Here is a 57671-nt window from a genome sequence, read left to right as displayed (position 1 = left end):
GCTTGCAACGGGTGAATAACAAATCCAAATTGCTTCATCTAATTCCTCCCTCTGATAAATCTCGCTGATTTAATTCCTCAATCCGAGGCCTAAAATCAATCTGGCGCAATAAATTCAAATAATCAGACACCTCAATCTCAGTTAATGGTTTATCCAGTAAACTTACTAGTGCAGCCTCTAGTATATTAGTCCCAAAGGAACGTCCCTTAAATTCAGGAGTAGTTGTAATCAACTTAGCTACCCCTCGTTGTTGTAATAAATTAATATCTTGATCAGTTATAGTATTAGTAATAATTATCTTCCCTTTTAGATCAACTGGTAAGTAACGCTTAATATAATGAAAATCACCAGCTATAACATCAGCTTGCCGATAATATTGACTAAATTTATCCTTTCTCTTGAGCTGTTTATCCCCTGTTGGATACAATAACCTAAAGGGTAATTGACTAATCACAGGTAACAATAATTTAGCAATCTTATAAAAAGTTGATAAAGACTTAATAGCCCACGGGAGTCCTAAACCAAAAATCAAATCTCCAATAATTAACTCAGCATCTTCCTTAGCTATAGCTTCTGCCATCCCAAATCTATCTAGAGCACTTACTATTAAAACTTTTTTATCAGTTAGATTGATCTCCTCAGCCACCTGCTTGATAGCTTTTCTTTCTAATGTATTCTTCAGACCACTACCATCTACAATAGGCGTCTTCTCAATTTGGCGAATAAGCTTTTTAGCAGTCCGCAATTGATACTTCTTAGCTCCAGCATAGATATTTAAATCAATTCCTCCTAAGCCAAAAGCATCAACTTGGCCATCAAGCTGACTAAATAAATCACTAGCTTCTTCTAAATCACCATCTGTTCCAATTCTTTCTAAGATAAATTCCTCTCCTAATAACTTATATCTAACCTGATGATCACGCCGCGAAGATCCTAAACTAATACTAACTACATGTTTCATAATTTCCACTCCTTTCTTCTAATATGTACAACCTAACCAAAATTATTATATCCAAAAAGAAAAAAGCTGATACTTGAGTATCAGCTGAATTGATTCTGGTATTCAATTAATATTCGTTTCATTTCTGCTTTACTCTGGGCCTGATTAACTTGATCTTTAACTGTAGTACAATTACTTAATCCCTTAAGATACCAACTAGCATGCTTTCTCATCTCTCTAATTCCTACATACTCGCCCTTATATTCTACTAGTCTTTCTAAATGATCTATAGCCTGATCAATCTTTTCTCTAGGAGTAGGCGCTGGTAATAACTCGCCTGTCTCTAAATAATAGGCTATTCGCTTACACAGCCAAGGATTACCTTGAGCCCCGCGAGCAACCATTACGGCAGCACAATCTGTCTGCTCTATCATCTCCTGAGCATCTTGAGGACTGAAAATATCACCATTACCGATAACTGGAATTGAAACTGCCTGATTAACCTGGTTTATAACCTCCCAATCAGCCTTTCCCTCATAAAACTGCTCTCGAGTCCGACCATGAACCCCAATAGCTTGCGCTCCATTTTCGGCAGCAATCTTAGCTATTTGGCAAGCATTAATCGTCTCACTATCCCAGCCGGCCCTAATTTTGATAGTTATTGGTATCTCCACTGCCCCAGTCATAGCAGCAACAATCTCACCTAATAACTGTGGTTCCTTCATTAAGGCAGAACCAGAACCATCCTTTACTATCTTGGGAGTAGGACAACCAACATTCAAATCAATAATATCAGGTTGACTAACCTCTTTAACCTTTTTTGTTGCTTGAGCTAAAATTTCAGGTTGATTACCAAATAGCTGGACAGCAACAGGTAGTTCTTGTTTTTTTATTTGTAATAGTTTTTCGGTTCTTTGATTACCATAAACTAAACCTTTAGCACTCACCATCTCTGTATACACTAGACCACAACCACCAATTTCCCTTACCACTTGCCGATAAGGTAAATCAGTCACCCCTGCCATAGGAGCTAGAATAACTTGTGGATCTATCTCTAGATTATCTATCTTCATTTTTATATCACCTCAACCTTAATCACCGATTCATATTAGCAACAATTCTTAAGCCCTCTAAGGTTAAAAACTGATTGTTAATCTCTATTTCTTCTGACTGACTGGCAATTAAATCAGCTAATCCTCCAGTAGCAATTACTTGTGGTGTAGATGCAAATTCCTCTTTCATCCGTCTTACTATTCCATCAACCTGACTAACAAAACCATATAAGATTCCTGATTGTAATCCATCACGAGTATTCTTACCAATTACCTGCTCAGGAAATTCCAATTCAATATTAGGTAATTTAGCGGCTTGATCAAATAGTGCATCAGTAGAAATACCAATTCCAGGAGCAATTACTCCGCCAGAATAATCCCCTTGGCTAGATAAAGCATCAAAAGTAGTTGCTGTCCCAAAATCAACAATGATGGCGGGGCAATTGTACATCTGATCAACAGCTACTGCATTAACAATTCTATCTGCCCCTACTTCTTTGGGATTGTCCATTTTAATATTAATTCCTGTCTTAATTCCCGGGCCAACAACTAACGGCTTAACTCCTAAATATTTAATTGCTACTTCTTCTAAAGCATGAATAATCGGGGGCACTACTGAAGAAATAATAACTCCATCTACATCTGCTAATTCCTGGTCAGTACTAGAAAATAAATCAGTCAATAACACCCCGTATTCATCAGGCATCTTTTTACGATCAGTAGAAACTCGCCAATCAATTAACAACTCTTCCTTATCGTATAAACCTAATACAATATTAGTATTACCTACATCAACTGCTAAAATCAAAGTTCTCACCCTTTACCCAATATAGTTTACAGAATTGACAATTGACAGTTAAAAACCTCAAAACAAAACCTTAAATAATAAATATAGAAAATTTAAGCCCAACTACAAACTATTAAATATACATTCATCACTATCAACTACTTAGTTTTCAGAATTAAAATTCCGATGAGATAAAGAAACATCACCAGAATAAACTTTCTCCCGGCCAGTCTCAGTCTCTATTACTAACGCTCCATCAAAGGCTATATCATTAGCTACACCAACATACTCTTGCGAACCATCTACAATCTTGACTTCTTGGCCCAAAGTAAAAGCATGTTTTTTCCACTCAGCTAATAATAGATCAAACTGCTTTAACTGTGGAATTAACTCTTCTAACTCTTCTAATAGCTGCTGAATAAAAGAAATTCGATCTATCTTGGCCCCTAATTCATGAGCAATAGTTGTTACTTTGTTATGTAGATCAGCGGGCAGTTTAGCCAACGGAAAATTAGCATTAATCCCTAAACCAATAACTAAGTAATTAACCTGGTCTAATTCTGCTCCCAGCTCTGTTAAAATTCCACTTATTTTTTTGTCATTAATTAAAATATCATTAGGCCATTTAATATAAGCCTCTAAATCAGTTAACTGATTAATTGTTTTTACCAAAGCCAATGATGATAAATAAGTAGCTCTAGCAGCTAGAACTGGTTTAATATCTGGGCGTAAGATAAAGGATAACCAAATCCCACCTGGGGGACTACAAAATTTCCGGTTTAGCCGTCCCTTACCTCCTACTTGTTCTTCAGCAACAACAACAGTTCCCTCTTTAAATCCAGCTTCTGCTTTTTCTTTAGCTAACCGATTAGTCGAATCAATTTGAGCTGAATAAAAGATTTGGTGGCCCATTTGGTCTGTAGTTAATCCTCTACTAATTTCCTCAGGCAATAAAATATCAGGGGCTGCTAATAATTGATAACCTAACTTAGAAGAAGACTCTATTTGGTATCCTACATCTCTAAAATAATTAATATACTTCCAAATAGTCGTTCTAGACACCCCAAGTTGGTCGCTCAATCGCTCCCCGGATAAATAATCACCTTGAAACCGATATAATAAATCTAAAACTTGTGCTCTACGCTGTAAATTACGCTTCATAAATTGTCACCTTCTTTTTTCTAAACTAATTATATAATATTTAGATTCAAAAGACAAAGAGAATATTGAGTTTTAGCTACATAACACCTATAATTATTAATCAAGGAGGCAGTCATGATTAATAAAAACTATTTAATATTATTTCTGATTTGTTTACTATTAATTAGTTACAATGCTCAACCAACTTTAGCTAGTTCACAAGTTAAACCAAATACTTTTGCTTCTGAAATAGAAAAAACACTACCAGCTGTAGTCAAAGTTACAGGAGTGAATCCCCAACAAGAAAACCAGACTGGAGCAGGAGTAATTATTGACTCTACAGGTTATATAATCACTAGTAAACACTTAGTTACTCCAGCAGATAACATCACGATCAACCTAAAAAACAAAACTAAATCCCAATCTGCTACAATAATAGGTAGTGACTCCCACTGGGATATAGCATTACTTAAAATCAATGCTACCGAATTACCTACAGCTCAATTAGGTAATTCAGAAAGACTACAAACTGGTGATTTAGTATTAGCTATTGGGCATCCCTATGATCTGAATTATTCTATTAGTCTAGGAATTGTTAGTGCTACCAATCGCTTTCTTAAACTCAACCAAGAAAATACAACTAAAACTTATCAACACCTGATCCAGACTGATGCAGCTATTAATCCTGGCAATAGTGGTGGGCCATTGCTTAATACTCAAGGAAAAGTGATAGGCATTAATACTGCAATTAATTTCAAAGCCCAAGGAATCAGCTTTGCAATCCCTATTAATCAAGTTCAAAGTTCAGTCCAAGAATTAAAAGAACACGGTAAAATCATTAGGCCTTGGTTAGGCATCTACTTACAACAGCTAACTGCTAATTTAAAAGATCATCTTAATTTTACCCGAGATTATGGCGCTCTAATCTCTAATATTACGCCTAATAGTCCGGCTGCTAAAGCAGGATTAAAACGAGGAGATATTCTTCTTCAGTTTAATCAGCAAAAAATAAAACAACCCCAGGATCTAAAAAACAAATTAACTAAGTTAAATATTGGAGCCACAATAACTTGTACTATCCTAAGAAATAATAAAACCAAAACTTACACCTTACAACTCAAAGAACAACCAGACAAAAAATTACAGATTGCTAACTAAAAAGCCTTTGCCAAAGGCTTTTTAGCTTTGTTGCATCTGTAAACTAGACTGTTGCAAAACTTTAGTTAGTGCTACTGTAACTACAGTTCCTACTACTACCTCAGGCAAACCATGAGTGACAGCAATTCCTAAAGCAGCAGTCTGATTTAAATAACCTCTCATTACTGCTAAAGATAATACTCCTACTGTATTGGTTACAGTACCTACTATAGCTGCTGTACTAACAGCAATTAATCTCTGGCCGATAAACTTATAACTATAAGCTGCTAAAATCCCAATTAATACCCGCGGTACAATAGCTATTAATGGATCAACAAAAAAAGCCCCACCTCTTATAAAACTAGTGATCCCAAAGATTAAACCTACTAAGGCCCCAACAGTTGGCCCTTCAATAATAGCCCCAATAATTACTGGAAGATGCATAATTGTAGCAGCACCTGCAGGAGTAGGGACCGGAATAAAGCCTAAAGGAGTAATACTTAACACAATAGCAACAGCACCTAAAATACCAGTTATCGTCAGTTGTCTTGTTGTTAAATTCACTCTTCTCCCCCCTTGAACTTTTGTTTAATATTATTCTTTTCTCCTACCAATATAAATTCAGGTTCTAAACTCTTAGCTTCTTCCTCACTCATTAAAGCATAAGAGATAATAATTACTGTATCTCCTGGTCTAGCCTTTCTAGCTGCTGCTCCATTAAGACAAATAACTCCTGAACCTCTTTCGCCAGGAATAACATAAGTTTCTAAACGTTCTCCATTATCATTATTAACCACTTGAACTCGTTCATTAGGGTAGATATCTGCTGCTTCCATTAATTCTTGGTCAATAGTAATACTCCCTACATAATTTAGATTAGCATCAGTAACTTTAGCTTGGTGAAGTTTTGATTTATGCATCATCCGCATCATTATTTACACCTCCAACATAATGTTATCTATTAATCTAGTTCCTCCAATATAAACAGCAAGAGCAATTAAAATTTGACCATTAATTTCTGTAATTGATTCTAGCGTATCTTGATCAACTAATTCTACATAATCTATCTTAGCTAATGGTTCATCTTCAATTAATTCTATCATTTTATTTTTAACGACTTCAGCATTTCCTTCTCCTTGTTCAATTAACTGTCGAGCTAACTCTAAAGAATTATAAAGTACTGTAGCAGCTGTCCGTTCTGCTTGATTTAAATACTTATTCCGAGAACTAACAGCTAATCCATCCTCTTCTCTAACTATAGGTACTGTTACTATCTCAAGACCAAAGTTTAAATCCTTAACCATCCGCTTAATAACTAATGCTTGTTGAGCATCTTTTTGGCCAAAATAAGCACGATCAGGGTTGATAATATTAAATAGTTTACTAACTATAGTACAGACCCCTGTAAAATGCCCCGGACGACAAGCACCACATAACTTATCAGTTAAACCCTCTACTTGGACTGTAGTAGCAGCTTTAGAAGAATAAATTTCATCGGTCTCAGGAGCAAAAATTGCATCAACTCCTACTTTAGCTGCTAACTCTGCATCTCTATCTAAATTTCGCGGATACTCATCATAATCCTCATCAGGGCCAAATTGAGTAGGATTAACAAAAATACTAGTAATTACTATATCATTTTCTTGTTTAGCCTCTTTCATTAAAGCTAAATGGCCTTGATGTAGATAACCCATTGTAGGAACCAGACCTATCTTCTGTCCTGCTCGCTGTTTAGTTTTAACAAATTCTCTTATCTCGGGTATTGTCGTATAAATCTCCACTTTAATCCCTCCTAGTTACTAAAACTCTCTGCTGAATTCGGAAATTCTCCGGATTTAACATCTTCTTTATATTTGTTTAAAGCTTGATTAATCTCTTCATTTAAATCTGTATACTCTCTAACAAATTCAGGAGTGAAGTCAGAAGAAACCCCTAGCATATCTTGAGTAACTAAGACTTGACCACTACAATCTTTACCTGCTCCAATACCAATAGTAGGAATTGATAATTGATTAGTTATTCGGCTAGCTAATTCTGCCGGAATACACTCTAGCACTAAAGCAAAAACACCAGCTTCTTCTAAGGTTTTAGCATCTGCTAATAATTCTTTAGCAGCCTCACCTTCCTTTCCTTGTACCTTGAAACCTCCAAACTGATTTACAGATTGAGGAGTTAAACCTAAATGGCCCATTACTGGAATCCCAGCTTTAGTAATTGCCTCTATCTCCTCTACTATCTCACTCCCCCCCTCTAACTTTACTGCCTGAGTTCCACTTTCTTTAACAATTCTGCCAGCATTCTTAACTGCATAACTAACATCCTCAACCTTATAAGCCATAAAAGGAAGATCAGTAACTACTAAAGATTGATTAGCACCTCTAGTCACTGCTTTACTATGATGAATCATATCCTCAACTGTCACAGCTAATGTATCTTCGTAACCTAAGACCACCATTCCTACTGAATCTCCCACTAAAATTACATCAATCCCTGCTTCATCTATAGCTTTAGCCATTGGATAATCATAAGCAGTCAGCATTGTAATCTTCTCTTCAGCCTCTTTTTTCTGCTGTAGAGTCTTAACTGTAATTTGATTACTCACAACTTTCACCCCCAATTAATAAATTATTTAGCTCAGTAACCTGGTCAGAGGTAATGCTACCTTTCTTTTTAGCCAACTCAGTGGTATACTGACCTAACTTTCGGTATAACTCTAATTTATCTTCTGTTAACATTTCCTCTAAACTATTTAAATGGTTCTGAATTGTTTCTTTATCAGCTCTAGATATTGGCCCTGTTAAGGCTTGAGTTGGCCCTAACTCTTTAATGTTATGTAGGGTTCCCTCTAATAAAGGAAGTAACCCGGCTCTAGAACTATTCTTTGAAATTCCTATCTCTTCATTTAAATCAAAGGCTAAATTAATAATAGCTACTAGATAATTAGATGCTACACAAGCTGCTGCATGATAGACTGGTTTATCCTTTGTGGAAATAATCTGATAATCTGCATTTATAAACTCTAAAATTTTTTGACCCACTTCAAGACCTAACTTATTTCCTTCTATAGTGAAGAAAGATTTAGGAAGCTTTTCTATTCCAGTTTCTACATCTGCAATAGATTGCAAAGGATGAAGAGATAACCTCCCTACCTTTTTATCATTAGCTAAAATTTTAGAACTACAAGCTCCACTCATATGAACTAGACAACTAGCTCTAGAAACTAAATCTTTAGTAAAAAGATCTTGAGCTACCTGTTCAATATTCTGATCAGGTGTAGTAATAAAAATCAAATCAGCCTCTGAAATAAAATCATCATATTCAGTAGTAGCCACCCCCTCTCCTATTAGCTTAACCCCTTTCTTAGCTGAAGCTAAACTTCTACTTATAAATCCTAGAATCTGATAATCATTTTGAGCTAATATATATCCCATGCTTTGGCCTATTGGACCTGCTCCAATAATTATCACTTTCTTTCGCAAAATTATTACCCCCTTACTAAAAACAAAAACTCCTAACCTAGACAGGAAAGGAGTTATCTATAAATATAAGTAGGCATAGTTAACCCACTATACTATTCCCGTCTCAGTCTATTATAGATCCAAGCGGATATTATTCAATTTCACTTAATTATACTAATTCAAAGTTAAATTTGCAAGTTAAATATCAATAATACTACACTTTAAATCTATAGGTGAATAACTAGGGAGGTAGCTACCTCCCTAGAAAAGATTAAAATAAACCACTAATCTTTCCCTCAGCATCAATATCTATATCTTGAGCAGAAGGTTCTTGCGGCAGACCAGGCATGGTTAATACATCTCCAGTTAAAGCTACTAAAAATCCAGCTCCAGCTGACACATTAACTTCTCTCACAGTTACTGTAAAGCCCATTGGTCTCCCTTTCAGTGCTGGATCATCAGATAAAGAAGCTGGCGTTTTAGCCATACAAATTGGTAACTCATCAAATCCAGCTGTGATTAATTGCTTAATATTCTCTTTAGCTTGAGCAGTAAAGTTAACTTCAGCTGCACCATATATCTCGGTCGCTATCTGTTCAATCTTTTCCTCAATTGAATCCTCAGTAGAATACAATAACTCAAAATCACTTGGTTCTTTAACCAATTTTAGCACTTTATTAGCTAAGTCAATTCCACCTTGACCACCTTTTTCCCATACTTGAGAAATAGCAACTTCGACACCTAATTCTTGACAACGTTCTTTAATTAACTCAATCTCTGCTGCAGTATCAGTTACAAATTCATTAATTGCTACCACTAATGGAGCCCCAAACTTATTAACATTTTCAATGTGTTTCTCTAAATTCTCTAAGCCAGCAGCTAAAGCATTAAGATTTTCTTCTTCCAAATTATCTTTATCTACCCCACCATGCATCTTTAAAGCCCTAGCAGTAGCTACTAATACCACTGCATCAGGTTCTAAATCAGCATGTCGACACTTAATGTTAAAGAACTTCTCTGCTCCTAAGTCTGCTCCAAAACCAGCCTCAGTTACTACATAATCAGCTGAATGTAAAGCTAATTTAGTTGCCATAATACTATTACAACCATGAGCAATATTAGCAAAAGGACCTCCGTGAATAAAAGCAGGTGTATTCTCTAAAGTTTGCACTAAATTAGGTTTAAGTGCATCCTTTAATAAAGCAGCCATAGCTCCTTCCACTTCTAGTTCTTTAACTGTAATAGGTTGATCATCATAATTATAACCAATAATAATTTCTCCTAATCGTTCCTTAAGATCAATTATGTCTTCAGCTAAACAAAGGATAGCCATTACTTCTGAAGCAACAGTAATCATATAACCATCTTCTCTAGTTTGACCATTTTTATCTCCAATACCTACTACAATCTCTCTTAAAGCACGATCATTCATATCAACAACTCGCTTGAGCAATACCTGATTAGGATCCAAATTAAGTTGATTACCCTGTTTAATATGATTATCAATAGTAGCAGCTAATAAATTATGAGCTACTCCAATAGCATGAATATCTCCTGTGAAATGAAGGTTAATATCTTCCATTGGTACAACCTGAGAGTATCCGCCTCCTGCTGCGCCACCTTTAATTCCCATACAAGGTCCTAAAGAAGGTTCTCTAAGAGCAACAGCTACATTTTTATCCAACTGATTTAAAGCTTGCCCTAAACCTACAGTTGTAGTTGATTTTCCTTCTCCGGCTGGAGTAGGATTAATTGCAGTAGTTAAAATTAATTTTCCTGCCTCTTCTTCCTCTAGTAAGCGATTATAAGTATCCAACTTAACTTTAGCCTTATCAGTACCATATAACTCAATATCTTCTTCAGCTAAACCTAATTGACTAGCAACTTCTGTAATTGGTTCCATCTCACATTCTTGCGCAATCTCAATATCACTCTTCATTATTATCCCTCCTAAAATATACTTTGATCTTGTTAGTTAAAATTATACTTGATTACTAAAAAAATGTCCAAATAAAAAACCGCCTGAACAGATAGTAATTTAGAGTACTATCTGCCCAGGCGGTCGGCATTTGATTTCTATTCATCATGTTCCCTGATGGTTAATTCCATCTTGACTCGCCAGTTACATAATGACTTTTATTAAGTTTAAAAGTTACTCTTCTGCCAGGTCTTGCTCTTTATCTTCTTCATCATCCTCATCATCATAAAAATCTGGTTTATACTCAGTAATAATCTCTTTAATATCGTCTTTTTCTAAAGTCTCTTTTTCTTTAAGAGCAGCTACCATATCTTCTACTAGCTCACTATTCTCATTTAAAACATCTGTAGCTCGTTGATAACAACTCTCTACTAATTGTCTAATTTCATCATCAATCATAGCTGCAACTTCTTCACTATAATTGCGACTTTTAGAAATATCTCTACCTAAAAATACTTGTTCATTATGTTTCTTTCCTAAACTCAATGGGCCAAGTTTATCACTCATACCATAATCTGTTACCATTCTCCGAACAATCTTAGTAGCTCGTTCTAAATCATTTTGAGCTCCTGTACTAATATCATCTAAAAAGATTTCCTCAGCTACTCTTCCACCTAGTAAAGAAGCTACTTTATCCTGTAATTCACCCTTAGTAATAAAGCTTTTATCCTCTTCTGGTAGATTAATAGTAAATCCACCTGCTCTACCTCGCGGAATAATAGTTACTTTATGAGTTGGGTCAGCTTCTTCTAGTAATTCACCTAGTAAAGCATGACCAGATTCATGGTAAGAAACTATATTCTTTTCTTTATCACTAATTACTTTACTCTTTCGCTTAGGACCGGCAATAACTCTATCAATAGAATCGTCAAACTCTCTCATGCCAATTTCATCTTTATCACGACGTGCTGCTAAAATAGCAGCCTCATTAGCTAGATTCTCTAAATCAGCTCCTGTAAACCCAGGAGTTCTACGGGCTAATACGTCAGTCTCTACATCATCCTCTAGCGGTTTTTCTTCAATATGAATTTCTAGAATACCTTTTCTAGCTTTATAGTCTGGCTTTCCTACTGGAACCTGTCTATCAAATCGACCTGGTCTTAATAAAGCTTTATCTAATACATCAGGACGGTTAGTAGCTCCCATAACAATAATACCTTGGTTGGGCTCAAAACCGTCCATTTCAGTTAATAACTGGTTTAAAGTTTGCTCACGTTCATCATTTCCGCCACCCACACCAGCACCACGTTGGCGACCAACGGCATCTAATTCATCGATAAATATAATACATGGAGAATTCTCTTTACCTTGTTCAAACAAGTCTCTAACTCTAGAAGCACCAACACCAACAAACATCTCGACAAAATCAGAACCACTAATAAAGAAGAAGGGAACTCCTGCTTCTCCAGATACAGCTCTAGCCATTAATGTCTTACCTGTACCTGGTGGCCCTAGTAATAGCACTCCCTTAGGAACTTCTGCACCTAACTTAGAAAACTTATCTGGCTCTTTTAAGAATTCAACAACTTCCTGTAACTCTTCTTTAACTTCTTCATAATTAGCTACATCATCAAAGGTAACATCAGTCTCCCCTTTTTTATGTAACTGAGCCTTATTTTCTCCAAAAGACATCATCTTCTTGCCGCCACCTTGCATTCGATTCATAATAAATATCCAGGCAGCAATTAAGATCACCGTTGGTAATAAATAGGCAAATATCCCTGTCCACCATGGAGGTTCAGGTTCAGGTTTAGTCTCAATATCTACATTATTCTCTCGTAACAAACCTTCTATTTTTTCAATCGTGCCAGGAACATTTATTTCAAACTCTTGACCACTTGTTAATTTCCCCTCTATTAAATTTTCACCTACAATTGTAACTTCTTGTACCTTACCAGCCTCAACTTGATTAATAAACTGGCTATAAGATAGTTGCTGCTGTTGTTGATTAGGAGCAATAATATATTGAGCTATTAGAACTCCAATAGCAATAATAATCAAATAAAATCCAATACTCTTTGAAAACTTCTTCAACTAACAATCCTCCTCCCTAAAACTAAATCCAGATTTGAATTTTTATATAATCCCGCGATTATATATTATACCATACTTTATCAATTATAGCAAACTGAGCCTATTAATTATTCTTCTTGGTATAAACTCGGCTGCGGTACAAAAATATATGGGATATTCCGATACTGTTCCTGATAATCCAGACCATAACCTACTACAAATCTATCTGGAATCTCAAAACCATTCCAATCCACCTTAACTTCTTTTTCAGTTCGTCGAGCAGGCTTATCAAGCAAAGTACAGATATTAACACTGGCAGGTTTTCTAGTTTCTAACATTTCAATCACGTGTTTTAGAGTTAAACCAGTATCAATAATATCTTCCGCAATTAAAATATGCTTGCCCTCAATACTTTCCTCTAAGTCCTTAATAATTCGCACATCTCCTGTTGAGGTAGTGCCTCCTTCATAACTTGTAACATCCATAAAATCAAGCACTACTGGTAGCTTAACCTCTCTAGCTAAATCAGCCATAAATAAAAAGCCACCCCGGAGAATACAAACCATTATTATATCATCATCTTGATCATAATATTCAGTTATTTGGGCCCCTAATTCTTTAATCCGGTCCTGTAATTCTTCTTCTGCTATTAACACCTCATCAACAATATCTTCTAACACTATAACCCCTCCTTTATCTTAATTATAAGTATTTGTTGTGTATCCTTGGTTATTTTAAATCTATCATCAACTCTTAATCCTCCTACCCAAAAGACAGTTCCCTGCTTAGTAGTTAAAATTGGGATTTGCTCTCTCTGCCAGACTGGTATCTTCTCATCAATAAAAAAGTCTTTTACTTTTTTACTGCCTTCCATCCCTAAAGGATAAAACCGATCTCCAGGCTTACGAGTTCTAACATAAAATTGCGGGCCAACACTATCATAATCAAAACAACCCACTTGCGGATCAGCTAATTCCTCTTGCCAGGGATAATCACTAGCTACTACCTTACTAGAGATAACTAGATCCAGCTCAGGAACTTTAACTTTGCCTCTTGTTAGCTGGTAGTTAAAGTCCTCTTTAGTAGCTACTAATTCTTTAGTAGCTAAGATTAATTGATTATAATTAAGCCGGACAAGTAACTCATCTGGCAACTCTAGTTTTTTTCCTGTATCTGAGTTAGAAGTCAAGTCTATAATATCCTGGATATGTTGATAATAGATATCTTGACAATCACCTTGTAAATATCGAATAGCTTCTCTAATTATCCGCCGTTGGAGCGCAATATGTAGTTCCAAAAAAGATCTCCGATTGATAATCAACTCTGTTTTGCTTTCCCGAATAGTTATCTCCTGTAATATATCAGTTGCATGGTCGGATAAATAATCCTCTTCAGCTCGCAAAATACGCGCCATCCGATTTAAAGTATTCACTAAATTAGCATTATAATCCTGCTTCAACAAAGGTAATAATTCTAATCTAATTTTATTGCGTTGATAAATAGGTTCTAGATTAGTTTCATCACTACAAGGATTAAGGTTATACTGAGCACAATAATCCTTTAATTCCTGTTTAGAAACCTCTATTAAAGGTCTAATTAATTTATTTCTATTAGGTACTATACCACCTAAACCTTGTAAACCAGCTCCTCGCAAGAATTTTAACAGAACTGTCTCTGCTTGATCATCAGCGTGATGACCTACAACTAGTTTATCAAACTTAAGTTCTGCAAGTAATTCCCACAGAAAATCATATCTTACTTTCCGAGCAGCATCCTCTAAAGAAAGTCCAGCTTCTTGCTGAAAGGATTGCACATCACGACTTTCCACTGTAACTGGCAGTTGCCAGCTAGTAGCTATCTTCTTTACAAATTGAGCCTCTTGAGCAGCTACCTCTCCTCTTAACTGGTGATTTAAATGAGCTATATGTAACTTCAATTGATAATCCTCTTGTAGTCTAGTTAATAAATGCAACAAAGCTAAGGAATCCGGACCACCAGAGACTGCTACTACTAAGCGATCGCCACTATTTAACATTCCATAGTTATCAATTGTAGTTGTTACTTGATCTAATAAAGACATATCTATCAACCACTCTCTAATTTATTACATCTTAACATTTATCTACCCTAATTACAAGCACTGTCATATCATCCTCTATATCTTTATTGTTTTGTGCTTTATCTAAAATATACTGGGCTAAAGATTGGGGGTCATCAATCAGATTATTCTTCAGCAATTGTCTAACCCATTCTTCCTTAATAGTTAATTCCTGCTCACTATCTAAAACACCATCACTCATCATAATAATTAAATCTTTATCCTCTAGCTGTAAAGAATTAGATTCTAACTCAATCTCATTTAAAATACCTACTGGTAAAGTAGTAGATTTCACCATGCTTATTTCCGTACCTCGTTTAATAAAACTAGAAACTGACCCTACTTTAATAAATTCAGCCTCTCCTGTTAACTGATTAACCTGGAGTAGATCAATAGTGGCAAAACTATCCTCCTGAGACCTAAGACCTAAAATAGAATTAATAGTTTCTAAAGCTAACTTATAATTTAGACCAGCTTGTAACATCTTCTCTAATAAACAAACTGCACTTTTACTCTCCTGGAATGCCTCTGAACCCACTCCCATCCCATCACTTAAAATAGATACAAATTGGCCTTTTCTTTGTTTGAAAAAGGTAAAATTATCACCAGAAATACTATCAACTTTACTAGCTGTAGCTACTCCAGTCTGTAATTTATATTTTACAGCTGGAGCCAAACGACACAGGCAAGTGGACTTATTTAGTTGAGCCCCACATTCGCTCCAAACTAAATCAAAATTACGATCTAACTTACTATTCAATAACGGCACTATATTTTTTTCACACTTATGACTACCACTACAGCTCTTCTTTCTAATGGTCAACTCCAGTTGTTCATTATTATAATTAGTAGCCAGTATTTGTTGAATATCAAATCCTTTATTAGTTAATATAGAATGAACTTCAGTTTCCAGTTCATCCTCTGCTTGAATACTAATTGTTAACTCTTCAGTTAAATCATCTACCACTTGGGACATACCTGACAACTGATTTAATAACATTCTTTCATTCTCGTATAATTTATTCTCCCAGTAATTATTTAATTCATACATTTTAATAAACTGATTAATTGCTGTAGCCAACTTAACTGAATGAGAACAATTAATAGACAAGACCCGTTCTACATCTTTAGTCAGTACTTCTCCTTTATTTTCTGCAATAGCTAATAACTTAAATAAAGACTGATAAGTAGTATAAAACGACTGTTCCCAACAAGAAGAACATAGTTCACATTTAACACATACTTTATCAGTAATTAAATCTAAAAAAATGCCTACATCATTTACCTCATTACTATCCTCTGGTAAAACCTCTGAAAAAGCAGTTGATAATTCATTAAAGATCTCTGAAAACTGTTCTACCCGCTCAGTAACAAAAGATTGTAACCTTTTATCCTCTAATTTCTCTCCCCGGTCTTGTCCTGTACATAATCTATTTACTGCAGTAATAACTTGTTGAGGAGTTATAAATAAGATTAGACTAGCAATTACTGCCTCTTGTAATAAAGACACTACCTGGCCAGGAATACTAATAAAAGTAATATACAATAAGTTACTAACAATAAACCCAAAAGTAACTCCTAATTTATTTTGTTCAGCAAAGTTACCTGCTATCAAACCCGCTAAAGCATAATTTCCAGCTACAGAAAGAGCATTTAAATGAGTAATATTATACATAAATCCAGCTACAACTCCAACTGCTGCAGCTATAGTAGGTTTAGTAGCCAAAGCAGTTATAACTGTTAAATAAGCTATAGCTAATCTCACTAAGTTAATCCTAGCTATCTCTTCTCCAACTAAAGAAATAATAGTTAAAAATAATACTAGTCCCACTGAGATAGAGAGCTTAACTGTCTTACTTTTATTATCTAGAAAGATTAGCGACTCAGGCAATATCTTCAGTACTAATAAAATAGTCAATAAGATTGTTCCAACCTCAGCTCCTAGAGAAATATAATTAGCTAATCCAGCCTCAAGATAAAAATAAGGCAACTGGCAAACTAAAAAAATACTACTAGCTAATAAGGAATAAACTACTATCTTAAACCGGAGTAGATATTTCTGGAGGCTAAAGATTAATCCAAGACTAATAACATACTTCAAGGCCCACCAATCCAGTTTAATAACATACCCCCCAGCCACTCCTAATAAAATAAAGAACAACCTCCAGGAATTAACAAAGGTTTTATCTTTATGGTAGAGAAAAATAGCAAAATAACTAAGTCCAAACGGCATTAGACCATTTAAAATAGTTACTTTGCCTAAAGCAAATCCAACTAGTAATAAACTCAAACTTACTAAAGATAATTCTTGTTTTAGCTTGTCCATAGTTCCTTCTTCTTGCTCTGCTAAATCTTCCTGTCGTTGGTAAATTGGAAAATCAATACTTCTCACTACTATCCCCCCCTTGAAATTAAATCACTAAATTACATTTTATGTTAATTATAACTATATTATACATTTCATGAGGGAGATATTTTGTCGGAAAAGAACAATTCTCCTTCCTAATTTTTCGACAGCAAAACAAAAACTACAAAAAACAAAAAGGAGCCCCCCCTGTAAGGAGTGCTCCTTTTCTAATATGTATGGTAGCGGCGGAGGGGATCGAACCCCCGACTCTGCGGGTATGAACCGCATGCTCTAGCCAGCTGAGCTACGCCGCCTCATGGTTAATTGAAAATTGTACATTCTTAATTATTTTATATGGTTGCGGGGACTGGATTCGAACCAGTGGCCTCCGGGTTATGAGCCCGACGAGCTACCAACTGCTCTACCCCGCGTTATTGTATTTCTACCTTAGCCAATCAATATTATAACTGATCTAACTTGGTTTGTCAAGATTAGTTTAGAATAAATGGTGCCGGGGGTGGGACTCGAACCCACACGGGCACTAAGGCCCACCGGATTTTAAGTCCGATGCGTCTGCCAATTCCGCCACCCCGGCATTAAATTTTTAGTCTCTCTTCTCAAGCGACATTTAGTATTATATTATATTTAACTAGAATAGTCAAGCCTAAATTGAAATTTTATCATAAATAATTCCTTCTAAAATTCCTGCATCACTGACCATAACTTGTAAGCTAGATGTTTCATCTAGTACTGCTAATAAAATAACAATCCCAGCTAAAATAATATCCGCTCGGTCAGCAGTTAATCCCCTAACTTCTTTTCTACCCTCTAGTGATAAATTCTTTAACTTAGTTAATATTTCTTTAATATTTGACTGAGATAATCTAGTACCTTGAATTATATCTCTATCGTAGGACTCCAAACTATGGTTAATAGCAGCTAAAGTAGTAATTGTTCCTCCTACACCTACCAGCTGAGAATAGGAAGCTAAGTCAGGAACTGCTTGTAGCTTAGTCTGGACTTGATGGCGGATTTGTTTTAAATTATTGTCGTAAGCTTCAGTTAATCTAACTGCTCCTAAATCAGTACTCTGGTAATCCTGTAACTGGTCTTTAGCTCCTAACATAAATTCAGTGCTCCCACCACCAATATCTAAAGCCAATACATCAGAAGCTAAATCATCTGCTTCAGCAGTAATCCCTAAATAAGTTAATCTTGCCTCTTGAGTTCCAGATACTACCTTGATCTGCTCTCCAACTTGGTCTTGCACTGCCCTTAGAAATTCCTGTCTATTAGCTGCCTCTCGTACTGCACTAGTAGCCACTATAATCGGTTGCGCATTATAGTCAGCAATTATTTTTTTATAATCTACCAAAACAGCAATAGTCCGCTCTATTGCCTCTTGTTGTAAAATTCCAGTCTGATCTAACTTAGCACCTAATCTAGGTACTCTTAACTCCTCAACTAATCTATCTAAACCATTTTCTCCTGCTTCAGCTACTAATAACCTAACAGAATTAGTTCCTAAGTCAATTGCTCCGAATCGCAATTTGAACCCTCCACTTGACAGTTATTAACACACTCGGTGGCTGATAAAGAAGTAAATTCAGCAGTTAATAATTGATCTACTAATTTTCCTACTGGATTCTCTCCTATTGCTAAATAATGAGCATAATGTGTATGCAGACATTTAATCCCACCAAACTCTAAAATACCACCTACACCTGACTCCTCTAAGACTCGATAACGCTCTGGATAATCTTTAGCTAGCCGCTCTTTTCGAGCTGGAGATAATAAATCCATTCTATACTGAGCATAACTCTGATGGGCTTGATCCAATTTAGCAGCTAATTCTTCTTCGGTCTGGAGTCGATCTTGGATCTTCTGAATCCAACCTTTAGCTTCTAACTTATCAATTCTATAGTTTAATTCGGGACAAGTTAACCAGAAGGTAGTAGGAAAGATCCCTAACTTATCCTCTTGGGCCAAAATAGGCGCTGTAACTATAACCTGCGGATAGTCTCTAGAACAGCTCTGAGAAACCTCTACTACATTTCTAGGTTCACGCCCTAATTGTTTGGCTATTGTCTGTAAATCATTATCTGTACAATTCACTATCTCACCTTCCTAAATAACTAACATAATATAAACAAGCACCCTATTACAGGTGCTTGCTACCTAAAAGTTTTTATATCCTAAAGGCTACCTTTATCTTCTAAATTATCCTTTAGATCCTGTTGACGTTGGCTACTTTCTTGCATAAAATCACTGATCATATCATCAAGAGACTTCTTAGGAGCAGTTTCCTTAAACTTTTCCTTTTTCTGGTCCTCATTTAACTGCCTAATAGACAGCCCAATTTTGCCTTCATCATCAATAGAGATTACTTTAACCTGGATCTCTTCTCCTCTGTCTAAGAAGTTATTAATATCCTTTACATAAGTATCAGCAACTTCAGAAATATGCACCAATCCAGTATCTCCACCACCTAAATCAACAAACGCTCCAAAATCAGTAATTCCAGTTACCTTTCCTGTAATAACACTTCCGACCTCGATTGACATACTAAAAAAATTCCTCCTTATATTTTTAAATTAACAGTAATTTATTATATTATACTATATCTTTTTGAGGGTGTCAAACTTAATAGACCATTGTGAGTGATATTCTGTTATGTTCTAGATCAAGATCTAATACTTTAACCTGTACAATTTCCCCTACTGCCACTACTTCTAAAGGATCAGTCACATAATCAGAACTCAACTCTGAAATATGAATTAAGCCATCTTCTTTAACTCCAATATCAACAAAGGCTCCAAAATCAACTACATTCCTAATCTTACCTTGCAGAATCATTCCTGGTTCTAAATCAGCTAACTTGAGTATTTGTTCTTTAAAAATAGGAGGAGGTAGTTCATCTCTAGGGTCTCTATCAGGAGCTAGTAAAGCTTGTTGAATATCAACTAAAGTAGGCTGCCCTACCTCCAGTTGATCAGCAAGACTATTTAAATCTAAATCCTTTAAATCAGTTACCTGGCAATCTATTTGGGCTAATAACTTGTTAGCTATTTGATAGGACTCGGGGTGAATAGGAGTCTGGTCTAAAGGATTAGTCCCTCCTTTAATCCGCAAAAACCCTGCTGCTTGCTTAAATCGTTGCGGGCCAATCCCATAAACTTCTTTAAGTTCTTCTCTAGAGCTAAATTGGCCCTGCTTAGCTCTATACTCTACAATCTTATCTGCTACAGAAGAAGTTATTCCTGCTACATACTCTAGCAGAGCACTAGAAGCTGTATTTAAATTAACTCCTACATAATTAACAACTGACTCCACTGTCTCTTCTAAAGCTTCTTCTAACTTCCCTTGTGGTAAATCATGTTGATATAAACCGACTCCTAGATGCTTAGGTGCAATCTTAACTAACTCTGCTAGCGGATCCTGCAAACGCCGGCCAATAGAAACAGCCCCCCGCAAAGAAACATCTAACTCAGGGAATTCATCTTTAGCTAAAGGAGAAGCAGAATAGACAGAAGCTCCTGCTTCATTAACTATAATATATTCTACTTGAGAATCTAATTCACTAATCAACTCCGAAACTAATTCTTCTGTAGCTCGACTAGCTGTCCCATTACCAATAGCTATGACTTCACTCTGGTATTTATTAATTAACTGCTCTAGACTATTTTTAGCTGCCTGCCACTTCTTCTGGGGAGCATGAGGATAAATAACATCTGTTGTTAACAACTTACCTGTTTCATCTACCACAGCAACCTTACAACCAGTTCTGAGGGCCGGATCAATAGCCACCACTCGCCTGGATTCTAAAGGCGGCTGTAATAATAAATTCTTGACATTTCTAGCAAAGACATTAATAGCATGTTCTTCAGCCTGAGCTGTTAGATCACTTCTGATCTCTCTAGCAATAGCTGGAGCTAATAATCGTTTATAGCCTTCTTTAATAGCCAGTTCTAGTTGCGACTTAAAGATAGAATCAGCATTAGTAATAAACCTATCCTTTAGTCCAGCAATAATTCGCTGATCTAAAGTAACTACCTTAACCTGAAGGATATCCTCCTTAGCCCCGCGGTTAATAGCTAATACTTGGTAGGGGGCTAAGTCACTAACTGACTCCTGAAAATCATAATAAGTCTGGTAATCAGTTACCTGGTCTACTTTATTAGTTACTACTAACTGACCATGCTGCCAAGCAACCTCTCTAGCTAACCTTCTACTTGCTGGTTGATCAGCTATTCTATGGGCAATAATATCCCTAACCCCTTGTAAGACATCCTCTAACTTAGCTAAACCCTGGTCGGGAGCAAGATAATCAGCACAAATATCAGCCACTGAACCCTGCTCTAACTCTTGAGCTAAAAATAAATCAGCTACAGGTGCTAACCCCTGTTCCTTAGCTTTGTTGGCCCTGGTCTTTCTTTTCGGCTTAAAGGGGCGATATAAGTCTTTTACTTGCTGTAAACTAGTAGCAGCAATAATTTCTTCTTTTAAATCAGCTGTCAATTGTCCTTGTTCTTTAATAGTAGCAATTACTTGCTCTTTTTTATCTTCTAACTTTCTTAAATAAGCAAGACGTTTAGCTAATTTACGCAGTGTATCTTCTGCTAACTGACCAGTTGCTTCTTTTCTATACCGCGCTATAAAAGGGATGGTATTACCTGCATCCAGTAATTTAATAGTTGCTTTAACTTGTCCAATCTCTATATCAAATCTAGCAGCTAACTGCTGGGCTATATTTAAACTCAACCTATTGCCTCCTATCTTCTTCTACTGTAATATAAACCATTTCTCCTTCTTTAACTAAACCCAACTTCTCACGAGCAATATCCTCTATAAAATCTTCGGAATTAACCCGTTTGATCTCTGCCTTTAATTCTTTCTTATCCTCTTTTAATTGTTTAATTTCCTGCTTTACTGTAGCTATTTCTTGATCCATCTGCTCTAATTCACGATGTCCTTGATAAAAATTAACTATTATCAAAATCGGCACCACTAATAACAGACACATAACTAAAATAATAACTATTTTTTTGCTTCTAGATACTTCCTCTTGCTGAGTCTGCATAAACTACCAACTCCTAATCCAGTTTCTTAGTCGAGAAATAACTGATGTGATCTTACTATATAAATTACTGACTATTTTCTGTAACTTACCAGCAATCCTCCCTAATAGGTTTAACAACTTAATAATAATTGTAGTAACAATCTCACTTAATAAGCGATAATAAATTAGTAACCCACTACCTACTCCTAAAAAAATATAAACTCTAAATTGGCCCCTGTTACTATAAAATAAAACTAAACTAATCAATAAAGTAGCTAAAATAGAAAATATAATATCAAAGATATCTGTTCCAATCCTCTGTAGTCTACATTTATAGCGCATAACCCGATAAAAATCAAAACTAATCCCAATTAATAGACCTACTATTATCATATTTAAAAAAGTAACAAATTGCAACCATACAGAAACCATGGGATTCCTCCTAGTAGCTTTCTGCTAATTCCTAATCATTTAAATAACCGCTGGAAAAAGCTATGAGTCTTAGACTCTTGGTCGTATTTTAATTCATTGATCTTACCAGTGACCACCAATTTAAACTCCTCTAAATCCAAATGTTTGATGTGTAGTCCTTCTCCAGTAATGACTAAACTACCTAAATTAGTTTCTAGATTTATCTCCTGTTCATTATAATCAATAACATCAGTTACCCCAGTAAACTCTAATTCTTCTCTATTAGATAAGTATAACTCTTGTTCTTGCTCTGTAGCCATGATAGAACCTCCTCTTAATCAATTAAGTTATTAATTCCTATGTGAGATTAGTAATATCTATTCATCAAGTAAAGTATTATTGATATATTGTGTCACCTGCGGTGACACAGTCGTGAGTCATGTGTCGTGAGCTGTGGGCTAAATCAAAATCTTCAAACTCAAAATCAAAACCAATATAATTCCTAGATTTTAGGGGGGGTAGATTTATAATTTTGAATTGGCTCATGACTCATAACTCATAGCTCACGACTATTGATAGAATGTGCCATTGGCACATTCTATCAATATAACTCAGCATCCATAATATCTTCCGGTCGGATTCCAAATACAATTTCTTTATCTTTGTAAGTTTGTAGCGTCTTCATAGCTTGGGACATGTCCTCAGGAATTACTAAATCAAAACCAGCTCCATCACCTTGTTCTTCAATTGTAGCATTTAAGAAGTTCATTGTCGGACTATCAATAAAGCCAGCTACAAACATATTAACTGGTTCATTATAGAGAGTAATTAGATCATCAATCTACTGGACAACACCTTTATTTTATAAACCCTAGCTTCATAAGGATTAAGTTTAATCTCCTCAATAGAACCTTTAGTTACCTCATAATTACTAATGAGTAACTCTTGCGTAGTAAACTCTATCTCCTCAGGCAACTTAAACTCTGACTGTTGAGCAGAAAAATTTAAAATTATTAATAGTTTTGTATCATCTAATTCTCTTAGGTAGGCATAAATTTCTTCATCATCTGCTAACAGCAGACTATAATTTCCATACACAAAGACAGGATATTCTGCTCTTAACTCTATCAGTTGCTGGTAATAATAAAAGATAGAATCTTGGTCGGCTAAAGCGTTCTGGACATTAATCTCTTCATAGTTAGGATTAACCTTAAGCCACGGCTCTCCAGTAGTAAATCCAGCGTGTTCAGTATCATCCCACTGCATTGGTGTTCGAGCATTATCTCTACTTTTAGCATGAATTGCTTTCATTACTTGCTTATGATCTTGATCTCCTTCTACTACTTTCTCTTGATACATATTCAAAGTTTCTATATCCTCATAATCAGCAATTGAATCAAAAGCTACATTAGTCATGCCAATTTCTTCGCCCTGATAAATATAAGGAGTTCCTTGGAGAGTATGATTCATAGTAGCTAACATTTTAGCTGACTCAACTCTATACTTTTGATCATCACCAAACCGAGATACTGGTCTAGGTTGATCATGATTATTTAAATAGAGACTATTCCATCCTTGACCTTGTAATTCAGTCTGCCATTTACTCATAATCTCTTTAAATTCAGTTAAGTTCCAGTCTACAACATCCCATTTGCCACCTGGGCCGGAATCTATATCCATCAACTCAAACTGAAAAAACATATCAAGTTCATCACGATCCTGACCTACATAATCTAAAGCTTCTTGCGGATCCACCCCAGGAGTCTCACCTACTGTCATAATATCATAATTCGATAAGACTTCTTGGTTCATCTCTTGTAAATACTCATGGACCCTTGGCCCATTGAGAAAATAAGGTGCTCCAGAAGCATAGCCATCTGCCCCTTCAGGTTCACCATCAGGCAACCCTTCCACTTTAGAGATCATATTAATTACATCCATCCGAAAACCATCAATTCCTTTCTCTAACCACCAAGTCATCATCTCGTAGACTTCTTCTCTAACTTGGGGATTCTTCCAGTTCAGATCAGGCTGCTTTTCACTAAATAGATGTAAGTAATATTCATCAGTTTGTTGATCATATTTCCAAGCAGAACCACTAAAGTGAGACCTCCAGTTGTTAGGTGGTTTACCATCTTGGCCAGGTCGCCAGATATAATAATCACGATAAGGATTATCCTGTGCTTTCCGAGACTCAACAAACCACTTATGTTCATCAGATGTATGATTAACTACTAAATCCATAATTAGTTTCATATCGCGCTGATGCAAGGCTGCCAACAAGTCTTCCCAATCCTGCATAGTTCCAAACTCATCCATAATTGTTTGGTAATCACTGATATCATAACCATTATCATCATTAGGAGACTTATAGACTGGATTTAACCAGATAACATCTATTCCTAACTTATCTAGGTAATCTACCTTCTCTAGAACTCCTTTTAAGTCTCCAATCCCATCTCCATTTGAATCATTAAAACTTCTCGGATAAACTTGATAGACTACTGCCTCTTTCCACCATTTCTCTTCCATAATTCAGCCTCCTATTTTACTTTGCTAGAAGCGCTTCCAAATGAAATTCAAAAATAAATTTCATAAAAATAAAAGCTAGCTCTAAAAAGAGCTAGCTTTTATACTTACTCCACTAAATTCATAACTGCTTCTTTAACTGCTGTTAACTTCTCTTCAGTAGCCTGCTCATTATCAGCTGTTACTGAAAAATAAAACTTGATCTTAGGCTCAGTTCCTGATGGTCGGACTGTAACTAAAGTATCATCTTCTAAAGCAAACTGTAATACATTAGACTCGGGAAGATCAAGTCCATTTTCTGCTCCAGTTTCTAAGTTATAATTCTTACCTACTAAATAATCCTTCTTAACAACTACCTGTTGTCCGTTAATTTCAGTCGGACTATTTTCTCTTAAATCAGCTAACATAGCATTAATCTTTTCTTGGCCTTCTTTACCAGGCATTCTAATTGCCTCTAAATCAGCTTTATAGTAGCCATATTCCTCATACATTCTCCTTAACTCTTCGTACAAGGAGCTCCCTTGCGTTTCATAATAAGCTGCCATCTCTGCAATCAACATAGTTGCTACTACTGCATCTTTATCCCGAGCATGAGTACCATATAAGTAACCATAACTCTCTTCAAAACCAAAGATATATTCTTGGTTATACTTACCAGCTTTAAATTCTTTAATTTTCTCTCCAATATACTTAAACCCAGTTAAAGTATTTAACACATCTATATCATATTTATCAACAATTGGATTAATCATCTCAGTAGTAACTATTGTTTTAATAATTGCCCCATTATCTGGAATTTGATCTAAAGACGCAAGAATATAGTCAGCTAATAAAACTCCTACCTGATTACCATTTAAAAAGGCCCATTCATCATTAGGATCTTTAACTGCAATTCCCACTCTATCTGCATCAGGGTCATTAGCCATGATTAAATCAGCATCTTTTTCTTCAGCTAAGTCTTGGGCCAACTCAAAAACAGCTGGTTCCTCAGGATTAGGATACTCCACAGTAGAAAACTCTGAATCTGGCTCTTCTTGCTCCGGAACTACATGTAGATTATTAAATCCTAATTCTTCTAATATCCGTTGGACAGAAACATTACCTGTCCCGTGTAAAGGCGTATAGACAATATCAAAATCAGCTGCTGCTTCTTTAATAATTTCTGGATTAACCGCTAAGTCCTTCAAGGTCTTAATATATTTATCATCTAATTCAGGAGGAATAATCTCAAATAGTCCTTGCTCCTCAGCTTTACTTCGCGCAATCGTTTCTACTTCGGCAAAACTATCAATGGCATTTACTTCTGAGATAATCCCTTCATCATGAGGTGCTACAACCTGAGCTCCATCCTCCCAGTAAACTTTATAACCATTGTACTCAGGTGGATTATGGCTAGCAGTAATCATCACTCCAGCTGTAGTATCTAGTTCTCGCACAGCAAAAGATAATTCAGGAGTCGGACGTAAATCAGCAAATAAATAAGCTTTGATTCCATTACCAGCTAATACCAAAGCAGTCTCAATAGCAAACTCCCGAGATTTCCGTCGATTATCATGAGCAATTACTACTCCTTTAGCTGGATCCCCTTCTTGCTCTATGTAGTTAGCTAACCCTTGGGTAGCCTTTCTAATTGTGTACTTATTAACTCGATTAGTTCCCGATCCAATAACACCTCTCATACCACCTGTTCCAAAATCTAAATCAGTATAAAATCTCTCTTCTATCTCTTTCTCTTGGCCTTTAATAGACTTTAATTCTTCTTTAGTCTCTTTATCAAAATAATTACTATCTAACCAATTTTGATATTTTTCCATATAACCCATACTAATTTCCCCTCCTATTATAAATTCCATTTATTGTTATTCAAGACAGATTAAATAATTCCTAGTTAATTAACTAAATATTTTAAATTTATTTTATCACCCTATATCTATCATAATTATATTATATCAAATACAATTACTAAATATAACCTTTATATCTAAAAGCAATTATTTCAAAATTAACATTACATATAATTTTTTATTTTAACCTAAAACATAATCGTTGATATAATAACCATTGTTAAGACCACAAATAATTCATAAGGAATTAATCTTAACCTCATATTCCTCCTATATTAATTAGTTGTATTTATTTTCTATCCTTTATCTTCTGATTCCTGGTAATTAAATAAATAAAAAAGCAGCCTTCACGGCTGCTAAAATAACCCCTTTTCTTATTCAACATTTTTAGAGTTTAGGGCTTTATAAAAACAATATCCTAATCCACCATACAAAACAGTAGACCCAAAAACCAACATCATAATTGCTGATAAAGTCATACTGCTTCCCCTCCCTTCTCTCTACTCTACTACTCTTCAAAATTTAACCTGTTAGTATTATATTACTATATAATTTACTATTATGAAACCACTAACCCAAATTTATTTTAGAATCATCAGTCCCACCTCTTTATTATTTTAATCCCTTCAAAATAATAGTTTATAATTTCTTCTGGAGTCGCCCCCTGTTTAGCTAACTGAAAAGCTCCCCATTGACTCATACCTACCCCATGACCATAACCTCGGCCACTAAAAATAAAATCAGCTCTTTGCTTTTTAACTGACTCTATTAGAGTTGACTTTAATTTATCAGGCCCAATTGCCATTCTAAACTCTGCCCCATGTAATTTTTTACTTCCTTGATCATGTATAATCTTCAACCTTACAACTCTGCCTGTTTTATCTTTAACAAGTAATTTAATATCAATTATCTTATTAGCTTTCTCTCCTGTCTTCTCTAAAGCAGTAAGTAATTCTTCTTGCTGTAAGGTTACTTCCCAATTTCTAATATTAGCTGGAGCCGATTCATCAGGTGACTTTACACTCTTAATATAGGGAGGCTCCTTATCTTTATAATTTAATCCTGCTTGAGCTGTAGTAGTCTCTCCTCCTGCACTAGAATGAAACCAAGCTTTAATATATCGACCTTGATAAGTTACTACCTGTCCTCTAGTCATTCTCACTGCTTGTCTAATTGCTAGAGTAATGTTTTCTGGTCTATAAGCCTGAGCTTCTTGATGTTGAGCACTAATGACATTAGTTTTCTTTTCTTCTAACCTGCTCATAGCAAAAGTTCTAGCCCCAATAGCTTGAGCAGCATAAGCATTCTTAGGCCAGTTCCTTTTCATTTCCCCAGCCACAACACCTGCTACATACTCTTCAAGTGGCATTTCTTTAGTATTTCCAGTTGCTAGTTTCACTTTAATAACTGGTTCTTCCATCCTACCTTGCTTTTGTTGCTGAGTACATCCACCTAATATAGTTAAAATAGCTACTAATAAAGTAATACAGAGATTAGGTTTAAACATAACTGCCCCTCCAACCTATTTATCTGCTATTAAAAACTATTATTAACTACTAGACTTGACATTATAATTAGTACTAGATATAATTTATTTCGTAATTAAATATTTTGGTGATGAAGCTCACCATGGTAGATACTAGCTACCAAAACCGTCTTAACGACTAATGGCTTCTACTCCTAAAGGGTAGGAGTCTTTTATTTTTAAGGATCAAGATCGAGGCCAAGGTTAGCTCAAGCTTAAACTTAAACTCACAAAAAGGAGGCTATTATGTTATTAAGTATTGCTTTAGTTCTAGCTACAGGATTACTTTTAGGATTTATCTTTAATAAACTCAACCTACCTAGTCTATTAGGAATGTTAATTGCAGGTATCATCCTAGGACCTTCTGGTCTTTCTCTACTAGATGATAAATTCTTAAGCATTTCTCCTGCAATTCGTCAATTAGCTTTAATTATTATTTTACTTAGATCTGGTCTGGGTATTAGTAAAGATACTCTACAAAAAATAGGTAAGACGGCTTTTAAATTAAGTTTTATCCCTGGGCTATTAGAAGGAGGAACTATCTTTTTCTTAGCTGATTACTTCTTTAATTTATCCTGGCCAGCAGCAGGTATGTTAGCTTTTATCATTGCTGCTGTCTCTCCCGCAGTGATAGTTCCTTCTATGTTACGCCTCAAAGAAAAAAGATTAGGAGAACAAAAAGAAGTACCAACTCTTATTTTAGCTAGTGCTTCTATTGATGATGTATTAGCTATTACTATTTTTAGTATCTTTCTAGGAGCTTTTAATAATAACAATCTATCTATTATTAAGACACTAACTTATATTCCTATTAAAATTAGTGGTGGGATCATTTTAGGATTAATTATAGGTTATCTCACTCATAAACTATTTATTAATTATTCTAAATTGGATTCAACTTACCAGACGATTATCTTACTTACTATTACTATCTTCACTTCAGTCCTGGGAGACTATCTTAACCTGGCCAGTCTGTTAAGTATAATGACTATTGGTTACATATTATTAGAAAAGAATGAAAGTCTAGCTACTGAGTTAGCCACTACCCTCAATAAATTATGGGTCCCGGCTAAAGTGTTCCTCTTTGTTTTAATTGGAGCAGCCGTTAAAATTGGGATAGCCTACCAAGCAGGATTACCTGGGGTAATACTTATTATTGTTGGTTTGCTTGCTAGAAGTATTGGCGTTCTAATTGCTACAACTAATAGTTATCTTAATCTCCAGGAAATAATTTTCTGTGGAATAGCCTATCTACCTAAGGCTACAGTCCAGGCAGCTATTGGAGCTGTACCATTAACTAATGGGGTACCTGGCGGAGATTTGATTTTAGCCTTAGCTGTAATGTCTATTATCTTAACAGCTCCTCTAGGAGCTGTTGGAATAGAATATTCTGCACCTCGGTTACTTAAACAGCCTTCTAAATAATCCAGCTCCATAACAAAAGTAGGCACCTATAGGTGCCTACTTAATCTTAACTATTTTTACTATTCAAAAAAGCCAAATACAAAGTTCTTTAACCACCTAAATAACAAGGTGAAGATTCCTGCCTTTTCTACTTCTTGAGTTGTTACTAAGTCTACTTCTCCCACTTTTTCTTCCTGATAGGTAAAGACTAATTCACCCGCTACTTGCCCTTGCTCAACTGGTGCTTGTAATTCCTTAGTTAAGTTAACTTCTTGCTTGATTTCTTCTTTAGTACCTTTTTGGATCACTGGCTCAAAGCTAGTAGCTGTCTCTAAAGGGACTTCTAACTCAACACCTTGGTGAACAGGCGCTGATTCAGTTTCTATACCAGCATTTACTAAAGTTTCTTGCTGGAATGCTCTAAATCCATAATTCAATAAACTAGAAGTCTCCTCCACTCTAGCTTCTTCACTTTCAGTCCCCATTACTACTCCAATCAATCTTCTATCTCCTCTTTTAGCTGTACCTACTAAACAATAATCTGCTTCTTCTGTCCAACCTGTCTTTAATCCATCTGCATTAGCATAATTATCAATTAACTGATTAGTAGTATATAATGGCTGTTCACCATCTTTAATGTAATCAACTCGTTTACTAGACCACTCAAGTATTTTAGAGTGCTTAGTAATTATTTCGCGGGCCATAACTGCAATATCATGAGCACTAGAATAATGCTCACCTTCTGGGGTAGGAAGTCCTGTGGTATTAACAAAATGTGTATGTTCTAATCCTAATTCTGTTGCCCTATTATTTATCATCTTAATAAAATTACTTTCTGTGCCTCCAACATGTTCAGCTAAAGCCACACAAGCATCATTAGCTGAAGGAATAACTATTGCCTTGAGCAAATCCTTTAATTGAACTGTTTCTCCTTTCTTTAACCAAATCTGTGACCCCCCCATTGATTCCGCTAAAGCACTTACCTCTACCTGATCATTTAAGCTAACTTCTCCCTTATCAATTGCCTCCATAGTCAACAAAATAGTCATTAATTTAGTAATACTAGCCGGTGGTAATTCTAAATTAGGTTGTTTATTAAATAGCACTTGACCAGTTTCTACATCCATTAGTACAGCGGATTTGGCTTTAACATCAAAATCCTTAGCTTGAATAGTTGTAGGCAGTAATAAGAAAACAAAAATCAAACATAAACTAACTCCTCTTTTTAATTTCTCCATTGCTTTCCCTCCTGTAGTTTTTGCTTGGCCTCTTGCCAGAGACTATCTAATTCTGACAGAGAAAGATCTTTTAGTTGATAGTCTGTTGGATCCACTTGGTCTTCTAGATAAGCAAAGCGATCTTTAAACTTCTGGATTGTATCTCGCAAACTAGTTTCTGCATCAATCTCTAAAAATCTAGCTACATTGACTACAGCAAATAATAAATCTCCTAACTCTTCTTTCATATTGGCCCTATCATCATTATCTCTAGCCTCTTTAAATTCCTCTAATTCCTCAGTTACTTTCTCTAAAGCTCCACTGATGCTTGGCCAGTCAAATCCTACTTCACTAGCCTTATCCTGTAGCTGTTGAGCTTGTAATAAGGCCGGGAATTGGTTAGGCACCTCTTCTAACAAATGATCTTCTGTGGCTTTATTTTCTTGTTTGATCTGCCGCCAATTTTCCATTACTTCCTGTTCATCAGTTACTTCTACTTCTCCAAAGACATGAGGATGACGTCTAATTAGCTTTTCTACAATTTCAGCAATTACATCCCTTATAGTAAATTTACCTTCTTCTTTAGCAATTTGAGATTGAAAAACAACTTGTAATAATAAATCACCTAATTCTTCAGCTAAACCAAAATAATCTTCTTCCTCAATTCGTTCAATAACTTCATAAGTTTCCTCTATTAAGTACTTTTTAAGAGTCTGATAATCTTGCTTCTGATCCCACGGACATCCTTGATCACTTCTTAGAATTTCCATAGTTTCTACCAATTTGTTGAGCTGAGTACAATTGTTATCATCAATAGGTATATAAATAAAAGTTAAATGATCAATCCAATCTAAATGATCCAATCTATAAAGAGGTACTTCTACTATACGTTCCTCTTTTAAACCTACTTTATGTAATACTTTAATAGGAAATTGGTCAGAATAAACTTCCATTAGTTTTAATTTAACATCTGAAGCAATAAATCGATTATAAACTTGACTAATAATAGTATTAGTAGCCGGATCTAAATCACGACTAGTAAATTCTAACGCATCAATTACTTTAACTCCTGTAATAGGATCTAAATTTAAACTAGTAAAAATAGCATCCACAAAACTTGGCCCGGCTAAAATCTCGTACTGTGATTCTTCTAACTGACTGATAATCTGTTGCACAGAACTCTCTGCCACTAAAGGATGTCCAGGTACAGCATAAACAACATCTTCTCCAGCTTGAACCAAAGAAGTTATCTGCTCAGCAATTCCCTGATAAACCTCTGCAAACTCCTCTGCTTCTTCATACAGGTCATCAAAAGAGACAATAGAAATCCCTTCTGTCTTTAATTCTTCTACTGCCGGATGAAACTCGGTTCTAAAATACAATTTATCAGCCTGTCGTAAAGTACGATAGACCTCTAAAGTCAATAATTTTAGTTCTCCTGGTCCTAAACCAACTATCTGTAACATTTTATCCCCTCACTATACCTAATTTATCCAGTATCATGGCTAATTTACTACCTATTTTAGGTATTAATTCTAAATCTTCTTTGGTAAGAGCACCAATTAATAGCAATACTAATCCATAACTAATGATTCCAGCTACTACAGCAGTTAAGGTAACAACTGCTTGAATATTAACTACCTGTCCTAAGTAATTATAAGTAGTATACACAATCACGGACATAATAGCTCCTCCAGATAAAGGCTGAACAAGCAAACTATGATAATCAAAATCAGGAGCTGCAATTCTAAAAACAGCTATAATATTTAAAGTAGCAGCTACTGTAAAACCAGTTACCGTTCCCAAAGCCGCCCCTCTGATTCCTAATTCTGGTTGAGAAGTTAAAAAGTAATTCAAAGCTGCATTAACTACTACCCCTAAAAAAAGATTTCGGGCTGGTAATTTAGGTCTATTAAAGCCTTGTAAAATACTAGAAGTCATCTGTTGTAGACTAACAGCTACTACTCCTAAAGCTACATACCGTAGAGCAACTGCAGCATCAGGGGTAGCAAAAACTAAACTACAAAGTGGTCTAGCTAAAATAAACAACCCTAAAGAAGCAGGAATTGACAAATATAAGGTTAATTTAAAGGCTTTATTAATTCTACTCTCTACTAACTTGTCCTGCTCTAAGGTAGCAGCTTCAGAAATAGCTGGCACTAGATTAACTGCCAATGAAGTGGCAACTACTGTAGGAAATCTAACTAAAGTCATTGCCATGCCATTAAATTGACCATATAATCTTGTGGCTTGTTCTAAATTAAAACCAGCTACTTCTAACCGTCTAGTAATCATTGAAGCATCTACCAACCTCATCAGAGGAAGAATTAAACCTCCAATAGTTACTGGAATAGCTAAGGAGGAAATCCGCTGTAAGACATCTCTAAATTTAGGCAACTTAGCAGGCTTGTCTAAATCGTCTACATTATTTTTTTGCCTATAACGGTAATAAATAATCAACACAACTACCAAACCAGCAAGTGCCCCAAAAAAAGCTCCAGAAGCAGCACCAGCTGCTCCAAATTCTAATCCATAAGGAGCTAGTAAATAAGCCAATAAAATCATTGTAGTCATCCTGACTAATTGTTCGCCCACCTGCGAAATACCAGTAGGTTTCATCCGCCTTAAACCTTGAAAATAACCACGATAAGTAGCCATAATAGAAACAACAAAAATAGCCGGAGCAATCGCTAAAATTGAATAATAAACTTTAATATCATCTAATAAATAACGCGCAATAGGCTTAGCCAATAGTGCTACTACACAAGATGCTACTAATCCAAATAAAAAACTAATCTTAAGAGCTGTTTTAAATATATAATTAGCTATGTAGTCTTCTCCTTCTGCTTTCTTCTCCGAAACTAACTTCGAGATTGCCACTGGAAGGCCTACAATAGAAACAGTTAAAATTAAAGTATACACTGGATAAGCTTTTTCGTAAATTCCTAAACCTACTCCCCCAATCATCCGAGCCAAGAAAGCTTTATAAATAAACCCTAGGAATTTACTAATAAAAGCAGCAGCTGCTAAAATTACTGTACCCTGTAGTAATGAATTCTTTTCTTCTTCCAATCAGAATCTGCCTCCTTTAAACACACCAACTCTCCTTATTAATATATCAAAAATTAAAGCATTTTACTAGCTAGTTTTTTAGATTAACTAGTATATTCATCTACTAAAAAAACAAAAGGTGAGCTACACAGCCCACCTGTATCTTAATTTTGCATCTGCTTAGCTAAAAAGCCAGCAGCAGTATCAGCTAATTTGATTTCTAAATCCCCCATAGTAGTTCCACTTTCTTGTGAGGCCAAAGCAACTATTCCAATTGATTCCTCTTGGGAAATAATTGGGACTAATATTTGCGCAGTAAAACTAGCATCTTCATCATAAATCCCACCACAAAAGATTTCATCAGTCTCTTCATTAATCACTTTAATCTCTTGTTGGTCCATAGTCTCAATTGCTAAATCACTAGCTGGCTTATCAATATACTTATTTTTTGTAGTACCTGCTACTGCCACAACAGCATCTCTATCCAAAACACAAGCAATATGACCAGTTACTTCAGCAAGTGAATCCACATATTCTTGAGCAAATTCTCCTAATTCACCAATTGGAGAATACTTCTTTAAGATAACCTCTCCATCACGGTCAACAAAAATCTCTAATGGTTCACCTTCTCTAATTCTCATTGTTCGTCTGATTTCTTTAGGAATTACTACTCTACCTAAATCATCTATTCTTCTGACAATACCTGTTGCTTTCATCAGGTTAACCTCCTTAACAAAATTATTTAACTCTAATTCCCATCTGTTTCATTATTAGTATATAATTAGAATTATTTTTTTATTCTTTAAGTTAAAAATTAACTATTAAAAATTAGGAGGTTAATTTAACTCCTGTAAAATACCTTCTAGTTTATCTAACTTCTGATCGTCCGCCCAACCATCTACTTTTAGCTGTAACTGCGGTTGTTGACTAGCTACTACCTTTAAGTTAGCAAACTGACGACCTAGCTGCAAAAACTCTTCGCCTGTTACTTCTGCTGCAGAAGCAAAAGTAATTGTTACCCTACCCTGTTGTTCAGATATCTCTTCTACTAATAACTCCCTGCCAAGCACCCTAAGTTGGCCAATCTGTAATAATCTTTGTGTTACCACAGGCAATTCTCCAAATCTATCCTGTAGCTCAACCTCTAATTCTTCTCTCTGATCTCTACTAGCAAGTGCTTTAATTCTCTTATAAACTTCAATCTTTTGTTGGGAATCAGCAATATAATCTTCAGGTAGATATGCATCTACTTGAAGCTCAATTTTTACTTCCCATTTTTCTTCTTCTTCATTCTGGAGCCTTTTAATAGCCGTTTCTAATAATTTACAGTACAAAGAAAAACCAACTGCTTCTATATGTCCGTGTTGTTCAGGTCCTAATATATTACCAGCACCTCTAATCTCTAAATCACGCATAGCTATTTTAAAGCCCGAACCTAAACTGGTAAATTCTTTGATTGCTTTTAAACGCTTCTCTGCTATCTCCGATAAAATCTGTCCTTCATTATATAATAAATAAGCATAAGCAATCCGGTTACTTCTTCCGACTCGACCACGCAACTGATATAATTGGGATAAGCCCATTTTATCCGCTTGATTAATAATAATTGTATTTACATTCGGAATATCCATTCCTGTCTCAATAATTGTAGTACAGACTAGTATATCATAATCCCCAGCTAAAAAATCTAACATTAATTTTTCTAATTGGGCTTCATTCATCTGCCCATGGGCTATTGCTACTTCAGCCTGAGGCACTAACTGTTGGATTTGGGCTGCTACTTGTTTAATATTTTTAACTCGATTATGAACCACATAGGCTTGACCAGAACGATTTAATTCTCTAGTTAAGGCTTCTTTGACTAATTGATCATTATATTCACCTACATAGGTTCTAATGGGGTACCTATTTTTAGGAGCTGTCTCAATAACACTAATATCTCTAATTCCCACTAAAGACATATGTAAGGTTCTAGGGATAGGAGTAGCTGTTAAGGTTAGGATATCTATATTTTCCTTGATTTGTTTTAGTCTTTCCTTTTGTTTGACTCCAAATCTCTGTTCTTCATCTACTACAACTAATCCTAAATCTTTAAACTCAATATCCTGGGATAATAACCTATGGGTACCAATCACTACCTCTATTTTTCCAGCTTTTAAACCTTCTCTAATCTCCTGTTGTTCTTTAGCAGTTCTAAATCTACTTAACATTGCTACATTAATAGGATATTCTGCAAAACGATCTGTTAAATTACTCCAATGTTGTTGAGCTAAAATAGTAGTAGGCACTAAAAAGGCAACTTGTTTCCCATCCATAACTGCTTTAAAGATAGCTCTAATAGCTACTTCAGTCTTACCATAACCAACATCACCACACAATAATCTGTCCATTGGTTGTGGAGACTCCATATCCTTCTTAACTTCCTCAATAGCCTGTAGTTGATCTGGAGTTTCTTGGTAGGGAAAATCAGCCTCAAATTTCTGTTGCCAGTCTGTATCGGCACTAAAAGCATATCCCTTTGCTACTTCCCGTTTAGCATACAGTTCTAATAATTCCTCTGCCATCTCCTCTACTGATTCCTTGACTCTAGCTTTAGCTTGGGCCCAGTTATCACTATCTAACTTATGTAATTTAGGTGCCTGATCATCCATTCCAACATACTTTTGAATCAGATCAACTTGTTCTGTAGGAACATATAATTTATCATCGCCTGCATATTTAATTAATAAATAATCCTCACTACTACCTTGCACTTCTAAAGTTTTAATCCCTAAATACTTACCAATTCCATGGTTTTCATGAACAACATAATCCCCTTCAGTAAGCTCAGTAAAAGAAGAAATCTTACTTCCCTGATCAAACTTCTTAATTCTTTTCCGTTGTCTTTTAGTTTCTTTAAACAATTCACTAGTTGTATAAAATACAAATTTGGCCTCAGGAAAGATAAATCCTTTCTGTAAGTTACTGACAATTAAGATGATACTTTTAGATTTTATTTGATCAGTGATCTCTTCTACCAAAACTGCTGGCAAATTATCTTCTTGCAATCTGTGGTGGAATCTTTTAGCCTGCTTAAAATTGGACAATCCAATTACAATCCGATAATCTTGGTCTAAATAATCTCGTAGCTGTTTAATTAATAAATCCAGTTGCCCGTGTAGCGCTTCTAAATTTTGAGCAGTATAATTAATACTGAACTGAGAAGTGATTTCTTCTAATCTTTTTTTAGTTGGAGATAAATAAATCCCCTGTCGATTAGCAGTCAACAATAGCTGGTTAAAATCCAAAAAGCAATCCTGATAACTAGGTAATACCTTACCTTGCTTTAATAAAGAACTATATCGATCCTGAATAGTAGTCAAAAATTTAGTAGCTCGTTGTTTAATCTGTAACCAATTGTCAAATAGAAGTGTATTATCTATATAATCCAACAAACTAGCCTGTTGATAAAAATAAGGGAGATACTGTCTTAACTCTGTAAAATCAATCCTTTCTTCTAACCATTCTACATCCTGTTCAACCTTATTAGCAAGTTTCTCCTTAGCCTCCCCTGTTAACTTCTCTAACCGCTGTTGGAGATCAGACTGTATCCTAGCTAGCTTATCTTCTCTAGCAGTAGGTAATAAAAATTCAGTTGCTGGTGGAATAATAACCTGTTCTAATTGTGATATAGAACGTTGGTCAGCTACTGCAAACTGTCGAATAGATTCTACTTGCTCCCCAAATAATTCTATCCGTATTGGTTGAGTAGTGGTATAGGGGAAAACATCAATTATTCCTCCGCGAATACTAAACTCGCCTCGCTCTTGCACTTGCCCAACTCGTTGGTAACCAACTTCTACTAATTGAGTCTTGAATTTATCAGCAGAGATTTCAGATCCTACAGTGATTTCTAATAATTTATCCTTATATACTTGGGAAGGAATAGTACCTTCTAATAAAGATTGAATAGGAGCAATAATCAATCTACTTTCCTTAGCTATAGCTTCTTGTAACACAGTCAATCTTTCTAACTTAATACCCGCTTCAATTTCTAACGGTTCATGAGGTAGAATCTCAATTTGCGGAAATAATAAAACTTGTGACTCACCTAGTAACCTAACTAGGTCTTCATAGAGACTATCTGCCTTTTGTGGATTGGAAGTAACAAGTAAGAGCCCCTTATTTATTTGGGAATAGAAATTAGCCAAAAACAAACTCTTGCCACTACCTTCTAGCCCAATTACTTCCCCACTTGCTCCTGCCTGATATTGTTCTACTAACTTACATAACTTTCCTTCTTCCCGTAAAACTGTTAATAGATTATCTCCCATCCTCACCTACTCCTTTGTAGTCAATAAACTCCCAGCAAAAAAGGCCTCAGATTAACTAAGGCCTCAACCTTAATGTATTTCCATATTAGTAAGTTCTGTCTCGTCAGGATAATCTTGAACACATTCATCACAAGCTACATTAATGTAAGTATTATCCCCTTCTACCTCAATTATATCCTCTCGTTCTTCCTCAGTCAAGATATTAAAACCTAGTAATTCCTCATCAACTTTATCGACCTCTAAATGATCAATAATCTTGTTACACTCAGGACATTTGTAAATTAAATTCAATTATGATCCCTCCTCAGTTAAGTTACTAGAGTCTATAATTCTCTACTCATTTATTATTATTACTGATAATTTATTACATATACAAGTTCAATGAAAAAATTAACAGTTATAAATAAAAAAGTCTGAGTACATACCCAGACTAATAACTTAATTATACTTATTCATAACTAATTGTATATCTTCCTTCTCTAAGTAAAGCTTAATTGCTTTAGTTGCTTGCTCTAGAGCTTGATCAACTGCTGTCCATTCTTCTTTAGTAAACGGATCTAATACGTAATCAACAATTGGCTTAGTTTCTGGTTTACCAATTCCTATTCTCACTCGCGGAAATTCTTTACTCCCTAGACAGGCAAAAATGGATTTTAAACCATTATGTCCTCCATGACCTCCATTAGGCCTGATCCGCAGTTGACCTGGACTAAGATCTAAATCATCATAGACAACTAGTATATCTGCTCTATCAATTTGATAATAATCAGCTAACTTTTCAACTGCTTGCCCACTGCGGTTCATAAAGGTTTGTGGTTTAGCTAAAATAACAGTCTCTCCTTGTACTTTAACCTTGCTGATCATACTATTATGTTCTTCTCTAGACAAAGAAGTATTATATAGTTTAGCTAATCTATCCAACACCATAAAACCAGCGTTGTGACGAGTTGCTTGATACTTCCTACCTGGATTACCTAAACCTGCTACTAATTTCATCTTTATCCCCCCTACTAATAATAAAAGGCGCAATCTAAAAGATTACGCCTTACACTAAAACCAATTATTCTATTTCTTCTTCCTCTAGTTCTTCTTCCTCTTCTTCGTCTTCTTCACCAATAACTTCTGGTTCTTCTAATTCTTCTTCTCCTAGTTCTTCTTCCTCTTCGATATCTAATTCATCAGGAAGAACAACTGTAGCTACTGTTTCACTTGGCTTACTTTCTATCTCAATTCCTTCTGCAACCTCAATATCAGCTACACTTAAAGATTGTCCAATATCCAACTCTGATACATCAACTACAATCTTTTCTGGAATATCAGTAGGTAAGCACTCAATCTCTAGCTTTCTAAGTAGCTGTTCTAATACTCCACCTTCTTGTTGACCACTTGCTGGGCCAGCAAGTTCAACTAATACTTCAACTGTAACAGGCTGATCAAGAGAAATCTGATATAAATCAACGTGTAATAAACTTCCTTTAATTACATCACGCTGTACATCTTTAACCATTACTGGTTGTGTACTACCATCTTCTAAACTTAAATCAATAATTTTATTTCCACCTGTAACTTTATTTACTTTTGTAGCATCTAACGTCAAATTAACTGGATCTCGATCATTGCCATACAATACACCAGGAACAAGACCTTCTTCTCTTAGCCGACGAGAATTACTTGAGCCTGTCTTATCTCTTATCTCAGCGTCTAATTCCAAACGTTCCATCTTCTACCCTCTCCTTTTTCTTTTTTTCACAAACTATATTATAACATCTTTAAATCCAACTATCAACGAAATAAAACACTAACTGATAAATCATCGTAAATTCTTTCAATTGCGCTAGCTACTAATGGTGCTACAGACAAGACTGTTACCTTATCTAATCTTTTAGATTTAGATAAAGGTAGTGTATCAGTTACCACTAATTCACTAATTGGTGCTTCTTCTAATCTATCAACTGCTGGTCCAGAAAATAGTGGATGCGTACAGGTAGCAAATATCTTTTGAGCTCCTTTTTCCTTCAATACTTGAGCAGCATTAGTAATTGTTCCCGCTGTATCAATCATGTCATCAACTAAAATTACATTCTTGCCTTCTACATCTCCGATAATATTCATTACTTCAGATACATTAGCTTCTGGTCTTCGCTTATCAATGATAGCCATTGAAGTATTAAGCCGCTCAGAAAAATTTCTAGCTCGCTTAACTCCACCAATATCTGGAGCTACTACAATTGAATTAGCGAGTTCTTCTTTCTCTTCAAAGTGATCTGCTAAAATAGGAGCACCACGTAGATTATCCACTGGCAAATCAAAGAAACCCTGAATTTGCCGAGCGTGAAGGTCAATAGCTACCACCCGATCTGCTCCTGCTTTAGTAATTAAATTAGCTACTAACTTAGCAGTAATCGGATCCCGCGCTTTAGCCTTTCTATCTTGACGAGCATAACTATAATAAGGCACTATAGCAGTAACTACCTTAGCTGAAGCTCGTTTTACAGCGTCAATCATAATCAACAACTCCATCAAATTTTCATTTACTGGAGGGCAGGTTGGTTGCACAACAAATACATGGTCTCCTCTAACACTTTCATTAATCTCAACTCCAATTTCCCCATCACTAAAACGATTTACTGTAGCTTCAACTAATTCAGTACCTAGATTAGCACATATCTTTTTAGCTAATTGTGTATTTGCATTACCAGCTAATACTTTTAAGTTCATCCCACTTGATGACATTACTATAAACCTCCTAAATTTATTAATCTACCTTTTTAATTATTCAGTCTCTGCTTGTGACTTAGCGGGAACCCCAACTACTGTATCATCTGCTGTAACATCCTTAGTAACTACTGCTCCGGCTCCAATAATAGCTCTATCTCCTATCCTTACAGGAGCTATTAAAGTTGAATCGCTACCTATAAAAGATTGGTCGCCAATTATTGTTCTATGCTTCTCTTCTCCATCATAATTAGCAGTAATGCTACCAGCACCAATATTAGTTTGTTGCCCAATTGTAGCATTGCCAATATAACTTAAATGAGGAACTTTAGCTTGGTCTCCAATCTCTGATTTTTTCACCTCTACAAAATCACCTATCTTTGCCTCACGACCTACTTTAGTTCCTGGTCGCAAATAAGCATAAGGGCCAACTGTTGTATCAGCTCCTATTTGACTCTCAATTATAGTAGAAGATTCCACCTCTACTCCACTACCAATTGTAGAATCAACTAATTTACTCTGCGGCCCGATAATAACTTCCTCACCTAACTTAGTAGTACCTTCTAGGAAGGTACAGGGATAAATAATACTATCCTGACCAATCTCTACCTCACTATCTATATAAGTATTGGCTGGATCGATAATTGTAACACCTTGTTGAAGATGCTGATTACAAATTCTCTCTCTTAAAATAGACTCTGCTTGCGCTAAATGCTGTCTAGTGTTAACTCCTACTGTTTCTTCACTATCAGGAGTTACTACTGCTGTAACTAGTTCTCCTTGCTTAGCCAAAATACCAACTACATCTGTTAAGTAGTATTCTCCCTGAGCATTATCAGAAGTTACATCAGTTAATGTCTCCCATAATAGTTGGCTATCAAAACAACAGATACCAGTATTGATCTCTTGGATCTGAGCTTCACTCTCAGTTGTATCTTCCTCCTCTACAATCTTAACTACCTGATCGGACTGATCACGAATAATCCGGCCGTAACCACTAGGATCTTCTACTTCAGTAGTTAAAACTGTCGCTGCAGCAGCTTCCTCTTGGTGAGTAGCCACTAACTGCTGTAAAGTATCTGGGGTTAATAAAGGAGTATCACCATACATTACTAAAATAGTACCTGCAAAGTCTTGTAAATCATCTTGAGCCTGCATCACTGCATGGCCAGTTCCTAATTGTTCCTCCTGAGTTATAAACTCCAAGTTACCAGCGGTCTCTGCTTGTACTTGGTTAGCTTTATAACCAACAACTACCATATTATGTGCTGGATTCAATTCAGCAGCAGTATCAACTGCATGCTGGACCATACTTTTACCAGCAACTTTATGTAGTACTTTAGGTAACTTAGACTTCATCCTAGTCCCTTTACCAGCCGCCAAAGTAATTACTGCTAACTCCGACATCAATTATCCCCCTTCAATGACAGAGATTGAAAATCAATTAAATTCCATGTCTCTGACTTAACAATCCTATCAATAGCTAACTCAGATTCAATCTCTGGTAATTCACCAGTCATAAAATATTCCCTAGCATAAATAGGATAAATAGCATCTTTAAGGCCATACTTAATAAATAAGTCCAATTCCTGATAAGCATTAAATAAACCAGCTGTATCATCAGTAAAAATTTTCTCGATAATCTGGTCTAAACTAGCCCCACCAATAATATTAGCTACATTACTCTTGCGCACCATCTGTAAGGTATCATCATAATTATATAAGCTAGACAACTTATCATTATAAGCTTTCTCTAAAACAGTAATATCACAATTAAAATTATGCCCTACAAAAATATCAGGTTCTAGATCACTGATTATATCCTGTAATAATTCAATTCCTGTTTTAATATCAACTGCAGGAGCTAAATCTTGGTTAGTAAAAATCAATCCTAATCTCCAGTCTTGTCCATCATAAACAGCATACTGAATTGAATCCAAATTACTCCATAAGTATTCAGTATCAACACACATAATTGTACTAGCCTGAGGATTATTACTTAAGTTAATATCAAATTGAGGATTAGTTAATCGTTGGTAAGTCTTTTCCAACTTATCTAACTGACGTAAAATCTTAGAATCCTGATTTTTTATATTTAGTACTTCAGCTATCTCTGCAAGAGAAGCTGCTTGAAAATCGGACTCAGTAGGAAAAGTTTCTAACATTCTTTTCAATCGCTTACCGCGTCCTAGGATAACAGCTAATTTATGTTCATATAATTCAACATTGTATAAGTCATCAGTATCTAAGTATATTTTCATAATGGCTCCTTCCTTAAGCTCCTAATTTAAACTTAATAGCAAGGAATAACCTCCCCTTGCTTTACAGAGCCAATACCTTCCTTAATAATATTCTTTACAAAAAAATTGCAAATCAAATGTATTATAACAGACAGTCATTAGGAAGTCAAAATTATTGTATCCAAGCCTGAGCCCAATCATACTTATTGATTATAATTAACTTCAGTGACTAGTAACAAACAACCTCATCACTCATTACCCGGCACCGCAAAAAATAAACTCCCACCTTACCTCAGCGGAAGTTTAGTCTTGCTCAGAATCAGCTTCTTTATTTAATACTTCATATAATTGAGCTCGATTTGATACTGGATAAAGAGAAGTTAAGCCCCCTCTTGCACCTTGGTTAAATTTATTTAAGGGTCGCCCATCATAAGCTATTTCTTCTTGTTTCAACTCTTGTTTGGGATCCTGGTCAATAGCATCCAACTTCTTTTTAACTCCAGCTATATTTAATCCTTCCGCCAATAAATCTTTAATTTCTAATAACCGGTCAATATCCTGCTGAGAATAAATCCGTTGGTTACCCTCAGTACGAGCTGGTTTGATTAAATCACATTCTTCATAATAGCGAATCTGTCTACCTGTTAGACCGGTCTTATCTTTAACTACTCCAATCGAATAGATAGGAGTAGTTTGCTCAGTATCCCCCATGATTAATCGCCTCCTTACTACTTTAAGTCTTGGATCCACGGACTAGGTTGCACAACAATCTCATTATCAGCTCTATCTATTTCTTCTAAAACTACTAAAGAAGTATAATCAGCAACTAACTTATCTTCAGGAGTAGCAGTCTCTACTAAGACCCCTAAATCCAATACATCAGCTTTAAACTCAGTCATTAAATCAAGCATTCCTTTAGCAGTTCCACCAGCCTTCATAAAATCATCAATAATTATTACTTGAGATCCTTCTGGTAAAGCCCTACGAGCTAAGGACATTGTTTCTATCTTTTGCGAAGAACCTGTTACATAATTAATACTGACTACTGATCCTTCAGTAACTCTACTATTCCGTCTAATACTAACTAAGGGAGTATTTAAAGCTCGAGCCACCATCAAGGCAATAGGAATTCCTTTTGTCTCCATAGTAATTATATAATCAGCTTCTAAACTAGCAAACTTAGTAGCAAATACTTCTCCGATATCATTCATTAGTTCAGGGTCAAAAATCAAATCAGTCATATATACATAACCACTAGGTAGAATTCTATCAGCATCAGAAAGTTGCTCACAAACATCAGTAACTATTTGTTGGATAGCACTATTTCCTTGACTGGGAATATATCTAACTCCTCCGGCAGCACCAGAAACTGTTTCTACTTGGCCCATTTCTTCTTTACTAAAAACTTCTTTAATAATAGCTAAATCCTCACTAATTGTTGATTTAGCAGCATCAAAACGATCTGTAAATTTATTCAAAGAAATTAACTTATATGGATTATCAACTAATATTTTAGTTACAGCTACAATTCTTTCGCTACGTCTCATCTTCATAGCAGTAGACTGACACTCCTTCCGAATATTCATCTTTAAAAAAACGGTATTCTTTGTTTTATCATATCATTAAATAGTTAGTTTGTAAATCATTAGCTCTTATATAATCTATTAAGTTGTTGCTAGAGTGTAATATCTCTCTTTAATTTGTCTTAACTGCTTAACTTGGTCAATATCACAGCCTACTTCTGGGTAAGATAAAATAATTCCTTTACCTGCCTGACCAAATAAATCAACCACTCTCTGTTCAATACTATCTATAGTTAAAGTGCCAGTCCACAGCTTAAAAATAAACCTAATCCCTAATAAACTTACTAATTTCCATGGTTTTTTTCGCCACTGTAAGACTTTATCTATTTCTGACTCCAAATCCCAAACTAGCTGGCGCTGGAGTAAAACTAAATTACCTCCTGTAAAAGTTCCTTCCTGGAGCTTAAAATAGGTCTTATCAAACTGCGGAAGGAACTCTTCGATAGCTGACCTAGGAATAATAGGATAATAACAACTATAGTTATCAGCTACACAACGAGTTAAGAAGGTGTCAATAGCTTCTGTTGTTAGTAGGGGGATATCAGCAGTTACAAGTAAGGCATAAGGACTATTAGCACTTTGTAAACTATATTTAATATTATCTAATAAAGACCCCTGATCAGGAATTACAATATCCACGCCTTGTTTTTTGAGTTGAGACGGGCCAACTCCTAATACTTTATCTATAATCTGGACCTGGTGGAGAGTATCAATTACATACTTAACCATTGCTTGACCATTCAGGTCAATTAAAGCTTCATAGTCCTGATTACTTACCTGCTGTAGTTGACTATCATTTTTAGCCCCTGCCAAAATAATAGCATCTAACATCTATCCCCCTCCTACTTAAATCTAATTAAATTTCTTCTAGCCCGTGGTTAATTGTTTTAGTCACTAAAACTCTATAATCACTAGCTAACTCAGCTGCTAACCTAGTCTGGATCTGGTCTGCTTGTTGTTTGCTAGTAACCACTCCAAAGATAGTTGGCCCGCTACCAGACATTAAAGCCTTAGCAGTCAACTCCTCTAGTCTCTCCTTTAAAGTAGCTACTTGCGGATATAACTTAAAAGTAGCCTGTTCTAAAACATTACCTAAATTACTGATTACACCTTGAAAATTTTGCTTTGCTAAAGCTTTTCTCACCTTTGTAGTCTGAGGCTGGCTAGTAATCTTATCCACATCCAACTGGTCATAAACTCGGGGAGTAGAAACTTCTAATGGTGGATTAACTACCACTAGATACAACTCCAACTCACAAGGTAATTGTTCTAACTCAGTCCCTACTCCCGTAGCTAACTGACTTCCTCCGCTGATACAAAACGGAACATCTGCTCCTAATTTAGCTCCTCTAGTAGCTAACTCAGACTGGCTAAGCCCTAAATCCCAGAGTCGATTAATAGCTACTAAAGTAGCAGCAGCATTAGTACTTCCTCCTGCTAATCCTGCTGCTATAGGAATTTCTTTATCAATTATAACTTCTAATCCCCCAGCTAAATCAAACTCAGTAAATAACAATTCAGCGGCTTGATAGACTAAATTGCTCTCTCCTGTAGGTAGCTGAGGGTGATCAGCCTTGATCTGAATTCCTTGCTCAATCTGAGTAAATGATAACTGATCAAAGAGATTAATCGTCTGCATGATCATCTCTACTTCATGATAACCATCAGCGCGTTGACCTAAAACATCTAATGTTAAATTCACTTTAGCATATGCTTTAAAATCCACTTCTATTCCCCCTCTAAATTTATAGTATGTATTGTTAATTTAGTTACTGAAGATTAATCTCCTTCCTATTATCTCCAGTCATTTAGCTAATAGGGGACTAGGTTAAGAAATCTTCTCCTCGATATTTGCTTCAGCATCAGCTACTGACTGAGGGTTTTCTGCTAACTCTATAATCTGCTCTAGATTTTTCTCGTAAAAGATGACTACTACATCTCCTGACTTGGCTGCTTGTAATCCTTGTTTAACAGCTACTAATTCTGATAGTTCAACTGTTATTTCTTCTACTTCTGTTGTAGCAACTCCCTCCTGTAATAACTGAGCTACTTCTCCTGCTTCTCGCCCTCTTAAATCAGCATCCTCTTTGATAATCACTTGATCAAAATAATCTCCTGCTACCTCTCCTGTTTGTTTAATTAAGCTATCTTGTCTATCTCCTGGGACACCAATAACTCCAATCAAATCTTCTGTGGCTAATTGTTGGGCAAACTCCAGAGTAGCTTGATAACTAGCTGGGTTATGACCATAATCGATCACAGTAGTAAATTTATCATTAGTGATCACATTCAAACGACCGGGATTATCCTGGATGTTAGCTCCAAACTTCTGTAAAGCAGTCCGGATAATAAAGACTGGAATCCCATAGGCATAACCAGCTGCTATAGCAAACAAAGCATTTTCTAGAATATGGTGGGCTAAACCATTTTGAGCTGCTGGTAATTTATCTATAGCCAGCACTGGCAATTCATCCACTCCATCAAATAAGGTTAAATTCCCTTCTTTAATATAGACGGCAGGTTGGCCCTGAGCCCGATGCTTTTTAATAACTAAATTTTCCTCTGCTCCACAATAGATAATATCTTCAGCATTACTATTCTCTGCTAAAGCTACCACTTGCGGATCTGTAGCATTTAAGATAGCATACCCATTCTCTCTAACTCGTTCTATGACTAAAGATTTAATATCAGCTAGTTCTTCTACTGTATCAACTCCTGACTGACCTAAATGATCAGCTGATATATTAGTGATAATTCCAATGTCACTCCAATCATAACCTAAACCACTACGTAAGATTCCTCCCCGAGCTGTCTCCAATACTGCTGCCTCTACTTCTTGATTTCTTAATACTGTTTGAGCACTTAAAGGACCTGTTGTATCTCCTGTCAAAATAGTCTCGTCTCCTATTTGAATTCCACCTGTTGCTGCTAAGCCTACTTTGATACCTGCTTCCCTAAAAATACTAGTTATCATCCTTGCTGTAGTTGTCTTCCCGTTAGTCCCAGTAACCGAAACAATAGGAATTCTAGCTGGAGCAAGCCAATCAACAATCTTAGCAGCTACATCTCTAGCCTGACCTTGACTAGGATAATGATGCATTCTGATCCCTGGGGCAGCATTAATCTCTATAATAGCCCCTTCTTGGGATAAAGGAGTAGTTATATCAGAAGTAATTACATCAACCCCTGCTATATCTAGTCCTATAGTTTGGGCTGCTCTAACAGCTAATTTCTGATTAGTAGGATGAACTTGGTCAGTACAATCAACAGCAGTGCCCCCAGTGCTTAAATTAGCTGTCTGTTGGAGATAGATCTTTTCTCCTGGCTGAGGTACAGATTCTAAATCATATCCCACAGTAGCTAAATTATCCTTAACTGCCTGATTAATCTCTACTTTAGTAAGTGGCTTCTCGTGGCCTACACCTCGCCTAGAGTCCTGATTTAATTCTGTAATTAGTTTTTTAACTGTCTGAGTGCCATCTCCTACTATATAAGCGGGTACTCTTTTAGCTGCAGCAACCACTTCATCTCCTACTACTAGCAATCGATAATCGCCACCAGTGATACATTCCTCAACTAAGACTTGCGAACTATATTCTTTAGCCCTCTTGATCCCGGTCTTAATCTCTGCTTTAGTAGTTAGATCAATGCTGACTCCTTTTCCTTGGTTCCCATTAACTGGTTTAGTAATCACAGCTCTCCCTAATTGCTTCTGGAAAGTAATTGCTTCCTTTAAGTTATCTACTACTCTTCCTCTCGGGGTAGGCAGTCCCATCTCATATAATAACTTTCTTACTTGTTGTTTATCACAAGAAATATCCACTCCTACACAAGAAGTGGTCTCCCCGATAGTAGCCTCAATTAATCGCCTGTACTTACCATATCCTAGCTGGACTAAGCTATTATCAGTTCCTAATCTATCTACAGGAATATTATCCTCTTTAGCTGCCTCCACTATTGCTGAAGTACTCGGACCTAAAGCACTAGTTATTTCTTTATATTCCAGATCAGCTACTAATTTTTCTCTATCTATTGTACTTCCTGTAGCTAACTTGTCCACTAATTCCACAGCTTGTCTAGCTACCCATAACGCAGTAGCTTTTGTCTCATACTCAAAGATAATTTCATAAACTCCTTCTTGCTCCTTAGAAACAGTCTGCCCGTAATAAACTTCCTGACCTGCTACTACTAATAATTCTAAGGCAACATGTTCAATTACATGTCCTAAATATGTTCCCTCTTGTAGTCGAGTAACAAAGCCTCCTGGCCTCTCTAAAGAACAATGGTGTTCTTCTAAACCAGGTAATACAGTAAGAAGTTGCTGATTAAATTCAGTAAATTCTTTACTTTCTCTACCATTATAATCTTCTAAATCAACTACTAATTTAACTACCGGTTGATAAGTATAAATATTAGGTCCCGTAATTGCTCGTAATTCAAGAATCTCCATTTCTGTCCCTCCCTTACTTAAACCTTCAATTATTTTAACCAGTTTTAAAGTGATTATTCAGGACTAATAATTTCCTTAGTTCGTAAATCGAAGCTATATCCAGTAGATAAAATATGTAATTTAACATTGGTTAAAGTTAAAGCCTCATCAGGGGCCAAATTAGCAATATTAGTCTCTGCAATTTGACTACAATCAGCTACTGTAACTGTTCCGGAACCAATTACTTCACAGATCTCATCTTCTACAATAACTGCTGTATTTTCATCAATTCCTAATCCTAATAAAGCAGGATTTTGGGCCAACCCTGTTAATAACCTTCCTAGTCTCCCTCGTTGGGAAAAATGCTGATCAACAATCACATCATCTATCAGCCCTAACCCCAAAGCTAACCGCAAAGCCTTAGGCTGGGGATTATCATCATTTCGACCGCGAACAATCATTAACCGACTCATTATCGCTGCCCCAGCACTAGTACCAATAATTGTCTTTCCTGCTCTATAACCAGCTCTAATTTCATGACATACTTGACTACCACCTAATAAACTAGTAATTCGTAACTGATTACCACCAGTAAAGAAGATCCCTTGGGCCTCTCTAATAGAAGTTACAAATTCCTCTTCATTAGCCTCACGCCGAGAATTGATATGTAAAACTTCCACTTCAGCTACCCCTAACTCAGTAAACAAGTCATAGTACTCCCAACCTACTTCTGTTGGTTGTTGCGTAGCTGTTGTAATAATCACTAACTTACCAGTTACTAAATCTGCTGCCTGAGTTAAAATCTCGCCAGCAGGGCTTTTCTCTTCTGCCCCACCAATAATCACCAGTTTCCCTGGCTGTGATTGTGCCATATTGATCCTCCTAGCGATTTAATTAAATATTATTGATATTACCTCTAAAAGTCCTATAGTCTATTATTCCTAATTACAAAATAATTATTAATTGCAGGCTGGATAAAAAGAAACTAACCGGCAATAATAATTCTAAAGTAGACAAAATAAGGAGGGTATTATGACTCAAGAAGTATCTATTATCCCGTTAGGTGGTAGAGAAGAAGTAGGTAAGAATCTGATTGTAATTGAGTATAACCAACAATTACTAGTTTTAGATTGTGGCATCAAATTCCCTACAGCTGATATGCCAGGTGTCAATCTAGTAATGCCTAAAATAGATTATCTAATCAAAAACCAAGAGAAAATTAAAGGTTTATTCGTCAGTCACGGTCATGAAGATCATATTGGAGCTATCCCCTTTTTACTATCCCAGATAAATATTCCTATCTATGGTACTCAATTTACCTTAAGCTTGATTAAGAAAAAATTAGCTAATCATAATCTGTTAAGTAAAGCCCAACTCACCGAAATCAAGCCCCGCGAAGAAGTTACTCTAAATCCTTTCCAGATTAAATTTATTCGAGTCAACCACAGTATACCAGGGGCAGTAGCAATAGGAATTGAGACTCCTGCTGGTACTATTTTATATACTGGAGATTTTAAGTTTGATCTGACTCCTATTAAAGGCCAGACTACTGATTTTTACAGTTTAGCTCAACTAGGAGAAGAAGGGGTCTTAGCCCTCTTATCAGATAGCACTAATGCAGAACGAGAAGGAATGTCGACTTCAGAACAAGAAATCTCCTCTAATATCCAACAGGTATTTAAAAATGCGCCCGGAAGAATTATGATTGCTACTTTTTCTTCTCATCTAGATAGGATCCAACAAATAATCAATGCTACCGCTAAGACCAATCGTCAACTAGCTATCTCCGGACGCAGTATGAAAGAAAATACTAGCTTAGCTACTGAATTAGGCTATCTAGATTATTTAGATGATTTATTAATCAGCCCTGAAGAAGCTAAGCAATTAGCCAATGACCAAGTAGTCTATCTGCTGACAGGAAGTCAAGGCGAAACCATGGCTGCTTTAACTAGAATTGCTAGAGGGGAACATAGACAGATTGAAATTCAGCAAGGAGATACAATTCTTTTTTCTGCTACTCCTATTCCTGGTAACGAGTTAGCAGTATCTAATAGTATTAACCAACTCTTAGCTCAAGGAGCTATTATCAAATACGGTGCTGAGTTGAACTTCCATGCTTCTGGCCATGCTGCCCAAGAAGAGTTAAAATTAATGCTTAATCTAACTAAACCTCGCTACTTTATTCCTATCCACGGAGAGTACCGCCATCTTTACCATCATGCTCTATTAGCTAATCAAGTAGGTCTTAATAAAGATGAAATATTCATTGCTAGAAACGGATCTCGTTTAAAATTAAATCCTAAGCAAGGCTACTTTGCTGACTCCGTAACAGCAGGAAAACTATTTGTTGACGGAGCCAACATAGGAGACGTAGACTCTACTATACTACAGGAAAGACAGCAGTTGGCCCAGAATGGTTTACTTATTATAATAGCTACTATTGATCCCAAAACCAATCAGTTAACCTCAGACCCAGAAATAATTTCTCAAGGCTTTATCAACCTAGATAACGTCCCAGACTTAGTTACAGAAATTAAACAGCTTAGCACAAAAAGTCTACAACAAGAACTATCGCGCCAAAAATTAAAAGATACTATCCAAGAGCTTGTCTATAGCAAGACCAATTGCACCCCGCAAATTATACCGATTATTAAGGAGGGGCAACAAGAATAACATAAATAAAAAAAGAAGTAGGATGTATTAACATCCTACTCTTGAGATTAACCCTTTGGTTTATCAATTATTTCTTTAGGAATCATCAACTTCTGTCCTACCTCAATATAACTAGGATCATCAATATTATTGATCCGGACAATAGCATCAACACTAGTATTATATCGTGCTGCTATCTTATATAAGGTGTCTCCTGGTTGCACAACATACACAATTCTAGATGGTCTCTGATCATCAGGTTCATCAACTACTGGTGAAACAGGAATTATATCAGTTATAATACTTAACTCTCTTAAATTAGTTACTCGCACATACTCACTCAAACCAGCAGTTACTTTAATACTTCTATCACCTTGTTTACCAGCTCTAACTCGTTGTAACACTACATCTAAATAACAATACATACCTGCTTTAGCGCCAGCAACACTGACAAAACTAGTAAAACCTTCATCCGCATCTGTTTCAGTAGAATAGACATGATGAACTGAATCATCATCTGCCTGATATAACACTCCACTCTGTAAGGAACCTTCTAATGTTACTCCACCATCTTCTACATCACAACTAATATCAAGTAACTCAGCCTTAGATTCAACAATACTTTGAATAGCAGGCTTTTCCGTGGGCAAATTAAAACTTTGCACTACAGTATCAGATACCTGATTTTCTCCTACAATTTCCTCTACTCTAATTAATTCCTTTTTAAGTTTTACTTGATCACTATCAACACCTACAACCACCATAATTTCTCGCGGCTCAGTCACTTTAACTTGCACACTAACAACTACATCCACATTGACTATATTTGAATTAGAGATACTATAATTCCATCTTTTCAGATCAACATCAACATAAGCTTTCATTCCTTCAGTTACTTCGGGAATATCTACTACTTTAGTAAAGGAAAAAGTTCCTTCTTCAATATAAACTGGTTGATCACCAGCTTCGGTATCTGCTACATACATTACCTTACCTTTAAATTCACCTGTAATCTTGACTGCTCCTCCACCATCTACTATCTCAGATGTTACATTAGTAATTAACCCACCTTCAACCTTTAGCACCCGCGAAATATCATTCTCTAGCTCTAGTGTATTATCCTTAATTACTTGCTGATGTCTATCTTCAGTAATAATATCCTCAATACGCAATAATTCTTTTTCAACTAATTTATCAGGGATGCCAGATACATCAGTAATTACAGTAATAAATTTAGTTTCAGTAGCCTGCACAGTGACAGATAAAACAGCAGTAACTGCTACTGTATCCGCAGGAGGATTTAAATCATAACTAACATCTAAAACTTCTACCTCTACGCTAACATCCATATCAGCTTCTATTTCGGGAATTTCAATAAAAATATCTCCATTAGCCGCTAAATCTAGTGTATCATCAAAGAAGTGAACTGGCTGATTTGCTTCTGCTCCTACATAAACAACCCCCATTTCAATTGCTCCACCAGTTAGCGAAATTCCTCCTTCTTCTACATAAATATCACTATTGTCTCCCATATCATCAATTCTAACTTCGTTAACACCTATTTCTAAAACCCTCTGGATATCTGGCTTTTGGGTAGGTACTTCAAGAGTACCATCTACCGACCGTCTGACAGTTTCTTCTACAACAACATACTCAACTCTTACTTCTTCTTCTTTAAAATTAATCGCCACTTTTTTCCCTCCATTTCTTAATTCAAATTAATATAAGTGGTCTCATTGATAAGTATATGCAATTAAAACTAATCTGTGCATTATTTCTAACTATCAATATTATTAAATCTAGCCAAGATAAATTGCTGGCTGCCAATTAATTGGCTCCCGACCAAGCTCCTGGGAACCTACTTTGATAACCCCTTCCACTGTCCGATCAGTAAATTGCTTATTACTCACTAATTTACTGATATCAAAGTAGACCATTAATTCTTCAGAAGAGGACTCCTTTATTTGATAAGCTTCTACTCCTGATCCAGAAACTTCTTCCCCTTGCCCATTAACACCAAAGAACTTAATATTACCTACTTCAGCTTGATAACCACTAATCTTAACTAATAAATACCCTGGAATCTGTTCTTCACCTGTAGTTAACTGATTAATATTTATTTTAACGTCCAAACTTGCACTTTCTAAGTCCAAATCCTGAACTCCACTTAATTTTTTAGTTGTTTCAAAAACCGACAATTCGATACCTCCTTTACCAGCAAAATTAACTCTTATCCTATTGAACAACATATGTGAATGAATTAATAAATATAACCAACTAATCTAATTGCTAAAGTTGGTTTCATTATTTCTCACAGTAACCATCTGTTGGTTAAACATCTCTTTAGGCGTCGGTAGCTGTAACTTTTCTTTAAATTCACTTGTTTCTTTTTCACTTGCTCCTTCCTTATTTGTTTCCTGGGTAGTATTTTTTGCTTTCTTTTTCTCTGTCTGCTGTTTATCCTGCTGGTTATTATTAATAATCGTAATTGAAGTTATCTTTCCAATAGGGATCTTGGTAAATTGATTACCACTAGTAATCAACACGATAAAGTCATCATGAATCTTACATAAAACGCCTTCGATCTGTTCCCCAGAAACAATTGTTAATTTTACCAAATGATATTTCTTAGCCTGCTTAGTTAATTCATCTTTAAAAGTATAATTAGTACTTTTTTCTACAAATTCTCCTTCTGTCAGTAACTCATTTTTTAAATCTTCTTTGATCTCCTCTCTTAGCTCTTCTTTCGTCTTCCTTTCTTGGTCGAATTTTTCTTCTGTTACTTGTTGTTGATTATCAGATACAACTTTATTAGCAGCTACACTTGTATTTAATTCATCAATAATATTTAATAATTGTCTTGCTTCTTCTTTAGTAATCGTTATAGTATCATCTTCTACTTCAGAAAAATCATTTAATGAAGGAGTAGGAGGATTAACTGGGTTTTGTTCTCCTTGATTTAATAATTCAGTTACAACGTCTATTAAATCATTTAAAAATTGAGTCTGCTGATTATCTCCCTCCATTTCTTCCCCACCTTTCTAGCTTAAAACATTCAATTATCTTATATTAAATCTTAGTCTAATACTCTAGAAAATATGACTATCTTAAGTAACTAATTATTTCCTGTTGTCTTAACCTCTTCCTCCTCTAACACAAAAGCTTTTGCTCCCTCCTCTAATTCTTTAACTTCTATTTCTTGTTCATTAAAAATAACTTTTCCTTGCTCATCAATTATTAAATTTAATTCTTCCCCAATAATCTCTTCTAGTGGTTCTAAATCAGGGACTGAACTACTAGAGGAATCAAAATAAAAGATAACAATATTCTTTTGGGTAACATCTACTTCTGAATCATTTGCCTGGTTGATATCTTTCAGATAATATTCAAACTCATCTTGGTTCATTCTATCCCTCCTCATATATAACTTATGTAAGCCAATGTTATTAAGTTAATATTAATTGGCACTTTCGTGCCACAGCTATCAGCTGTCTGCTGTGTGTCGTGAGCCAAATCAAATTCTTCAATTCAAAACTATAAACCCAGTTCAACCTCTTAAAAGATAGTAATCTTAATGGATTAGATTTTGAATTTAAAGGTTTTGAATTGGCTGATAGCACACAGCACACGACTGACGACTGTGTCACCTATGGTGACACAATATATCAATAATTATTAGCTTGGCTAATAGTATTATCATTAGCACTATAAACATTACTTTCTGGTTGCTTGGTTTTTTGATTACAATTAGATTTTTGACTTATTTGGCCCTCAGAAGATGAATTATATCTATCATAAGGTTGTTTATTATCAGTTCTCTTATTATCAGAATTGCTTTGTGTACTATCAATATTACTAGAAGCTATCACATTATTATTTGGTTGTTCAACATTAATATTACAGTTTTGAGTTTGATTTATATCCCCTCCTACACAATAATCAATAATATTTTTATCATCTCTTTTCATTTCATCTCCCCCCTTTCTTTAATCTGAAATCTAATTATAAGTAAGGAGTTTGGCCTGCCTAAAGCAGACCAAACTCTTTCATTTTCTACTCATCTTGTTCACTATAATTATTATCTTGGCAAACTTCATTTTGACTAGAACCATTAGTTATACAACTTTGTGGTTGCTTACTTTCTTGGTTAGATTGAGCTTCTTGACATGGTTGCTGAGGATTATCATCATTTTCGTCATCATTATCATTATCATCATCTTCATCGTCATCATCACCTACATTAACTACTACTCTACTTATAGCTTGCGGATCAGAATCTACAGATGAATCATTTGAATTTGATAAATCAATATTATTATTTGATTCAGAATTTGCATTGGAATCAGAATCAACATCTCCTTCTAAATTAGTATCTAATTCTGTTTCTCCATCTACATTAGTGTCTAAATCAGCGTCTCCTTCTAAATTAGTATCTAAGTCTGCATCTCCCTCTAAGTCTGTGTCTAAATCGGCGTCTCCTTCTAAACTAGTATCTAAGTCTGCTTCCCCATCTAAGTCTGTGTCTAAATCGGCGTCTCCTTCTAAACTAGTATCTAAGTCTGCTTCCCCATCTAAGTCTGTATCTAAATCGGCGTCTCCTTCTAAATTAGTATCTAAGTCTGCTTCCCCCTCTAAGTCTGTGTCTAAATCGGCGTCCCCTTCTAAACTAGTATCTAAGTCTGCATCTCCCTCTAAGTCTGTGTCTAAATCAGTATCTAACTCTGCATCTGAAGCAGTGTCTGCTTCTACCTCTGAATCAGAACCGGATTCTGCATCTGACTCAGTGTCTGCCTCTACTTCTGAGTCGGACTCTGCTTCTGATTCTGATTCGGAACCAGCTACTCCTACTCCAATTCCTACACCTTTCTTTTCAGAATCGTCTACATTATCATTTTCCTCATCATTCTCACCAACACTATCAGATTGAACTTGACTTTCCTTAACCTGCTCTTCATTTTGCTCCACAGCAAAACCCTCCTTAAATTTTATTTTGTATATATTATTAATTAAACCATTTTTTGTTACAAAAAATAAAAAATCTTTAGCCATAAAAAAATGCCGAATTAAATCCGGCATTAACATTATTTACTCTTCAATAGTAAATGGGATTTGCTTACTAACACCAGTTAGTTTTCTAACATTATTACTTATCCTTTCTCCTTCATGAAAGATTTCCATATTAATTTTATTTTCTCGTATCTTTAACCTGAAGTCACATCGTCCTTCATTTTTAGAATCAATATAAAGCAAGGCTTCACCCTCAATTATAGCTTCTTCTCTTTCTGTATCATACACTACTGAATCCACTTTCCCTGATCCCGAAGGCAATACTGATAAAGCTATACTTCCCTCACCTATTCGATTAGTATGAAAATACTGAATTAAGTTATCTTGAGATGTAATATCACGATGAACTTTAATTGCTAGTTCAGTTATATCTACCTTATCTACAGCAACTTGAGAATTTTTCCCTTTTAAATTAATCCGCATTCTTCTTCCGTAACCATAAACTTTACAATTCTTTCTTTCTATAGCCCAGTCATCTTTTCTATCACATTCGTCTTCTTCCCAGTCATCTCTTCTACCGCATTCATCTTCTTCACAATCATCTCTTCTACTGCATTCATCTTCTTCACAATCATCTCTTCTACTGCATTCATCTTCTTCACAATCATCTCTTCTACTGCATTCATCTTCTTCACAATCATCTCTTCTACCGCATTCATCTTCTTCACAATCATCTCTTCTA

54 protein-coding genes, 3 tRNA genes and 2 riboswitches (1 of these 59 running past the window's edge) are annotated in these 57671 nt (G+C 35.6%); of the genes, 3 read left to right on the top strand and 54 right to left on the bottom strand.

Annotation, left to right across the window (positions count from 1 at the left end; genetic code table 11):
• The 5 genes from ACYQ3D_RS11280 to ACYQ3D_RS11260 form a co-directional block, all read right to left on the bottom strand.
• Positions 1 to 38 carry the 5' end (the start) of an SDR family NAD(P)-dependent oxidoreductase gene (locus ACYQ3D_RS11280; RefSeq protein ID WP_459838470.1) on the bottom strand. It extends 1033 nt beyond the left edge of the window, so the window shows 38 of its 1071 coding nt (coding positions 1-38); it begins with the start codon at positions 36 to 38; its stop codon lies beyond the left edge, outside the window.
• Positions 35 to 961, bottom strand: coding sequence for a quinate 5-dehydrogenase (locus tag ACYQ3D_RS11275; protein WP_459838469.1), 927 nt, complete (start codon positions 959 to 961; stop codon positions 35 to 37). Before ACYQ3D_RS11275 ends, ACYQ3D_RS11280 begins: the two co-directional genes overlap by 4 nt.
• Positions 962 to 1041: 80 nt before the next feature.
• Complete coding sequence (dusB, locus tag ACYQ3D_RS11270; RefSeq protein WP_459838468.1) at positions 1042 to 2013, bottom strand: tRNA dihydrouridine synthase DusB; 972 nt, start codon at positions 2011 to 2013, stop codon at positions 1042 to 1044.
• Between the two features lie 22 nt (positions 2014 to 2035).
• Positions 2036 to 2800 (bottom strand): type III pantothenate kinase, encoded by a 765-nt coding sequence (locus tag ACYQ3D_RS11265; RefSeq protein ID WP_459838467.1) that lies wholly within the window; start codon positions 2798 to 2800, stop codon positions 2036 to 2038.
• A gap of 141 nt (positions 2801 to 2941) precedes the next feature.
• Entirely contained in the window at positions 2942 to 3940 is a 999-nt protein-coding gene (locus ACYQ3D_RS11260; protein WP_459838466.1) for a biotin--[acetyl-CoA-carboxylase] ligase, read from the bottom strand.
• A 114-nt stretch (positions 3941 to 4054) separates the two neighbouring features.
• Here ACYQ3D_RS11260 and ACYQ3D_RS11255 point away from each other — a divergent pair, with 114 nt between their 5' ends.
• Complete coding sequence (locus ACYQ3D_RS11255; protein WP_459838465.1) at positions 4055 to 5077, top strand: S1C family serine protease; 1023 nt, start codon at positions 4055 to 4057, stop codon at positions 5075 to 5077.
• A 21-nt stretch (positions 5078 to 5098) separates the two neighbouring features.
• Here ACYQ3D_RS11255 and ACYQ3D_RS11250 read toward each other — a convergent pair whose 3' ends face one another.
• From ACYQ3D_RS11250 to ACYQ3D_RS11130, 25 genes are all read right to left on the bottom strand, one after another.
• Positions 5099 to 5620: an ECF transporter S component gene (locus ACYQ3D_RS11250; RefSeq protein WP_459838464.1), complete on the bottom strand. Its 522-nt coding sequence runs from the start codon at positions 5618 to 5620 to the stop codon at positions 5099 to 5101.
• The gene (panD, locus tag ACYQ3D_RS11245) at positions 5617 to 5988 is read right to left on the bottom strand and encodes an aspartate 1-decarboxylase (protein WP_459838463.1); all 372 of its coding nucleotides are present in this window, start codon (positions 5986 to 5988) and stop codon (positions 5617 to 5619) included. The genes ACYQ3D_RS11250 and panD overlap by 4 nt, the downstream gene beginning before the upstream one ends.
• Positions 5989 to 5991: 3 nt before the next feature.
• Positions 5992 to 6837, bottom strand: coding sequence for a pantoate--beta-alanine ligase (gene panC, locus ACYQ3D_RS11240; protein ID WP_459838462.1), 846 nt, complete (start codon positions 6835 to 6837; stop codon positions 5992 to 5994).
• 11 nt (positions 6838 to 6848) lie between these two features.
• Positions 6849 to 7658 (bottom strand): 3-methyl-2-oxobutanoate hydroxymethyltransferase, encoded by an 810-nt coding sequence (gene panB, locus ACYQ3D_RS11235; protein ID WP_459838461.1) that lies wholly within the window; start codon positions 7656 to 7658, stop codon positions 6849 to 6851.
• Positions 7651 to 8535, bottom strand: coding sequence for a Rossmann-like and DUF2520 domain-containing protein (locus ACYQ3D_RS11230; protein ID WP_459838460.1), 885 nt, complete (start codon positions 8533 to 8535; stop codon positions 7651 to 7653). Before ACYQ3D_RS11230 ends, panB begins: the two co-directional genes overlap by 8 nt.
• A 250-nt stretch (positions 8536 to 8785) precedes the next feature.
• Positions 8786 to 10453 (bottom strand): formate--tetrahydrofolate ligase, encoded by a 1668-nt coding sequence (locus ACYQ3D_RS11225; protein WP_459838459.1) that lies wholly within the window; start codon positions 10451 to 10453, stop codon positions 8786 to 8788.
• A gap of 106 nt (positions 10454 to 10559) precedes the next feature.
• A riboswitch (ZMP/ZTP riboswitch) is annotated at positions 10560 to 10650 on the bottom strand.
• Positions 10651 to 10666: 16 nt separating this feature from the next.
• Positions 10667 to 12526, bottom strand: a complete 1860-nt coding sequence (gene ftsH, locus ACYQ3D_RS11220; protein WP_459838458.1) for an ATP-dependent zinc metalloprotease FtsH — start codon at positions 12524 to 12526, stop codon at positions 10667 to 10669.
• A 107-nt stretch (positions 12527 to 12633) separates the two neighbouring features.
• Positions 12634 to 13185, bottom strand: coding sequence for a hypoxanthine phosphoribosyltransferase (gene hpt, locus ACYQ3D_RS11215; RefSeq protein ID WP_459838457.1), 552 nt, complete (start codon positions 13183 to 13185; stop codon positions 12634 to 12636).
• A complete protein-coding gene (gene tilS / locus ACYQ3D_RS11210; protein WP_459838456.1) occupies positions 13185 to 14585 on the bottom strand; it encodes a tRNA lysidine(34) synthetase TilS in 1401 nt (466 codons plus the stop codon). Before tilS ends, hpt begins: the two co-directional genes overlap by 1 nt.
• Before the next feature lie 31 nt (positions 14586 to 14616).
• Positions 14617 to 16995, bottom strand: coding sequence for a stage II sporulation protein E (spoIIE, locus tag ACYQ3D_RS11205; protein WP_459838455.1), 2379 nt, complete (start codon positions 16993 to 16995; stop codon positions 14617 to 14619).
• A 192-nt stretch (positions 16996 to 17187) separates the two neighbouring features.
• Positions 17188 to 17264, bottom strand: a tRNA-Met gene (locus ACYQ3D_RS11200).
• A 41-nt stretch (positions 17265 to 17305) separates the two neighbouring features.
• Positions 17306 to 17381 (bottom strand) — tRNA-Met (locus tag ACYQ3D_RS11195).
• A gap of 75 nt (positions 17382 to 17456) precedes the next feature.
• Positions 17457 to 17545, bottom strand: a tRNA-Leu gene (locus tag ACYQ3D_RS11190).
• A 69-nt stretch (positions 17546 to 17614) separates the two neighbouring features.
• Complete coding sequence (locus ACYQ3D_RS11185) at positions 17615 to 18499, bottom strand: Ppx/GppA phosphatase family protein (protein ID WP_459838454.1); 885 nt, start codon at positions 18497 to 18499, stop codon at positions 17615 to 17617.
• On the bottom strand, positions 18475 to 19065 hold the full coding sequence (locus ACYQ3D_RS11180; RefSeq protein ID WP_459838453.1) for a DUF501 domain-containing protein: 591 nt from the start codon (positions 19063 to 19065) through the stop codon (positions 18475 to 18477). The genes ACYQ3D_RS11185 and ACYQ3D_RS11180 overlap by 25 nt, the downstream gene beginning before the upstream one ends.
• Before the next feature lie 80 nt (positions 19066 to 19145).
• A complete protein-coding gene (locus ACYQ3D_RS11175) occupies positions 19146 to 19514 on the bottom strand; it encodes a S1 RNA-binding domain-containing protein (protein ID WP_459838452.1) in 369 nt (122 codons plus the stop codon).
• Between the two features lie 79 nt (positions 19515 to 19593).
• Positions 19594 to 21711, bottom strand: coding sequence for a Tex family protein (locus ACYQ3D_RS11170; protein ID WP_459838451.1), 2118 nt, complete (start codon positions 21709 to 21711; stop codon positions 19594 to 19596).
• Position 21712: 1 nt separating this feature from the next.
• Positions 21713 to 22030, bottom strand: coding sequence for an FtsB family cell division protein (locus ACYQ3D_RS11165; RefSeq protein ID WP_459838450.1), 318 nt, complete (start codon positions 22028 to 22030; stop codon positions 21713 to 21715).
• A 3-nt stretch (positions 22031 to 22033) separates the two neighbouring features.
• Complete coding sequence (yabQ, locus tag ACYQ3D_RS11160; RefSeq protein ID WP_459838449.1) at positions 22034 to 22441, bottom strand: spore cortex biosynthesis protein YabQ; 408 nt, start codon at positions 22439 to 22441, stop codon at positions 22034 to 22036.
• Positions 22442 to 22476: 35 nt separating this feature from the next.
• Positions 22477 to 22740 (bottom strand): sporulation protein YabP, encoded by a 264-nt coding sequence (gene yabP / locus ACYQ3D_RS11155; RefSeq protein ID WP_459838448.1) that lies wholly within the window; start codon positions 22738 to 22740, stop codon positions 22477 to 22479.
• Between the two features lie 281 nt (positions 22741 to 23021).
• Positions 23022 to 23222, bottom strand: coding sequence for a hypothetical protein (locus ACYQ3D_RS11150; protein ID WP_459838447.1), 201 nt, complete (start codon positions 23220 to 23222; stop codon positions 23022 to 23024).
• 26 nt (positions 23223 to 23248) lie between these two features.
• Positions 23249 to 24952 (bottom strand): glycoside hydrolase family 13 protein, encoded by a 1704-nt coding sequence (locus ACYQ3D_RS11145; RefSeq protein ID WP_459838446.1) that lies wholly within the window; start codon positions 24950 to 24952, stop codon positions 23249 to 23251.
• Between the two features lie 104 nt (positions 24953 to 25056).
• A complete protein-coding gene (locus tag ACYQ3D_RS11140) occupies positions 25057 to 26772 on the bottom strand; it encodes a phospho-sugar mutase (protein ID WP_459838445.1) in 1716 nt (571 codons plus the stop codon).
• A 395-nt stretch (positions 26773 to 27167) separates the two neighbouring features.
• The gene (locus ACYQ3D_RS11135) at positions 27168 to 27272 is read right to left on the bottom strand and encodes a MetS family NSS transporter small subunit (protein ID WP_459838444.1); all 105 of its coding nucleotides are present in this window, start codon (positions 27270 to 27272) and stop codon (positions 27168 to 27170) included.
• 116 nt (positions 27273 to 27388) lie between these two features.
• The gene (locus ACYQ3D_RS11130; protein WP_459838443.1) at positions 27389 to 28300 is read right to left on the bottom strand and encodes a SpoIID/LytB domain-containing protein; all 912 of its coding nucleotides are present in this window, start codon (positions 28298 to 28300) and stop codon (positions 27389 to 27391) included.
• A gap of 97 nt (positions 28301 to 28397) precedes the next feature.
• Positions 28398 to 28477, top strand: a riboswitch (Fluoride riboswitch).
• A gap of 87 nt (positions 28478 to 28564) precedes the next feature.
• Here ACYQ3D_RS11130 and ACYQ3D_RS11125 point away from each other — a divergent pair.
• Positions 28565 to 29743: a cation:proton antiporter gene (locus ACYQ3D_RS11125; RefSeq protein WP_459838442.1), complete on the top strand. Its 1179-nt coding sequence runs from the start codon at positions 28565 to 28567 to the stop codon at positions 29741 to 29743.
• Positions 29744 to 29802: 59 nt separating this feature from the next.
• Here the strand turns inward: ACYQ3D_RS11125 and ACYQ3D_RS11120 are convergent, their stop codons facing one another.
• From ACYQ3D_RS11120 to ACYQ3D_RS11040, 17 genes are all read right to left on the bottom strand, one after another.
• The gene (locus ACYQ3D_RS11120; protein ID WP_459838441.1) at positions 29803 to 30960 is read right to left on the bottom strand and encodes a D-alanyl-D-alanine carboxypeptidase family protein; all 1158 of its coding nucleotides are present in this window, start codon (positions 30958 to 30960) and stop codon (positions 29803 to 29805) included.
• Complete coding sequence (yabN, locus tag ACYQ3D_RS11115) at positions 30948 to 32405, bottom strand: bifunctional methyltransferase/pyrophosphohydrolase YabN (RefSeq protein ID WP_459838440.1); 1458 nt, start codon at positions 32403 to 32405, stop codon at positions 30948 to 30950. Before yabN ends, ACYQ3D_RS11120 begins: the two co-directional genes overlap by 13 nt.
• A 1-nt stretch (position 32406) precedes the next feature.
• Positions 32407 to 34011: a putative polysaccharide biosynthesis protein gene (locus tag ACYQ3D_RS11110; RefSeq protein ID WP_459838439.1), complete on the bottom strand. Its 1605-nt coding sequence runs from the start codon at positions 34009 to 34011 to the stop codon at positions 32407 to 32409.
• A gap of 143 nt (positions 34012 to 34154) precedes the next feature.
• Positions 34155 to 34706: a stage V sporulation protein T gene (gene spoVT, locus ACYQ3D_RS11105; protein WP_459838438.1), complete on the bottom strand. Its 552-nt coding sequence runs from the start codon at positions 34704 to 34706 to the stop codon at positions 34155 to 34157.
• 120 nt (positions 34707 to 34826) lie between these two features.
• Positions 34827 to 38303 (bottom strand): transcription-repair coupling factor, encoded by a 3477-nt coding sequence (gene mfd, locus ACYQ3D_RS11100; RefSeq protein WP_459838437.1) that lies wholly within the window; start codon positions 38301 to 38303, stop codon positions 34827 to 34829.
• A 69-nt stretch (positions 38304 to 38372) separates the two neighbouring features.
• Positions 38373 to 38594 (bottom strand): anti-sigma-F factor Fin, encoded by a 222-nt coding sequence (locus tag ACYQ3D_RS11095; protein WP_459838436.1) that lies wholly within the window; start codon positions 38592 to 38594, stop codon positions 38373 to 38375.
• Between the two features lie 147 nt (positions 38595 to 38741).
• Positions 38742 to 39299, bottom strand: coding sequence for an aminoacyl-tRNA hydrolase (gene pth, locus ACYQ3D_RS11090; RefSeq protein WP_459838435.1), 558 nt, complete (start codon positions 39297 to 39299; stop codon positions 38742 to 38744).
• A gap of 64 nt (positions 39300 to 39363) precedes the next feature.
• The gene (locus ACYQ3D_RS11085; RefSeq protein WP_459838433.1) at positions 39364 to 40023 is read right to left on the bottom strand and encodes a 50S ribosomal protein L25; all 660 of its coding nucleotides are present in this window, start codon (positions 40021 to 40023) and stop codon (positions 39364 to 39366) included.
• 62 nt (positions 40024 to 40085) lie between these two features.
• Positions 40086 to 41036, bottom strand: a complete 951-nt coding sequence (locus tag ACYQ3D_RS11080) for a ribose-phosphate diphosphokinase (RefSeq protein ID WP_459838432.1) — start codon at positions 41034 to 41036, stop codon at positions 40086 to 40088.
• 39 nt (positions 41037 to 41075) lie between these two features.
• Complete coding sequence (glmU, locus tag ACYQ3D_RS11075) at positions 41076 to 42425, bottom strand: bifunctional UDP-N-acetylglucosamine diphosphorylase/glucosamine-1-phosphate N-acetyltransferase GlmU (RefSeq protein WP_459838431.1); 1350 nt, start codon at positions 42423 to 42425, stop codon at positions 41076 to 41078.
• Complete coding sequence (locus ACYQ3D_RS11070; protein WP_459838430.1) at positions 42425 to 43279, bottom strand: hypothetical protein; 855 nt, start codon at positions 43277 to 43279, stop codon at positions 42425 to 42427. The genes glmU and ACYQ3D_RS11070 overlap by 1 nt, the downstream gene beginning before the upstream one ends.
• Before the next feature lie 282 nt (positions 43280 to 43561).
• Complete coding sequence (locus ACYQ3D_RS11065; protein ID WP_459838429.1) at positions 43562 to 43969, bottom strand: MerR family transcriptional regulator; 408 nt, start codon at positions 43967 to 43969, stop codon at positions 43562 to 43564.
• A 17-nt stretch (positions 43970 to 43986) separates the two neighbouring features.
• Positions 43987 to 44811 (bottom strand): pur operon repressor, encoded by an 825-nt coding sequence (gene purR / locus ACYQ3D_RS11060; RefSeq protein WP_459838428.1) that lies wholly within the window; start codon positions 44809 to 44811, stop codon positions 43987 to 43989.
• Positions 44812 to 44922: 111 nt separating this feature from the next.
• Positions 44923 to 45672, bottom strand: a complete 750-nt coding sequence (locus ACYQ3D_RS11055; protein ID WP_459838427.1) for a nucleotidyltransferase family protein — start codon at positions 45670 to 45672, stop codon at positions 44923 to 44925.
• A 25-nt stretch (positions 45673 to 45697) separates the two neighbouring features.
• Entirely contained in the window at positions 45698 to 46567 is an 870-nt protein-coding gene (gene ispE, locus ACYQ3D_RS11050; protein ID WP_459838426.1) for a 4-(cytidine 5'-diphospho)-2-C-methyl-D-erythritol kinase, read from the bottom strand.
• A gap of 102 nt (positions 46568 to 46669) precedes the next feature.
• The gene (cphA, locus tag ACYQ3D_RS11045; protein WP_459838425.1) at positions 46670 to 49291 is read right to left on the bottom strand and encodes a cyanophycin synthetase; all 2622 of its coding nucleotides are present in this window, start codon (positions 49289 to 49291) and stop codon (positions 46670 to 46672) included.
• A gap of 53 nt (positions 49292 to 49344) precedes the next feature.
• Complete coding sequence (locus tag ACYQ3D_RS11040; RefSeq protein ID WP_459838424.1) at positions 49345 to 50142, bottom strand: cyanophycinase; 798 nt, start codon at positions 50140 to 50142, stop codon at positions 49345 to 49347.
• 160 nt (positions 50143 to 50302) lie between these two features.
• On the opposite strand from ACYQ3D_RS11040, the gene ACYQ3D_RS11035 reads away from it, so the two are divergent.
• Positions 50303 to 51943, top strand: coding sequence for a ribonuclease J (locus ACYQ3D_RS11035; RefSeq protein ID WP_459838423.1), 1641 nt, complete (start codon positions 50303 to 50305; stop codon positions 51941 to 51943).
• Positions 51944 to 51990: 47 nt separating this feature from the next.
• Here the strand turns inward: ACYQ3D_RS11035 and ACYQ3D_RS11030 are convergent, their stop codons facing one another.
• The 7 genes from ACYQ3D_RS11030 to ACYQ3D_RS11000 form a co-directional block, all read right to left on the bottom strand.
• Complete coding sequence (locus ACYQ3D_RS11030) at positions 51991 to 53613, bottom strand: DUF3794 and LysM peptidoglycan-binding domain-containing protein (RefSeq protein WP_459838422.1); 1623 nt, start codon at positions 53611 to 53613, stop codon at positions 51991 to 51993.
• Between the two features lie 108 nt (positions 53614 to 53721).
• Complete coding sequence (locus tag ACYQ3D_RS11025) at positions 53722 to 54120, bottom strand: hypothetical protein (RefSeq protein WP_459838421.1); 399 nt, start codon at positions 54118 to 54120, stop codon at positions 53722 to 53724.
• A gap of 84 nt (positions 54121 to 54204) precedes the next feature.
• Positions 54205 to 54948: a hypothetical protein gene (locus ACYQ3D_RS11020; RefSeq protein ID WP_459838420.1), complete on the bottom strand. Its 744-nt coding sequence runs from the start codon at positions 54946 to 54948 to the stop codon at positions 54205 to 54207.
• Positions 54949 to 55037: 89 nt separating this feature from the next.
• On the bottom strand, positions 55038 to 55328 hold the full coding sequence (locus ACYQ3D_RS11015; protein ID WP_459838419.1) for a hypothetical protein: 291 nt from the start codon (positions 55326 to 55328) through the stop codon (positions 55038 to 55040).
• 259 nt (positions 55329 to 55587) lie between these two features.
• Complete coding sequence (locus ACYQ3D_RS11010) at positions 55588 to 55890, bottom strand: hypothetical protein (protein ID WP_459838418.1); 303 nt, start codon at positions 55888 to 55890, stop codon at positions 55588 to 55590.
• An 85-nt stretch (positions 55891 to 55975) separates the two neighbouring features.
• Positions 55976 to 56887: a hypothetical protein gene (locus ACYQ3D_RS11005; protein WP_459838417.1), complete on the bottom strand. Its 912-nt coding sequence runs from the start codon at positions 56885 to 56887 to the stop codon at positions 55976 to 55978.
• Positions 56888 to 57007: 120 nt separating this feature from the next.
• Positions 57008 to 57671: hypothetical protein (locus ACYQ3D_RS11000; protein ID WP_459838416.1), on the bottom strand; the 664-nt coding region annotated here is incomplete at its 5' end.

The sequence above is a fragment of the Halanaerobaculum tunisiense genome, assembly GCF_054657635.1.
The sequence above is the reverse complement of the archived record's forward strand: the minus strand, read 5'-3'. Positions and strand labels throughout refer to the sequence as shown.

What these genes read in the sequence shown, in the direction of transcription:
- ACYQ3D_RS11275 (WP_459838469.1), bottom strand. Translation starts at nt 961, where the DNA reads ATGAAACATGTAGTTAGTATTAGTTTAGGATCTTCGCGGCGTGATCAT.
- dusB (WP_459838468.1), bottom strand. Translation starts at nt 2,013, where the DNA reads ATGAAGATAGATAATCTAGAGATAGATCCACAAGTTATTCTAGCTCCT.
- ACYQ3D_RS11260 (WP_459838466.1), bottom strand. Translation starts at nt 3,940, where the DNA reads ATGAAGCGTAATTTACAGCGTAGAGCACAAGTTTTAGATTTATTATAT.
- ACYQ3D_RS11255 (WP_459838465.1), top strand. Translation starts at nt 4,055, where the DNA reads ATGATTAATAAAAACTATTTAATATTATTTCTGATTTGTTTACTATTA.
- panD (WP_459838463.1), bottom strand. Translation starts at nt 5,988, where the DNA reads ATGATGCGGATGATGCATAAATCAAAACTTCACCAAGCTAAAGTTACT.
- ACYQ3D_RS11225 (WP_459838459.1), bottom strand. Translation starts at nt 10,453, where the DNA reads ATGAAGAGTGATATTGAGATTGCGCAAGAATGTGAGATGGAACCAATT.
- tilS (WP_459838456.1), bottom strand. Translation starts at nt 14,585, where the DNA reads ATGTCTTTATTAGATCAAGTAACAACTACAATTGATAACTATGGAATG.
- ACYQ3D_RS11175 (WP_459838452.1), bottom strand. Translation starts at nt 19,514, where the DNA reads ATGTCAATCGAGGTCGGAAGTGTTATTACAGGAAAGGTAACTGGAATT.
- ACYQ3D_RS11165 (WP_459838450.1), bottom strand. Translation starts at nt 22,030, where the DNA reads ATGCAGACTCAGCAAGAGGAAGTATCTAGAAGCAAAAAAATAGTTATT.
- yabQ (WP_459838449.1), bottom strand. Translation starts at nt 22,441, where the DNA reads ATGGTTTCTGTATGGTTGCAATTTGTTACTTTTTTAAATATGATAATA.
- yabP (WP_459838448.1), bottom strand. Translation starts at nt 22,740, where the DNA reads ATGGCTACAGAGCAAGAACAAGAGTTATACTTATCTAATAGAGAAGAA.
- ACYQ3D_RS11150 (WP_459838447.1), bottom strand. Translation starts at nt 23,222, where the DNA reads ATGTTTGTAGCTGGCTTTATTGATAGTCCGACAATGAACTTCTTAAAT.
- ACYQ3D_RS11145 (WP_459838446.1), bottom strand. Translation starts at nt 24,952, where the DNA reads ATGGAAGAGAAATGGTGGAAAGAGGCAGTAGTCTATCAAGTTTATCCG.
- ACYQ3D_RS11140 (WP_459838445.1), bottom strand. Translation starts at nt 26,772, where the DNA reads ATGGGTTATATGGAAAAATATCAAAATTGGTTAGATAGTAATTATTTT.
- ACYQ3D_RS11135 (WP_459838444.1), bottom strand. Translation starts at nt 27,272, where the DNA reads ATGACTTTATCAGCAATTATGATGTTGGTTTTTGGGTCTACTGTTTTG.
- ACYQ3D_RS11130 (WP_459838443.1), bottom strand. Translation starts at nt 28,300, where the DNA reads ATGTTTAAACCTAATCTCTGTATTACTTTATTAGTAGCTATTTTAACT.
- ACYQ3D_RS11125 (WP_459838442.1), top strand. Translation starts at nt 28,565, where the DNA reads ATGTTATTAAGTATTGCTTTAGTTCTAGCTACAGGATTACTTTTAGGA.
- ACYQ3D_RS11120 (WP_459838441.1), bottom strand. Translation starts at nt 30,960, where the DNA reads ATGGAGAAATTAAAAAGAGGAGTTAGTTTATGTTTGATTTTTGTTTTC.
- yabN (WP_459838440.1), bottom strand. Translation starts at nt 32,405, where the DNA reads ATGTTACAGATAGTTGGTTTAGGACCAGGAGAACTAAAATTATTGACT.
- spoVT (WP_459838438.1), bottom strand. Translation starts at nt 34,706, where the DNA reads ATGAAAGCAACAGGTATTGTCAGAAGAATAGATGATTTAGGTAGAGTA.
- mfd (WP_459838437.1), bottom strand. Translation starts at nt 38,303, where the DNA reads ATGGGAGATAATCTATTAACAGTTTTACGGGAAGAAGGAAAGTTATGT.
- pth (WP_459838435.1), bottom strand. Translation starts at nt 39,299, where the DNA reads ATGAAATTAGTAGCAGGTTTAGGTAATCCAGGTAGGAAGTATCAAGCA.
- ACYQ3D_RS11085 (WP_459838433.1), bottom strand. Translation starts at nt 40,023, where the DNA reads ATGGAACGTTTGGAATTAGACGCTGAGATAAGAGATAAGACAGGCTCA.
- ACYQ3D_RS11080 (WP_459838432.1), bottom strand. Translation starts at nt 41,036, where the DNA reads ATGTCATCAAGTGGGATGAACTTAAAAGTATTAGCTGGTAATGCAAAT.
- glmU (WP_459838431.1), bottom strand. Translation starts at nt 42,425, where the DNA reads ATGTCGGAGTTAGCAGTAATTACTTTGGCGGCTGGTAAAGGGACTAGG.
- ACYQ3D_RS11070 (WP_459838430.1), bottom strand. Translation starts at nt 43,279, where the DNA reads ATGAAAATATACTTAGATACTGATGACTTATACAATGTTGAATTATAT.
- ACYQ3D_RS11065 (WP_459838429.1), bottom strand. Translation starts at nt 43,969, where the DNA reads ATGGGGGATACTGAGCAAACTACTCCTATCTATTCGATTGGAGTAGTT.
- purR (WP_459838428.1), bottom strand. Translation starts at nt 44,811, where the DNA reads ATGAAGATGAGACGTAGCGAAAGAATTGTAGCTGTAACTAAAATATTA.
- ACYQ3D_RS11055 (WP_459838427.1), bottom strand. Translation starts at nt 45,672, where the DNA reads ATGTTAGATGCTATTATTTTGGCAGGGGCTAAAAATGATAGTCAACTA.
- cphA (WP_459838425.1), bottom strand. Translation starts at nt 49,291, where the DNA reads ATGGAGATTCTTGAATTACGAGCAATTACGGGACCTAATATTTATACT.
- ACYQ3D_RS11040 (WP_459838424.1), bottom strand. Translation starts at nt 50,142, where the DNA reads ATGGCACAATCACAGCCAGGGAAACTGGTGATTATTGGTGGGGCAGAA.
- ACYQ3D_RS11035 (WP_459838423.1), top strand. Translation starts at nt 50,303, where the DNA reads ATGACTCAAGAAGTATCTATTATCCCGTTAGGTGGTAGAGAAGAAGTA.
- ACYQ3D_RS11020 (WP_459838420.1), bottom strand. Translation starts at nt 54,948, where the DNA reads ATGGAGGGAGATAATCAGCAGACTCAATTTTTAAATGATTTAATAGAC.
- ACYQ3D_RS11015 (WP_459838419.1), bottom strand. Translation starts at nt 55,328, where the DNA reads ATGAACCAAGATGAGTTTGAATATTATCTGAAAGATATCAACCAGGCA.
- ACYQ3D_RS11010 (WP_459838418.1), bottom strand. Translation starts at nt 55,890, where the DNA reads ATGAAAAGAGATGATAAAAATATTATTGATTATTGTGTAGGAGGGGAT.